The organism is Paenibacillus montanisoli (assembly GCF_003268025.1).
Classification (GTDB): domain Bacteria; phylum Bacillota; class Bacilli; order Paenibacillales; family Paenibacillaceae; genus Paenibacillus_Z; species Paenibacillus_Z montanisoli.
The window spans coordinates 692,057-749,727 of the sequence record NZ_QLUW01000003.1 but is presented as its reverse complement, the minus strand read 5'-3'; the positions used below and the strand labels follow the sequence as shown (position 1 = coordinate 749,727).

51 protein-coding genes (2 of these 51 running past the window's edge) are annotated in these 57,671 nt (G+C 55.1%); 18 read left to right on the top strand and 33 right to left on the bottom strand.

From position 1 onward, the window contains the following. A protein-coding gene (locus DL346_RS19365; RefSeq protein ID WP_420849582.1) for a phosphatidylglycerophosphatase A family protein crosses the window boundary here: on the bottom strand, window positions 1–364 show its 5' portion. It extends 119 nt beyond the left edge of the window; 364 of the gene's 483 nt are visible here — the first part of the coding sequence; its start codon is at window positions 362–364; its stop codon lies off the left edge, out of view. Window positions 365–578: 214 nt separating this feature from the next. Beyond that, window positions 579–4,310, bottom strand: a complete 3,732-nt coding sequence (locus DL346_RS19360) for a DNA polymerase III subunit alpha (protein ID WP_112883848.1) — start codon at window positions 4,308–4,310, stop codon at window positions 579–581. 136 nt (window positions 4,311–4,446) lie between these two features. Here DL346_RS19360 and DL346_RS19355 point away from each other — a divergent pair, with 136 nt between their 5' ends. The 3 genes from DL346_RS19355 to DL346_RS19345 all read left to right on the top strand — a co-directional run bounded on the left by DL346_RS19355 (window position 4,447) and on the right by DL346_RS19345 (window position 5,684). Beyond that, a complete protein-coding gene (locus DL346_RS19355; protein WP_112884095.1) occupies window positions 4,447–4,773 on the top strand; it encodes a YtrH family sporulation protein in 327 nt (108 codons plus the stop codon). A gap of 3 nt (window positions 4,774–4,776) precedes the next feature. Further along, window positions 4,777–5,289 (top strand): sporulation membrane protein YtrI, encoded by a 513-nt coding sequence (locus tag DL346_RS19350; RefSeq protein WP_112883846.1) that lies wholly within the window; start codon window positions 4,777–4,779, stop codon window positions 5,287–5,289. 98 nt (window positions 5,290–5,387) lie between these two features. Further along, entirely contained in the window at window positions 5,388–5,684 is a 297-nt protein-coding gene (locus DL346_RS19345) for a YtpI family protein (protein WP_112883844.1), read from the top strand. Here DL346_RS19345 and DL346_RS19340 read toward each other — a convergent pair. Then, window positions 5,681–7,024 carry a DRTGG domain-containing protein gene (locus DL346_RS19340; RefSeq protein ID WP_240633317.1) on the bottom strand — a complete coding sequence of 448 codons (1,344 nt, stop codon included), beginning with the start codon at window positions 7,022–7,024 and terminating at the stop codon, window positions 5,681–5,683. The two genes, DL346_RS19345 and DL346_RS19340, sit on opposite strands and share 4 nt — an antisense overlap. Before the next feature lie 262 nt (window positions 7,025–7,286). Here DL346_RS19340 and DL346_RS19335 point away from each other — a divergent pair, with 262 nt between their 5' ends. Genes DL346_RS19335 through DL346_RS19310 form a run of 6 tightly spaced genes read left to right on the top strand, consistent with a single transcriptional unit; the run spans window position 7,287 to window position 14,027 of the window. Beyond that, the gene (locus tag DL346_RS19335; protein ID WP_112883842.1) at window positions 7,287–8,654 is read left to right on the top strand and encodes a YheC/YheD family endospore coat-associated protein; all 1,368 of its coding nucleotides are present in this window, start codon (window positions 7,287–7,289) and stop codon (window positions 8,652–8,654) included. 19 nt (window positions 8,655–8,673) lie between these two features. Then, window positions 8,674–9,852, top strand: coding sequence for a YheC/YheD family endospore coat-associated protein (locus tag DL346_RS19330; RefSeq protein ID WP_112883840.1), 1,179 nt, complete (start codon window positions 8,674–8,676; stop codon window positions 9,850–9,852). Continuing rightward, on the top strand, window positions 9,849–11,228 hold the full coding sequence (locus tag DL346_RS19325; protein WP_112883838.1) for a YheC/YheD family endospore coat-associated protein: 1,380 nt from the start codon (window positions 9,849–9,851) through the stop codon (window positions 11,226–11,228). The genes DL346_RS19330 and DL346_RS19325 overlap by 4 nt, the downstream gene beginning before the upstream one ends. Next, window positions 11,228–12,379 carry a YheC/YheD family endospore coat-associated protein gene (locus DL346_RS19320; protein WP_112883836.1) on the top strand — a complete coding sequence of 384 codons (1,152 nt, stop codon included), beginning with the start codon at window positions 11,228–11,230 and terminating at the stop codon, window positions 12,377–12,379. Before DL346_RS19325 ends, DL346_RS19320 begins: the two co-directional genes overlap by 1 nt. A gap of 16 nt (window positions 12,380–12,395) precedes the next feature. Continuing rightward, complete coding sequence (locus DL346_RS19315; protein WP_112883834.1) at window positions 12,396–12,848, top strand: GNAT family N-acetyltransferase; 453 nt, start codon at window positions 12,396–12,398, stop codon at window positions 12,846–12,848. A gap of 51 nt (window positions 12,849–12,899) precedes the next feature. Next, complete coding sequence (locus tag DL346_RS19310; protein ID WP_112883832.1) at window positions 12,900–14,027, top strand: YheC/YheD family endospore coat-associated protein; 1,128 nt, start codon at window positions 12,900–12,902, stop codon at window positions 14,025–14,027. A gap of 75 nt (window positions 14,028–14,102) precedes the next feature. Here the strand turns inward: DL346_RS19310 and DL346_RS19305 are convergent, their stop codons facing one another. The 12 genes from DL346_RS19305 to moaA form a co-directional block, all read right to left on the bottom strand. Further along, window positions 14,103–14,783: an HAD family hydrolase gene (locus tag DL346_RS19305; RefSeq protein WP_276311568.1), complete on the bottom strand. Its 681-nt coding sequence runs from the start codon at window positions 14,781–14,783 to the stop codon at window positions 14,103–14,105. Window positions 14,784–14,853: 70 nt separating this feature from the next. Next, window positions 14,854–15,936: a phosphodiester glycosidase family protein gene (locus DL346_RS19300; protein WP_112884093.1), complete on the bottom strand. Its 1,083-nt coding sequence runs from the start codon at window positions 15,934–15,936 to the stop codon at window positions 14,854–14,856. A 263-nt stretch (window positions 15,937–16,199) separates the two neighbouring features. Continuing rightward, complete coding sequence (locus DL346_RS19295; protein ID WP_112883828.1) at window positions 16,200–16,769, bottom strand: manganese catalase family protein; 570 nt, start codon at window positions 16,767–16,769, stop codon at window positions 16,200–16,202. A 36-nt stretch (window positions 16,770–16,805) separates the two neighbouring features. After that, window positions 16,806–17,069, bottom strand: coding sequence for a spore coat protein CotJB (locus tag DL346_RS19290; protein WP_112883826.1), 264 nt, complete (start codon window positions 17,067–17,069; stop codon window positions 16,806–16,808). Next, window positions 17,062–17,298 (bottom strand): spore coat associated protein CotJA, encoded by a 237-nt coding sequence (locus tag DL346_RS19285; protein WP_112883824.1) that lies wholly within the window; start codon window positions 17,296–17,298, stop codon window positions 17,062–17,064. Before DL346_RS19285 ends, DL346_RS19290 begins: the two co-directional genes overlap by 8 nt. 205 nt (window positions 17,299–17,503) lie before the next feature. Further along, window positions 17,504–18,844, bottom strand: a complete 1,341-nt coding sequence (locus DL346_RS19280; RefSeq protein WP_240633294.1) for a hemolysin family protein — start codon at window positions 18,842–18,844, stop codon at window positions 17,504–17,506. Window positions 18,845–18,886: 42 nt separating this feature from the next. Next, entirely contained in the window at window positions 18,887–20,023 is a 1,137-nt protein-coding gene (yfkAB, locus tag DL346_RS19275) for a radical SAM/CxCxxxxC motif protein YfkAB (RefSeq protein ID WP_112883823.1), read from the bottom strand. Window positions 20,024–20,189: 166 nt separating this feature from the next. Further along, window positions 20,190–21,305, bottom strand: coding sequence for an HD-GYP domain-containing protein (locus DL346_RS19270; protein WP_112883821.1), 1,116 nt, complete (start codon window positions 21,303–21,305; stop codon window positions 20,190–20,192). A 127-nt stretch (window positions 21,306–21,432) separates the two neighbouring features. Further along, entirely contained in the window at window positions 21,433–22,278 is an 846-nt protein-coding gene (locus DL346_RS19265; RefSeq protein WP_112883819.1) for an undecaprenyl-diphosphate phosphatase, read from the bottom strand. 40 nt (window positions 22,279–22,318) lie between these two features. Continuing rightward, complete coding sequence (locus tag DL346_RS19260) at window positions 22,319–23,761, bottom strand: bifunctional metallophosphatase/5'-nucleotidase (RefSeq protein WP_240633293.1); 1,443 nt, start codon at window positions 23,759–23,761, stop codon at window positions 22,319–22,321. Between the two features lie 22 nt (window positions 23,762–23,783). Then, the gene (locus DL346_RS19255; protein WP_240633292.1) at window positions 23,784–24,266 is read right to left on the bottom strand and encodes a molybdopterin-binding protein; all 483 of its coding nucleotides are present in this window, start codon (window positions 24,264–24,266) and stop codon (window positions 23,784–23,786) included. A gap of 35 nt (window positions 24,267–24,301) precedes the next feature. Further along, complete coding sequence (gene moaA, locus DL346_RS19250) at window positions 24,302–25,303, bottom strand: GTP 3',8-cyclase MoaA (RefSeq protein WP_112883817.1); 1,002 nt, start codon at window positions 25,301–25,303, stop codon at window positions 24,302–24,304. Between the two features lie 111 nt (window positions 25,304–25,414). Here moaA and DL346_RS29785 point away from each other — a divergent pair, with 111 nt between their 5' ends. Together DL346_RS29785 and DL346_RS19240 are read left to right on the top strand one after the other, a co-directional pair. Continuing rightward, window positions 25,415–26,152 carry a molybdenum cofactor biosynthesis protein gene (locus tag DL346_RS29785; RefSeq protein WP_112883815.1) on the top strand — a complete coding sequence of 246 codons (738 nt, stop codon included), beginning with the start codon at window positions 25,415–25,417 and terminating at the stop codon, window positions 26,150–26,152. A 151-nt stretch (window positions 26,153–26,303) separates the two neighbouring features. Further along, entirely contained in the window at window positions 26,304–27,359 is a 1,056-nt protein-coding gene (locus DL346_RS19240) for an HD-GYP domain-containing protein (RefSeq protein ID WP_112883813.1), read from the top strand. Between the two features lie 930 nt (window positions 27,360–28,289). On the opposite strand, the gene DL346_RS29150 is transcribed toward DL346_RS19240, so the two are convergent. The 7 genes from DL346_RS29150 to DL346_RS19205 form a co-directional block, all read right to left on the bottom strand. Beyond that, on the bottom strand, window positions 28,290–28,454 hold the full coding sequence (locus tag DL346_RS29150; RefSeq protein ID WP_165822578.1) for a hypothetical protein: 165 nt from the start codon (window positions 28,452–28,454) through the stop codon (window positions 28,290–28,292). Window positions 28,455–28,870: 416 nt separating this feature from the next. After that, the gene (sufB, locus tag DL346_RS19230; RefSeq protein WP_112883811.1) at window positions 28,871–30,268 is read right to left on the bottom strand and encodes a Fe-S cluster assembly protein SufB; all 1,398 of its coding nucleotides are present in this window, start codon (window positions 30,266–30,268) and stop codon (window positions 28,871–28,873) included. A gap of 38 nt (window positions 30,269–30,306) precedes the next feature. Continuing rightward, window positions 30,307–30,732: a Fe-S cluster assembly sulfur transfer protein SufU gene (gene sufU, locus DL346_RS19225; RefSeq protein ID WP_112883809.1), complete on the bottom strand. Its 426-nt coding sequence runs from the start codon at window positions 30,730–30,732 to the stop codon at window positions 30,307–30,309. Then, on the bottom strand, window positions 30,719–31,945 hold the full coding sequence (locus DL346_RS19220) for a cysteine desulfurase (RefSeq protein ID WP_112883807.1): 1,227 nt from the start codon (window positions 31,943–31,945) through the stop codon (window positions 30,719–30,721). Before DL346_RS19220 ends, sufU begins: the two co-directional genes overlap by 14 nt. After that, window positions 31,942–33,249, bottom strand: a complete 1,308-nt coding sequence (gene sufD, locus DL346_RS19215; RefSeq protein ID WP_112883805.1) for a Fe-S cluster assembly protein SufD — start codon at window positions 33,247–33,249, stop codon at window positions 31,942–31,944. Before sufD ends, DL346_RS19220 begins: the two co-directional genes overlap by 4 nt. Before the next feature lie 20 nt (window positions 33,250–33,269). Continuing rightward, complete coding sequence (gene sufC, locus DL346_RS19210; RefSeq protein ID WP_112883803.1) at window positions 33,270–34,049, bottom strand: Fe-S cluster assembly ATPase SufC; 780 nt, start codon at window positions 34,047–34,049, stop codon at window positions 33,270–33,272. Between the two features lie 195 nt (window positions 34,050–34,244). Next, window positions 34,245–34,844, bottom strand: coding sequence for a DUF1802 family protein (locus DL346_RS19205; protein ID WP_112883801.1), 600 nt, complete (start codon window positions 34,842–34,844; stop codon window positions 34,245–34,247). Window positions 34,845–34,999: 155 nt separating this feature from the next. On the opposite strand from DL346_RS19205, the gene mtnK reads away from it, so the two are divergent. Together mtnK and mtnA are read left to right on the top strand one after the other, a co-directional pair. Beyond that, a complete protein-coding gene (gene mtnK, locus DL346_RS19200; protein ID WP_112883799.1) occupies window positions 35,000–36,226 on the top strand; it encodes an S-methyl-5-thioribose kinase in 1,227 nt (408 codons plus the stop codon). A 21-nt stretch (window positions 36,227–36,247) separates the two neighbouring features. After that, a complete protein-coding gene (gene mtnA, locus DL346_RS19195) occupies window positions 36,248–37,309 on the top strand; it encodes an S-methyl-5-thioribose-1-phosphate isomerase (RefSeq protein WP_112883797.1) in 1,062 nt (353 codons plus the stop codon). Between the two features lie 82 nt (window positions 37,310–37,391). Here the strand turns inward: mtnA and DL346_RS19190 are convergent, their stop codons facing one another. The 3 genes from DL346_RS19190 to DL346_RS19180 all read right to left on the bottom strand — a co-directional run bounded on the left by DL346_RS19190 (window position 37,392) and on the right by DL346_RS19180 (window position 40,439). Further along, a complete protein-coding gene (locus tag DL346_RS19190; RefSeq protein WP_112883795.1) occupies window positions 37,392–37,697 on the bottom strand; it encodes a YunC family protein in 306 nt (101 codons plus the stop codon). Window positions 37,698–37,951: 254 nt separating this feature from the next. Next, window positions 37,952–39,865 (bottom strand): putative bifunctional diguanylate cyclase/phosphodiesterase, encoded by a 1,914-nt coding sequence (locus DL346_RS19185; RefSeq protein ID WP_112883793.1) that lies wholly within the window; start codon window positions 39,863–39,865, stop codon window positions 37,952–37,954. 193 nt (window positions 39,866–40,058) lie between these two features. Continuing rightward, window positions 40,059–40,439 carry a DUF423 domain-containing protein gene (locus tag DL346_RS19180; protein WP_112883791.1) on the bottom strand — a complete coding sequence of 127 codons (381 nt, stop codon included), beginning with the start codon at window positions 40,437–40,439 and terminating at the stop codon, window positions 40,059–40,061. An 82-nt stretch (window positions 40,440–40,521) separates the two neighbouring features. Here DL346_RS19180 and DL346_RS19175 point away from each other — a divergent pair, with 82 nt between their 5' ends. After that, a complete protein-coding gene (locus tag DL346_RS19175) occupies window positions 40,522–40,968 on the top strand; it encodes a hypothetical protein (protein WP_112883789.1) in 447 nt (148 codons plus the stop codon). 55 nt (window positions 40,969–41,023) lie between these two features. Here the strand turns inward: DL346_RS19175 and DL346_RS19170 are convergent, their stop codons facing one another. From DL346_RS19170 to DL346_RS19145, 6 genes are all read right to left on the bottom strand, one after another. Continuing rightward, window positions 41,024–41,824, bottom strand: a complete 801-nt coding sequence (locus DL346_RS19170; RefSeq protein WP_112883787.1) for a phytanoyl-CoA dioxygenase family protein — start codon at window positions 41,822–41,824, stop codon at window positions 41,024–41,026. 52 nt (window positions 41,825–41,876) lie between these two features. Next, a complete protein-coding gene (locus DL346_RS19165) occupies window positions 41,877–44,648 on the bottom strand; it encodes an alpha-mannosidase (RefSeq protein WP_112883785.1) in 2,772 nt (923 codons plus the stop codon). A gap of 73 nt (window positions 44,649–44,721) precedes the next feature. Continuing rightward, window positions 44,722–45,612 (bottom strand): carbohydrate ABC transporter permease, encoded by an 891-nt coding sequence (locus DL346_RS19160; RefSeq protein WP_112883783.1) that lies wholly within the window; start codon window positions 45,610–45,612, stop codon window positions 44,722–44,724. An 18-nt stretch (window positions 45,613–45,630) separates the two neighbouring features. After that, window positions 45,631–46,587 carry a carbohydrate ABC transporter permease gene (locus DL346_RS19155; RefSeq protein WP_112883781.1) on the bottom strand — a complete coding sequence of 319 codons (957 nt, stop codon included), beginning with the start codon at window positions 46,585–46,587 and terminating at the stop codon, window positions 45,631–45,633. Further along, window positions 46,584–47,996 carry an extracellular solute-binding protein gene (locus tag DL346_RS19150; protein ID WP_112883779.1) on the bottom strand — a complete coding sequence of 471 codons (1,413 nt, stop codon included), beginning with the start codon at window positions 47,994–47,996 and terminating at the stop codon, window positions 46,584–46,586. Before DL346_RS19150 ends, DL346_RS19155 begins: the two co-directional genes overlap by 4 nt. A 221-nt stretch (window positions 47,997–48,217) precedes the next feature. Further along, window positions 48,218–49,393 carry a GntR family transcriptional regulator gene (locus DL346_RS19145; protein WP_112883777.1) on the bottom strand — a complete coding sequence of 392 codons (1,176 nt, stop codon included), beginning with the start codon at window positions 49,391–49,393 and terminating at the stop codon, window positions 48,218–48,220. A gap of 199 nt (window positions 49,394–49,592) precedes the next feature. Between DL346_RS19145 and DL346_RS19140 the strand changes: the two genes are divergently transcribed. The 3 genes from DL346_RS19140 (at window position 49,593) to yhbH (ending at window position 52,624) form a co-directional block, all read left to right on the top strand. Continuing rightward, on the top strand, window positions 49,593–50,831 hold the full coding sequence (locus tag DL346_RS19140; protein ID WP_112883775.1) for a DUF2157 domain-containing protein: 1,239 nt from the start codon (window positions 49,593–49,595) through the stop codon (window positions 50,829–50,831). Then, a complete protein-coding gene (locus DL346_RS19135; protein WP_112883773.1) occupies window positions 50,824–51,360 on the top strand; it encodes a GDYXXLXY domain-containing protein in 537 nt (178 codons plus the stop codon). The genes DL346_RS19140 and DL346_RS19135 overlap by 8 nt, the downstream gene beginning before the upstream one ends. Before the next feature lie 103 nt (window positions 51,361–51,463). After that, the gene (yhbH, locus tag DL346_RS19130) at window positions 51,464–52,624 is read left to right on the top strand and encodes a sporulation protein YhbH (protein WP_112883771.1); all 1,161 of its coding nucleotides are present in this window, start codon (window positions 51,464–51,466) and stop codon (window positions 52,622–52,624) included. A gap of 183 nt (window positions 52,625–52,807) precedes the next feature. On the opposite strand, the gene DL346_RS19125 is transcribed toward yhbH, so the two are convergent. Then, the gene (locus DL346_RS19125; RefSeq protein ID WP_240633291.1) at window positions 52,808–54,043 is read right to left on the bottom strand and encodes an MFS transporter; all 1,236 of its coding nucleotides are present in this window, start codon (window positions 54,041–54,043) and stop codon (window positions 52,808–52,810) included. A gap of 161 nt (window positions 54,044–54,204) precedes the next feature. On the opposite strand from DL346_RS19125, the gene DL346_RS19120 reads away from it, so the two are divergent. Further along, on the top strand, window positions 54,205–56,064 hold the full coding sequence (locus DL346_RS19120; protein ID WP_112883769.1) for an LTA synthase family protein: 1,860 nt from the start codon (window positions 54,205–54,207) through the stop codon (window positions 56,062–56,064). A gap of 63 nt (window positions 56,065–56,127) precedes the next feature. Here DL346_RS19120 and abc-f read toward each other — a convergent pair whose 3' ends face one another. After that, on the bottom strand, window positions 56,128–57,671 hold the 3' portion of the coding sequence (abc-f, locus tag DL346_RS19115) for a ribosomal protection-like ABC-F family protein (RefSeq protein WP_112883767.1). The gene runs 349 nt beyond the window's last position; 1,544 of the gene's 1,893 nt are visible here — the last part of the coding sequence; its start codon lies off the right edge, out of view; it ends in the stop codon at window positions 56,128–56,130.

Below are 57,671 nucleotides of genomic sequence, written 5' to 3'. Positions count from 1 at the left end.
CTTTCTCGTTCAATTTGCGTATAATGCCCGGCTTCACTTTATCCAGGTAACCGAAGCTCGTAAGCCCGATCATCCCGTAAACGTTGGTGATGCCGAGCGCAAGCGTCTCGTCCACCCCGTACAACGATTCGTCCGCTTCCATGATCGCCTGCAGCGGATCAGGAAGCAGCTTGCGTTCCGCAAGCTCATCCAGCGCAATGCCCGTAAACAGGACATACTGCACCTCGCGCTTGCTCAGAACCGCAAACACGCTCTCTTCACATTCTTGGTAAGTAAGGTCCGGATTATAAGGCCGCTGCAGCGAATAAACGATATCCGCAACGTCACCAACCGTAACACCGCGTCTGTTAAGCCATTTTTCCATATCGGACGACACTGTTCATCCCCCCGCATCTGCTTGTACGAATTGGGCGGTGAGCCAGCGGAGGGATTCCGTTCCGTCAGCTTCCCGGTCGTCAGGATCGCACAAGCGGCGAAATGCAGAGCCAGTAAACGCTCTGTGTCTCCTAAATGTATGCGGGGATGTTACAACTTGTGCCTGGCTTTGCAAAACGATTATCGACATGAGGCTAAACCTATTATTTCACGACCGCCGACCCTTTACCAAAAATCGACTCGATCCGCTGCAGCAGCTCCGGCGAAGGCTTGATCCGATACGCCTCGCTGAGCGCGACCGTCCGGCCTTCCCGTTCGTAGAAAAGCACCGTCTCATAGGTACCTGCGCTTCCCGTCAGCAGCGACTTCAGCTTCTCGAGCGCCGCGGAATCCTCGCGCCCCGCGGCGATTTTAATATAAAGCCGCTGCGGGCGCTTGGCTGGCGGCGCCGGTTTGGAGCCGCTGCCGGCAGAAGCGGCCGGCGCATGGGCCTGCTGCGGCGATGCGCTTCCTGCCGCAGGGGCGCGGTGCCGCGGTGCCGCGGCTTGCGCGGAGGCGCTTGAACCGATCGAGGCCTTGACCGCCGCCGGCTCGGAAGTCTTCTCCGGCCCATGAACGGGCGAAGCTGCGCCGCCCCGTCGGTCCGCGCCTGCGGTGCCGCCGCCGGAATGGCGCGACGCCTTGCTGCGCGCCTGCCGCAGCAGCCGCTGCACCTGCGCCGCGGCGTCATGGCCCGGCCCGCCGCCTCCCAGCGGCACAACGTCCTCGATCAGCAGCTTGTAATCCTCGTCCTGGTGCTGCACCGCTGCAAGGACGATGACCAGGCTGCCGGGATCGAGCAGCGCGGCGTGGCGCTGCCAAATGGTCGGAAACGCGACGGCTTCCACGCGCATGATCCGATCCTCGATTTCAAGAAACGCCATCTGCTGTCCCTTGCGGGTCGTAAACTGCTTCATCGACACGACCATGGCGGCCGTAACGGCGAAAGAGCCTTCCGGCGCTTCCGGCAAATCCACCAGCCGGTCCAAGGGCAGCGACTCCAAGAGAGCCGCATGATCGTCAAGCGGATGCCCCGACAGGTACATGCCGAGCAGCTCCCGCTCCAGCACCAGCAGCTGTCCCGTCGTGAACGGCCGCACTTCGGGCATTTCGATATCCCAGTTCTGCACCTCATCGAAGCCGAACAGCTCGATTTGAAGCTCTTCGCGCTCCTTGCGCCATTTCAGCGCCGCATCTACCGTCTCGTCCAGCACTGCGATAAGCTGGGCGCGGTGCCCGCCTAGGGAATCGCAAGCTCCGGCTTGGATAAGCGACTCCAGCACGCGTTTATTCACGACGCGCAGGTCGACTCTGCGGCAAAGATCAAGCAGGCTGTCGAATGGACGGTCGGCCCGTTCCTTCAGCAGCGATTCGATCGCCTGCGTGCCGACGTTCTTGATCGAAGCCAGACCAAACCGCACCGCATTGCCCACCGGGGTGAACGTGACGCTGCTTTCATTCACATCCGGCGCTAGCACTTCGATCCCCATCCGGCGGCATTCATCGACGTACTCTGCCGTCTTCCGCTGGCTCCCTGTTACGGAGGCCAGCATGGACGCCATGAACGGAACGGAATGGTTCGCTTTCAACCATGCCGTCTGGAAAGCAAGCACCCCGTATGCAGCCGCGTGCGCGCGCGGGAACCCATAGTCCGCGAAGCGGACGATCATATCGTAAACGGCATTGGCATCCGCCTCGCCGTATCCTTGCTTCAAGCTGCCTTCCACGAAGTGGGCGCGCTGCTCGTCAAGCACCTCGCGCTTCTTCTTCGATACGGCCCGGCGGAGCAGATCCGCTTCCCCGAGCGAGAACCCCGCCATCGACGAGGCGATCTGCATGATCTGCTCCTGATAGACAATGATGCCGTACGTATCGGCAAGAATCGGTTCAAGCGACGGATGCGGATACGAAACCTCGATCTGTCCGTGCTTGCCCTGAATGTATTTCGGAATAAACTCCATCGGTCCCGGACGGTACAGCGCGAGAACCGACACGATATCTTCAAACTGCGTCGGCTTCAGCTCACGCAGCACGCGCCGCACGCCGGCGGACTCCAATTGGAAAATCCCCGTCGTTTCGCCGCGCGTCAGCATGGCATAAGTCGCCGGGTCCTGATCGGAAATAAACCGGAAGTCGACCGTAATGCCTTGCTGCTCCTTGATCCAGCCGAGCGTCCGCTCCAGAATCGACAACGTCCGCAGCCCGAGAAAATCCATTTTGAGCAGCCCGACCGCTTCCAGGTGCTCCATCGAATATTGCGTCAGCGCCGTCCGCTCGCTGCCGGCTTGCAGCGGGACGTAATGCGTCAGCGGCTCGCCCGAGATGACGACGCCCGCGGCATGCGTCGAAGCGTGGCGGGGCATGCCCTCCACCTTCAGCGCCATGCGCAGCAGATCGCCGGTCTTCGGCTGGCGTTCGGATGCCTCGCGCAGCTCCGCGCTCATGCGCAGCGCCTCCTCAAGAGAGATGCCGAGCTGGTTCGGAATCAGCTTCGCGGCCCGGTCCACCTCCGCGAACGGAACGGCCATCGCGCGGCCGACGTCGCGCACGGCCGCCTTTGCCGCCATCGTCCCGAACGTAATGATTTGCGCCACGTGCTCCTCGCCGTATTTGGCCGAAACATAGCCGATGACTTCATCGCGGCGCTCGTCGTTAAAGTCGATGTCGATATCCGGCATCGTAATCCGCTCCGGATTCAGAAACCGCTCGAACAGCAGCTTATATTTGATTGGGTCCACATCGGTGATGTTCAAGGTGTACGCAACCAAGCTGCCCGCCGAGGAGCCCCTGCCCGGGCCTGTCCGGATGCCCTGCTCGTGGGCGAACCGGATGAAATCCCAGACGATGAGGAAGTAGTCGCTGAAGCCCATGCTGTCAATTACGGCCAGCTCGTATTCCAGCCGTTTCACCGCTTGCTCCCGCAGCTCGGAACCGGCTGTCCAGGCCGGATTCCCCGCATACCGCGCTTCAAGCCCCTCATGGCACAGCGCCGCCAAGTACGCGGACGACGTCATGCCGGCCGGGATCGGGCTGAATGCCGGCAGCAGCGCCCGGCCGAACGTCAGCTCCAAATCGCATTTATCCGCGATTTCCACCGTTCTCGCTACCGCGTCCGGAGCTTGGCGGAACAACAGCGCCATCTCCTCCGCGCTCTTGAGGTACATTTGGTCCGTCAGCATTTGCAGCCGGTCATCGTCCTCGACGGTTTTGCCGGTGCCGATGCAGATCAGAACATCCTGGACCGCCGCATCGGACGGCTTCAAGTAATGGACGTCGTTGGTCGCGACGGTCTTGATGCCGGTTTCCTTGGCCAGCGCCAACATCGCCTGCAGCACCTTCTTCTGCTCCAGCATGCCGTGGTCTTGCAGCTCCAAGTAGAAGTCGTCTCCGAATATATCGCGGTACCTGTTCGCCGAACGCAGCGCGTGCTCGGTCCGGTCATGCAGCAGATGCTGCGCGATTTCACTGCCCAGGCAGGAGCTAAGGCAGATCAGCCCCTCCGAATATGCTGCAAGCGATTCGAAGTCGATGCGCGGCTTGTAGTGAAATCCCTCCAAGTGGCCGATCGAGCAAAGCTTCATCAAATTGCGGTAGCCGGTTTCATTCTTCGCCAGCAAAATAAGATGATAAATCGGATTGTCCTTGCGGGCGCCTTTCTCAAAGCGCGATCCGGTTGTCAAATACATCTCGCAGCCGAGAATCGGCTTGATCCCGTGCGCCTTGCAAGCTTTATAGAACGGCACGGCGCCGTACATGACGCCATGGTCCGTAAGTGCGAGCGCCTTCATGCCAAGCGCGGCCGCTTGATCCACGAGCTCCCGGATTCTCGCAGCCCCGTCGAGCAGGCTGAATTCGCTATGAACGTGTAAGTGTACGAAATCGTGTCCTCCGCTCATCGCCATTCCTTCTTTCTTTCTATCGAAGCATCATTTTATACTAGTTTATCATAATGGCGTCCCTCCCGCCCATAGAATGGACTAAGGGGGACGAGCTGCGCGCCTCCTAGTTCTCTGGAAGGGTGAGCGTTTGACCATGGACTCCTTCTTAACGAAAGCAACGATCGACTTCTTCATCGCCTTCGGCGTCGTATTCGGCGGCTCCATGCTGGCGGGCATCGGATCCGTCTTCGTGCTGGCCGCGCCGGCCGCCATTATGATCGATACCGCCGCTAGGCTTAAAATTTGGGCGCTTGTGGCTGCCGTCGGCGGTACGATCGACCCGATGCGGGCCATCGAGAGCAATTTAATCGAAGGACATCTTTCGCCGGTTGTGCTGCAAATCGCATACATCCTGTGTGCGTTTCTAGGCGCGCATATGGGTACCGAGCTTATCCGATGGCTGTGCAGAGGGGCGGGATGACCGATGCGGGTACCGCCTTTTGAACGATATACGAGGCTGGTGCAGGCGGCGGCCTACATCGTGCTTGGCGCGATACTCGGCGCAATGGCCTATCATGCCGTGTTCTTCATGAATTTCAACGCGCTGAGGGACAGCTATACGTCGCTGGAGGACAAGCTGAACGAATATGAGGATCGAATCGAGAAGCTGAATAAGTTCAGAGATCAGCATACGGTCATTCAGAGCATATTGCCGATTTTACTCGACAGCAAGGATCCCAAATGGCCCGAAATCACGGATGAAAGCGTAAAGTCGGCGCTTAAAGCGAAGCTGAAGAAGGATTTGGACGCGCTCGTCGGTACCAGCATTTACAAAATCAATGCCAATGCCGAGCTGGCGTGGAAGCTGCTCGACGGCAAAATGTACACGATCGAGGGAAATAAAGAGTTCACCGTGGAGATCCGGACGATACTCGTCGTCGATAACGTGCTTCAAGTCTGGTTCCGCGCGAAGGCGTACGATCGGCCGATCAACTGAGCCCCGCGTTATGTACCGTTTCGCCTGCAGCTGCAATTCATGGTACAATGAGGCATAAATTGAAGCTGCACAGCTTATAAGGAGTTGCAATTGAAGTCATGGAAACTGCTTTACACTGGGCTATCGTCATCATCGTCTGCGGTTCATCGCTGCTTTCGGTTTATTTCAGCTATAAGGCGCGACGTTCCTCGGATGCCCGGCTTCGGGGCATGAACGCCGCCCGGATGAATATGAGCATGGGCGTCATGCTGATCTTCATCGCCTTGTTCATGATGCTGGCGTATAGCGGCTCAACGATCAAGGTCATCATCGGCGCCTTGTTCATCGTTCTCGGCGTGTTCAACCTGTTCGCAGGCTTGCGCAACAATAGCATCTACCGCTCGATGAAAGGTTAGTACGGATCGATCAGCTGCGCCGTCAGCAGCGCTTTGGCAGCCAGGCCGCCGGGGTCCTTCAGCTCGATTTCGAGCTTGGCGCTCTTGCGGCTCATCTCCAGCAGGCTCGGCTGGATGACAACCACGCTCTCCAGCTGGACGGGCCGGACGAAATACGTCGTCATGCTCTCAATGACGTAATCCCGCTTCCCCAGCTCACGAATTAACCCTCTTGCCGCCTGGTTCATCAAGGTGACGAGCACCCCTTCGGAAATGGTGCCGAACGTGCCGGACATTTGCGGCGTAATCCGTCCCTCGTACAGCCACTGACCACCCTGTTCACCCTCTTTCTTCACAAATCCCGCCCCAATCAATTCGTCGAACGTTTCACCCGATTCCTTCTGTTTGCCCGCATACCGCATCGCCTCAAGCACTTCGCTGCGGCTGAGCGCCGCGAGCAGCTTGCGGTTCTTGTCTACGATCGGCAGCAGGTCGATTCCTTCCGCGGCCATCGTATGCGCAGCCGATGCAATAGGGATGTTCGGCGCAGCCGTTATCGGGCTTCGCGTCATCAACCGCTCCACGGGCTGGGAATCCGCCGCTCCTTCGGCATCCTTGGCCGTCATAATGCCGATGACTCGTCCGCGTTCATCCAGTACCGGAAACCGCGTGCCGCCGACACGGCTGGCGAGCGCGACATAGTCCGCCTTCGTTTCGCCGAGCCTCATCGTTTCGACCGGACGGCTGTAGGTGACAATGTCCTCGACAAGCATGATTTTTTGCCGGATCAGCCGGTCGAACATGGCGCGGTTGATCATCGATGCGACCGTGAACGTATCATGTCTCGACGAAATAATCGGCAGTCCCCGCTCATCCGCCAGCCTCTTGACGTCATCGCTCGTGCCGAAGCCCCCCGTAATCAGCACCCCTGCCCCTTGCTCCAATGCGCAGCGGTGCGCGCCAAGCCGGTTGCCGACGATCAAGAGACTGCCCGCGTCGATATAGCGTACCATCGCATCCAGCTCCATTGCGCCGATCACGAACTTATGCAGCGTTTTCTCCAATCCCGCCGCGCCGCCATACAGCTCGCCTTGCACGATGTCGACCACTTCCCCGAACGTCAGCCGGTCGAGCGACTCCCGGTTCTTCCGCTGAATCCGGACGGTGCCGATCCGTTCCTTCGTGCTGACCAGTCCTGTGGACTCCGCTTCCTTAATGGCCTTGTAGGCGGTACCTTCGCTGACATCGAGCTCTTCGGCCATCGTGCGCACGGATAATTTCGTACCGATTTCAAGCTGCTGGATATACTGCATGAGACGCTCGTGTTTCGTCTGCGCCTCCTGCCCCTTTCCTCCGGAAATCAAGGCGGTTTCCTCCTCTGTCCTACCGAGTGTACGGCTTGTACTAGTTCTATATTAGCAGATGCGCATCCTGCTGACACGGCCCGCATGCGAGGTCAAGTACTCGGAAAAAGGGCATTTCCCCCCTCTATTTCATGAAAACTGAGAATGTCCGCCAATCACCAAGGGATAGATGTCCTCATATGATGAAGTAATTCGTGTGAAAATCCCTACGACCGCAAGCTGCACGTCGTCATCCTCCAGCTTGGAAGGAGATCCGTCGATGCTGAAATCGAAAGTCGCCGTTCAGGTGATCAGTCCCGGCATCCTGCCGGATGATGCCATCATGCTCGGCGATGCTTATGTGAGACAATGGAAAATACCGCAAGGACAGCCGATTTTGCTGAAGTTCGGTGCCTTCCGCCATTATGTCAAGGTCGTCCCGGTCGAACGGTTTGACGGTATGCGCATCGGGCAGAGCTTAGCCCGGGCGATGGGGCTGCTAACGACAACAACGCTGCGGCTCCGATACCGTCAAGATAACGCTACGCTCGCGCTTGGTCCGCTAATCGGCGTGCTGATCAGCCGCGATAATCCTGAGCAGCAGGATCGGCCGTTCGGAAACATCACCTTGTTCTGCAAGGAGCTCGTAGACGCCTGCGCCGCGCAAGGCGCCCACGTGTACTTTTTCACGCCTGATCATATTAAAGGCAACTACAACTCCCTTGAAGGCTGGGTCTATGCCGACGGATGGCGGAAAATCATAGTTCCCGTGCCGGACGTGGTCAACAACCGGCTAACCTCGCGCAAGCTGGAAAACAGGCCGAATGTCCAGCTCTTCGTCAAGGAAACGATGCTTCGCCACAACAGCATCATCTTCAATGAGAAGTTTCTCGATAAAGCGGAGGTGTTCGAGGCGCTGAGCAAGGACCCTTCGCTGGGCCGCTATTTGCCGGAGTCGCATGTGCTGCGCAGCTCTCAGGTGTTGAAATCGATGTGCCAAAAGTATCATACCGTCTTCCTGAAGCCGGTACGCGGCAGCCTGGGTAAAGGCATTATCCGAATCTCCCGCATGGATGCCAATTCCTATTCCGCCCAGTATGCCACAACGCTCGGCACGCGAAAGCAGCATTTCGGAGGGATTGATAAGCTTTATGCTTCCCTTGCAGGAAAAATGAAAACGGTCCGTTACCAAATCCAGCAAGGGCTGCACTTAATCGACATTATGGGCCGCCCCGTCGATTTCCGGGCGCTCGTGCAGAAGAACGAAAAGGGCATATGGGCGCTGACTTCCATCGTCGCCCGTACGGCCGGCTCTCACCATTTCGTATCGAACTTGGCCCGCGGCGGGACGTTGAGCACGGTCAGGGAAGCGGTGAGCAAATCCAACCTGTCGCACGCGAACGGTCATGACGCGCCAGCGAAGCTGCAGCGTGCCGCGCTGGAAATCGCCAAGGGGATCGATACCCACATTCCCGCCCATTTCGGCGAGCTCGGCATCGATCTGGCGATGGATGCAAGCGGCCGCGTATGGCTGCTTGAGGTCAACTCCAAGCCGTCCAAGAACGACAACACGCCGATGCCGGATCAGAAGATTCGTCCTTCCGTCCGAAATATGATCCGTTACGCAAGGCATCTGGCTGAATTTTAACGTAAAGGAGGAAGCGGTGATGGCTGAGCTTCAGCACGGCAGCGTCCTCGGCATTTTGATCAGTGAATTAGGGTCCCCAAGCTTAGGCGAGGAAGGGCCGCTTGCGATGCCCGAAGATTCGTTCTGCCGGCAGTTGGTCCGGTACGGGCAATCGCTTGGCCTGTTCGTCTATTTGTTTTGCGCGACGCATGTCGCCGCGGCCCAGGGCCGTTTCATCAAAGGCTACGTGCTGAGGCAGGGCGAGTGGCGGCAGGAGAGCTGTCCGCTCCCCGACGTGCTCTATGACCGCGCGCTGCCGAAGTCGGCCGCGCAGCATAGAGACGGACGCGCGGCGCTCGCGGAGCTGAAGAAGCTCAAGCCCTGCGTGCTGCTGAATGGCAGCCTTCCCGGTAAATTGGACGTTTACCTCGGGCTGGAACGCGATATGGAGCTGTCTCCATGGCTGCCTGCCACTTACAAGTTCGAAGGAGCGGCCGGGCTAAAGCCTCTGATGAACCAGCACCCGGAGGGACTGTTTCTCAAGCCCGCTGCGGGCAGCCACGGAAAAGGCGCCATCCGCCTGCTCCGGAAGGGAGACGGCTGGCAGATCGACGGCAGAGACCGGCGGAACCGCATGCTGGCGCTAACGTTCTCCGACTGGCCTGACGCGTCCCGCTGGCTGGACCGTTTCGTCTCGGGCGTGACCTATATTGTTCAACCCTATTTGACCCTTGCCGGCGAGGACGGCTGCTCGTTTGACGTTCGCGTGCTGATCCAGAAGGATGAAACAGGCAAGTGGGCTTACACCGGCGCCGCTGTCCGAACAGGGCAACCAGGAAGCGTAACCGCCAACCTGCACGGCGGCGGCTCCGCCCAAACGGCGATGGATGCTTTAACTGCACGCTATGGCAGTGAAGCCGCAGGCAGGCTGCTCGGGCGGATCCGCTGGATCAGCGAGCGGGCCGCCGCTGCGCTGGAAAATCGTTTTGGCCGGATTGCCGAGCTCGGGATCGATTATGGGATCGAGCCGGACGGCCGGATCTGGCTGCTGGAAGCAAACGCCAAGCCTGGCAGAAAGTCGCTGGATAGCGATGAGCAGGCCGCACGGCTGGCTGTAGAACGACCGATTCGTTATGCCTTAAAGCTCGCCTTACGCAGGCAACCGGTATTTCCGTTTAGCCGAAATCAAAGGAGATCCATCCAGGAGGTTCATCCATGAGTTTGACATCTTGTCACGTACACTTCTCCCCATCAAGCGAGCGCATCGTTTACTTGTCGGGCTCACTCCTTAAATCGCTGAAGCTTGCCGGCAAGAAAACGATCCAGCTGAAGCTAGGGCACGAAAGCGTCACGGCTGCCATCAAGCCGATTCAACGGCAAGGCCACCATCTCTATTTGTCCGCGGGCATACGCCAAACGATCCGCGTTCCGAAGGCCGGCAGCATTTCCTATATTCAAGGCGATGAAAACGAGGTTCAGCTCGGGCCACTGATCGGCGTCTTGACCGACGGAATCCGTTCCACCTCCGACTCGCCGTTCGGCGCGCGCACGGGGTATATCCGCCAGCTGCTGCGGATGGGAGAGCGCAAAGCTTATTTCTTCGCCTTTACGCCGCGCGACGTCAATTGGAATCAGGGGACGATCAACGGCTTCTTCTTGAACAGCTCGGGCAGCTGGTACCGGAAGGTCGTTCCGCTCCCGGACGTTGTGTATAACCGCCTGCCCAGCCGTCATGCCGAAACGACGGCCAGCATCATGTCGCTGAGGGAAAGGTTCATTCGCAAGGGCGTCCCGTTCTTCAACTGGAGCTTCTTCAATAAATCCGACGTCTACAAGCTGCTGGACAAAGATGTCGAAGCGCTCGAGCATTTGCCGGAGTCCGTCAACAACCCGCGGGCCGAGAAAATCAAAGAAATGCTCGAGAAGCATCAGTTTATCTATTTCAAACCGACGGCCGGCAGCCTGGGCATCGGCATTTACCGGCTGACTTACCATCCGAAGCGCGGTTATTTCGCCAGATACCGCAAAGGCGGAACGAACGTGCTGCTCCGCTTTACCAGCTTCTCCAGCCTCATGCGCATGCTGGAGACGCGGCACGGCAGCGGATTGGGCCGGTATGTCAGCCAGCAGGGCGTGCGGCTCATCGAAATCGACGGATGTCCGATCGACTTCCGATTCCATATGCACAAGAACGGCGAAAACAAATGGGTGCCGGTCGGCATCGGCGCCAAGAAGGCGGGGCGTGGCAGCGTCACGACGCACATCAAGAATGGCGGCCAGCTGCTGACGCCGGATCAGGCGCTCAAGCAGGTGTTCGGCGATGAGGCAGACGAAGTATTGCAGAAAGCAAAGGATGTTTCCGTGAAGCTCTCGGAAGCGATCGAACGGAACTTCCCGCATACGCTGGGCGAGCTCGGACTGGATATCGGCATCGACAAGGACGGCGAGGTATGGATGTTCGAAGCCAACGCCAAGCCGGGCCGCTCGATCTTCAGCCATCCGCAGCTTCGCGCACAGGGGCGTGAATCCATCAGCCATATTTTGGACCACTGCATGTACTTGAGCAAGTTCACCGGGCAAGGAGGCGAGGATTAATGGCGCTCGTAATTCACGAAGATACAGCAGCACCGTTAGAGGCCGCCTCCATTCAGCGCAGACAGCCTGTGCTCGCGATCCTGACGATCGAGGATGATCTCCAGCTGTTCCGCGGCAACAGAGGTAACTTTTCGGACATCATCGCCATGGGCACCGAATTCGGCTTCCTTGTATATGTCATAACCGCCAAGCAGCTTAAGCTTCGCCGCAAGCTGCTTGACGGCTTCACTTACAATCCGGATACGGATAGCTGGGAGCAGCAGAAGTTCCCAAGTCCCGACCTCATTTACAACCGTATTCCGCTCCGCGAGGATGAGCTGCAGCCGGAAGTTAGACGAAAGCTCGCCGCATGCCACCGGCATCCTCGCATTCAAATCTTTAACCCGTCCTTCTTCAACAAGTGGAGTTTATTCAAGTGGCTTCGGCAGTCGCGTACGACTTCGCCGTACATTCCGGCCACGCGACGGCTCCTCACCGTCAGCGGACTCGGAAAAATGATGCTGAAGCACAAATACTTGTACTTGAAGCCGGTCAGCGGCAAAGCCGGCAAAGGGATCATGACGATCCAGCTGCAGCCGGAGAAGGCTCTTCCTTACTTGCTTAAGATCCAGGGCGACCGCGGCAGCACCACGTACAACTGCGGATCGATCGGGAAGCTCTGGTCCCGGATCGTCAAAGAAAGCAGCGGCGAACGCTACATTGCCCAGCAAGGCATCCAGCTCGCCGCCTTTAACGAGCGCAGCTTCGACCTTCGCACACTCGTGCAGAAGAACCGGCGCGGACAATGGGATATCTCCGGCATAGGCGCCCGCGTCGCCGGATCGTACAGCATCACGACTCATGTACCGCGCGGCGGCAGCATCGAGGATCCCGAGAAGCTGCTTGTCAGCGTATTTGGCCAAGACGAGGCACGTAAACTGCTAGTAAAAGCCCGCAATGCCGCACTGATCATCGCCCGCCAGATCGAGCGCGGCTCCGGCCGCCGCTTGGCGGAAATGTCCATGGACCTTGGCGTCGACATACTAGGCAATGTGTGGTTTTTCGAAGCCAACTCGAAGCCGATGAAGTTTGACGAGCCGGACATCCGGAGACGCTCGCTGGAGCGGATCTTCCACTACAGCCAGTATCTGCTGAAGCAAAAAGGGCTATAGCGAGGAGTGATCGGCCGTGCAGGTCAAGCTGCTGACGCCGTCCCAATGGTCGGCTGCCAAAGAGAAAGTGACCCGCTTCCTGTACCGTTACGGCGATAACCGCATCACGAACGCCGCGCTGGTTGCGCTGAGGGAGCTCCCTCATGCGCAGCTGGCAGAAGGCCGTTCCGGCGAGGCGCCATCAGCCGCGATAGCAGTTGCCATCTCGAGCAGCGGGAAGCTGATGGCTTGCGCCTTCGCGGAAGATGGCGGCGAGCGCGCCTGCTTTGTCGTCGTCGCCCCGGAGTTCCGCGGCCAAGGCGCGGGCAGCGCGCTCCTTAAGGCGCTTCGCCGGCGTCTCGGGTCGCTCACCTGCTCCGTCGCCTCCGATAACGCGCCCAGCATGGCGATGTGCTTCCGGGCCGGCATGAAAGCCGTCAGCCTGCATACCGGGCCGACCGGCAAGCCGACGCTGCGGTTCGAAATCTAATAGGAAAGCGATGTGGTTTTGCCTCCGGCAAAACCTTTAGGAGGATTTGCTATGTCTCAGCCGGTTCTAGGCATCCTGACTCTTTATCTGAACGATAGCGGAATGCTTGAGGAGAAACCGATCTATACACGCATGATATTGTCCGGCAAGAAGCTCGGTCTTGACGTATTTGTGTTTACGCCGGCGGATGTAAATTACTCGACCAACCGCATCAATGCCCATATCTATGATACCGAATCCAAAAGCTGGTCGCGCAGGTGGCGCTCCTTCCCCCACATGATCTATGACCGTTGCCGGATTCAGAAGAGCCATAGGTTTGTACAGCTTAGAAATTTCAGGCAAAAATACGGCCACCTGACATTCCTGAATCGGGTGCTGCGCAACAAATGGACGGTATACCGGACGATGCGGAAGGAAGTCGACTTCATCCCTCATCTTCCGATGACCCAAATGTACGAGAACTCAAGCGACTTGACGGAGATGCTCCGCAAGTATCCGCTTGTATACTTGAAGCCGATCAACGGGACCGGCGGAAGAGGCATCCTGCGCATCGAGAAGCAGCAGGACGGCTATTTTTTGATTCAAGGCAGAGATCAAGACCGGCGCATCATCCGTCCGCAGCGCGCATCGATTGCAGGCGTGCATGGGCGGCTTGCTTCTTGGAATCTAAAGGATAACCGCTACATCGTGCAGCAAGGGATCCAGCTGAAGCTGCCTAACGGACGCGTGCACGATTACCGGATGCTGGTGCAGAAGAACGGCATCGGGGAATGGGAAGTGACGGGCTGCGCAGGGCGAATCGGAGCCTCCGGCAGCATCACCTCCAATCTTCATGGCGGCGGTCGAGCGATCAAAATGCAGACGCTGCTCACCGACTGGATCAAGGATGAGGAGAGGGCGGACGAGGTCCGGCTGAAGGCGGAAGAGCTCGGCGTTAAGATCGCGGCGTTTCTGGAAGAATCATATGGGCGGCTGTGCGAGCTGGCGCTCGATCTCGCCATCGACCGTAAGGGACAAATCTGGCTGCTTGAGGTCAATCCGAAGCCTGCTCGCGAAGTCTTCATCCAGGCCGGAGAACGGGAAACCTACAAGCAAGCGATCATACGGCCGCTGGAATACGCCTTATGGCTGTACGAACAGAAGAAACGGAGAGAAAAAATCGCGCCCGCGATCGATTGACGGGATTGTCAGCTCCATGCACAGACAAAAGGCGGCACGAGCCTCTTCGCGCATGCCGCCTTTCTCATGTCTAATTTAAGATTGCGATAACCGGAGCAGCTCGCGGAAGTCGGTAATGAGCGCATCCGCTCCCGTCAGCTCTTCCTTCCGGCCATACACGGCATAGGCGCACCCGACAACGCCTAGATCGTTGCTCTTGCCCGCTTCCACATCGGAGGACCGGTCCCCGACCATCCATGCCTTCTTGATACCGTGATCCGCCATAAGACGCGCGACGAGATGAACCTTCGAGGCGGTACCGTATTCTCCCGCGCTGTACAAGCCGTCGAACAGGGGGGCGATTCCTTTGTACCGGGCAACTTCCTTTACATACTTCTCGAGGCCGTTGCTGGCGACAAACAGCTTGAAGCCTTCCTCCTTGAGCGACTGCAGCGTCTCCGCCACATGCGGATAAAGCGAACCTTCTCCGGCCGCCAAGCCCTCCAGCTCATACTGGAGCAGCAGCTCGTCCGCCCGTCTCTGCGCCCTTTCCGTGCCATCGGGCATTACCTTGCGCCAGATGTCCTCCAGCAGCATGCCGAGACAGCCCAGCAGCTTCTCGACGGGCGGCGTCGGACTCATGTACAAGCCCTCCGCGCGAAGCGTCTCAAAAATGCGCTCATGCACGTGTACGAGCAGCGTATCCGTTTCGAATAAAGTGCCGTCCATATCAAAAATAATGGCCTCCGGCCGCGACAATGCAACGTTGCTCTGCAAGCTGATATCCCCTTTTCGCATTATTGCCCTCTATCATACTGGAAAAGAAGACAGGCACGCAACCATTCGTTTACCATTTTCCTGGATCGATATCCCCCGGCTTCAAACCTTCCCATACATTGGCAATGTTCGCTTGCTCCGGATGCTCGAACACGAGGAACGCCGTCGGCAGATAGCGGCCCTCGCTGCTCTTCGTCGACGGCTTGTTCAGCACTTGCCCGTCCTTGACCAATACCGTCGACGAGCCGCCGTCCAAATTCGCCGCAATAACGGCTCCACGCTCCAGCATGATTTGCTGCACGTCATACAGATTGGCGCCTACGCTGTGACCAGGCTGCCGGCCGTCGATGACGACGAACAGGATGGCGCCGTCCTCCCGCTGCCCCATGGCCGTCCTCGGCGCGATGCCCCAGCCGTCCGCCGCATTCTTAATGAGTCCCTTGCCGTTTACGATAATGCGGGGCTGAAACGTAACGGCTTCCTGAACGCCCATTTGCTGCAACTCGCCAAGCGAGTAACGGCCTGCAACCATTTTCCCGTCGCGGTCAATGCCAACGACTTGAGTTGTCTTCGATTTGCCCAAGTCACTATAGAACAGCTTGCCTCCGGACATGACGATGCCGATCGGCTGAAAGCCGTTGCCTTGCCAATTGGGGTCGGCGAATCCGCCGCCATTGACGCCGGCAATCGCCCCGGTCCGCTCCACCATGCTGCGCACGCGCTCTCCGCGTCCCTTGTTCTCCGGAACGCCGATGCGGATTTTGGTCGGGTCGTTCACAGTCATGACGTAGCCGCTGTAACCGGCGCCGGAGATTGCCTCGATTTCCACGAGCGGCTTCTCGACGGGCGGCGCAGGCTGCGCGCTTGCTTCCTGGACGGGGGGAACTGCGGCAGGCTGCGGCTCTAAATGGATTTCGTGCGTATCCCGCTCCTCTCCCATCGCGTTAAATCGCTGCTGATAAGCCTGCACGCGCGCATCCAGTTGACGCTGCCCGATAATATATTTCGCCCAGTGACGATGCTGCGTTGTGATGAGAGTATCCGCCATCAAATAGCGAAACTCGCTGCCGGATGGCGTCAACAGCAGCCAGCCGATCGCAGCGAGACCGAGCAGCAGAAATACAGCGCCGCTGATCGCAATGACGCGAAGCATACGCCTCAGGCGCTTCGAAATCGCATCATTCGCATGAATTCGTTTTGATTCGATAGAAACAGGTACATTGGATGACATCCCCGTCTTCCGCCTCGCTTTCCCGACTTCAAACCACTGTACCTAGTAAACGCGGCTCATAATATAAAAGTTTCAGTCGAATGATGGTTTTGACAAAACTAGTGGCATTTCGCCAAATAACCGCAAAAAAAGCCGGTCCCGTCGAAGGGCCAGCTTTCTGCGAAAAGCCTATGGAACGGCCAAAGCTAAAAGATTTTTCTCGTGCCCTGGTCGGCTTTGATGATCTCGACTGCTTCTTTGAAACGCATCGCATGGACAATCTCCCGCTCCCGCAGAAATTTGAGCCCGTCTTGTAAGTCGACATCGTCCGTCATATCAATGATCCACTGATAGGTCGCGCGCGCCTTCTCCTCCGCCGCGATGTCCTCGTACAAATCGGCCAACGGGTCGCCCTTAGCCTGAATGTAAGCGGCAGTCCACGGCACGCCGGAGGAATTATTGTAGAATAAGCCATTATCATGGATGACATAATTAGGCCCGAGTCCCGCTTCTTCCATTTGCTGCGGCGTTGCATCCTTCGTTAGTTTGTAAATCATCGTCGCGATCATCTCTAGGTGGGCAAATTCCTCCGTGCCGATGTCCGTCAGCAGGCCGATGACCTTATTCGGAATGGAGTACCGCTGATTCAAATACCGAAGTGCAGCGGACAGCTCGCCGTCTGCTCCGCCATACTGCTCGACCAGGTAGCGGGCCACTCTAGGATCGCATTTGCTGACCCTAACGGGATACTGCAGCTTCTTCTCGTAGATCCACATGGAACATCCTCCTCTCTCCGATAAGCGCGTCGGCTGTTATACCTGCCATGGCCATGGGCATTCGATCCACTGCCACGGGTATTTCGAGTAGCTGTGGCCGAACTGCATGAGCGGACCGTACTGCATCTCGAACTGCATCGCGCACTGCTGGCGCTGCTGAGCCAGTTGATTGAACTGCTGCAGCGCCTGCAGGTCGTTCGGATGCGTATCGAGGTACAGCGTCAGCTCTATTAAGGCAAAATCAAGCTGCTGCAGCTCGAGCAGCTTGTGGTAATAATTTTCATCCAGCTGCTTATTCATCGCTTTGCTGCCCCCTCATACTGCTTCTAGCTTCGTATGGTCCATATAATGCCGGCCACAGCGTCCCCAGCCTCAGCGCTTCAGGCAATGAAAATTGCGGCAAGTTCATCGGCTGATAAGGAATGAGCTCATTCGGCGGCACGTAGTACGATTTCACGTATTTAGGCGGGCAAGGATCAAAAGGACCTACGAAGGGGTACCAATCTCTTGTCGGCTTCGTCGCATTCACCTGCTTCTCCTCCTAATAACCGGATCAGGTCGGTCAGATTCGAATTCCACTCCTAACTATATGACGGCCATCTCATAACATTCCAGGTTGCTGCGGTTCGAGCCTATGATTTCCCGGGTAATAGAGGCATTGAAATGAAAAAAGCCGATGCTTTTCATCGGGGATGAAGGCATCGGCTTGTATCCGTTTATTCTGTTTCTTCCGTTTATACTGTTTCTTCAGATTCCGGTACCGTGTCCTGCTTGACCCGGTAAATAAAGACGCGCAGCACGCGGAGCCGTTCGCTCTCCGCCACCTCGAAGGCATAATCCGCGAACATCACCTTTTTCCCTTTATCCGGGTTGCCTTCAAGCTGCGTAAAGAGCCAGCCGCCGATCGTATCGACGTCCTCGTCTTCAATATCCAAATGAAACATATCGTTGATTTCTTCGATGAGCATCCGGCCGTCGACAGAGGTCACGTCGCCTTTGACTACAATGTCCGGCTGCGTATTGTCGAATTCATCATGAATCTCGCCGACAATCTCCTCCAAAATCAGCTCCGTCGTAAGCATGCCCGCCGTACCGCCATACTCATCGACGACTATGGCCAGCTGCGAATGCTTTCGCTGCATCAGCTTCAGCACGTGGCTGATTTCCATCGATTCCGGCACGTTTAGAATCGGACGGAGAAATTTCTGAAGCGTCTGCTCCTCGTCCGGATCGGACGTCAACAGGTCCGTAATATGTACGAAGCCGATCAGCTGATCTTTATCTTCCACGCAAACCGGATAGCGGGTATGCTTCGAGGCATAAACGATCTTCATGTTTTCTTCGAAGGATAGATTGGCGTACAGGCAGTCCATGTCCGTCCTCGGCAGCATTACTTCCCGCGCCAACCGGTCGGAAAATTCGAAAATATTGTCAAACAGCCGCAGCTCATCCTTGTCGATAATGCCGCTCTTGGCGCTTTGGTCCATCAAGATCCGGATTTCTTCCTCCGTATGCGCCGAATCATGCTCGCCGGCCGGCTCGACGCCGAACAGCTTCAGCAGCTTGTTCGCGGAGCCGTTGAGCAGCCAAATGACCGGCAGAAACATCCGGTAAAAGAAAAGCAGCGGCGCCGACAGCCAAAGCGAGGTCGACTCGGATTTCTGAATGGCCAGCGATTTAGGCGCAAGCTCGCCGAGCACGATATGCAGAAACGTAATAACGAGAAAACCGATCAAGACGGAAACGGTATGGACGAGCGTATCATCCGTCCATCCGAGGTGGAAGAAGATCGGCTCCACGATCAAATCGGAAATGGCCGGCTCCCCTACCCAACCGAGACCGAGGGAGGCCAGCGTTATGCCGAGTTGCGTGGCCGACAGATACGCATCCAGCTTCCGGTTGACCGCGAGCGCGTATTTGGCCCGTTTATGCCCTTCATTGGACAATTGGGTCAAGCGCGATTGGCGCACCTTGACGATCGAGAACTCCGCCGCCACGAAAAATCCGTTCAACAACACAAGAATTAGGACCACGCATAGGTTTAACAGAATTCGGCCTGTTTCAAATTCATGCAAAAGCTTCGTCCGCTCCCTTCATCGGCTTGTCGCCGCTGTCTGCTATAGGATGGCCCGCCGGGCGCCAAAATCGACATCCCGGTAATACATATCCCGAACGAGCAGATTCGGCCCGCAGCAAGCTGCAGCCGGGCAATGGCAATCCACGCTCCGCGCGAGCGGATGGCGGAGCCATCGGTCGAATAAGTCATCCAGACGGTCACTGCCAATATTGCCGAACGCCGGAACATCCGAGAAATCGGTGACAAACACGTCGCCCGTAAACAAATTCACGTTCAGCCGGTTGCGGCCATCCGGATCGTTCCGTACCGTGACATGCGGTTCGGACGCAAGACGCGCGAGCAGCTTGCGGTCCTCCGCGCTTTCATTGCAGTGGTAGAACGGCAGCGTGCCGAAGAGCATCCAGACGGAAGGGTCGCGGCTGTCGAGCAAGGAAGCGATGGCATCGCGCATCTGAGCCGTCGAGATGACCGGCAGATCAGAAGCGAAAGCGCTCGGATACATCGGATGAACTTCATGCCGCTTGCAGCCCATCTCCACAATGAGCTTATGAATCTCCGGCATTTTGTCGAAGGTCCGGTAATTGATCATCGACTCTGCGGACACGAACAATCCGCCCTCGCTGAGCCGCCTTGCATTATCGATCATCCGCTCGTACATCCTCGCAGCCGTTTCCTTTGCTACCGCATGGCCGCTCTTGGCAAAGCCGATCTGATGGAAATCGTCGCTGCTCGTGTAGTTAAACGAAATGTGCATGACATCCAAATACGGAGCGATCGCTTCGTACCGGCCGTAATCCAGCGTCACATTGGAGTTGATCTGCGATGAAATGCCCCGGCTGCGCGCATATTTCAGCAGCGGAATCATGTATTCCTTGACCGTGCGCTCGGAGAATGTCGGTTCCCCGCCCGTAATGCTAATCGTCTTGAGATGCTCGACCTCATCGAGCCGGCGCAGCATCTGATCGAGCGGCAGCTTCGCCGGTTCGGCCATGACGAGCGTATCGCCTACGGCGCAGTGCTCGCAGCGCATATTGCATAAATTGGAAAGCGTCATTTCCACGCTGGTCAGCACGTGACGCCCATGCTCACGCAAGGAATAAATCGGATCCCAAGGGTCATTCGAGGGAGAATAGAACAATGTCGGATCTGGTTTTAGGAATGGAACGGCATTTTGCATTTGCTTCAGCACCTTACTTTGTCAAGATAAACGAACGTTCTTCAATGGTTTTCTTTTATTGTAATGTCCTCCGTCGTCCGTTGCAAACATCACGGGCAAAAGAAGAAAAGGAGCCATACGGACGGGCTCCCTTGTTAATAGCTATTCAAGATTGGGACGCGGTCGCCTACACGCTCAAAGCTTCGGCATATGGACGGTCTTCATTGACGCCGACGATCATCGTCGTCAATTGCGTCGACAAATCCACCTCGTACGGCACCTTCAGCTCCTCGCCCATTTCGTTGTTCAATACCCGGACAACGGGCCTATGCGGGCAGGTCGAATTAATATCGACGACTACGCCGCTTTCTCCGGTTTGGAACTTGACGGTGACGCCAAGCGGGTAAATCGCGACCTTATCGCGGAACAACTGCAGCATCCGCTGCTCATACTGCGTTCCGCTTCCGGCATACAGCGATTCGACCGCTTCATGGGGCAGCATCGGACCGCGGTATATCCGCGTTGTCGTCATGGCATCGTAGGAATCGACGAGTCCGATCCACTTGGCGTACTCGTGAATCTGATCTCCTCTGATCCCCCGCGGATATCCGCTCCCGTCCAATCGTTCGTGATGCTGATAGGCGCAATGGGCGGCAATCAGCGGAATATTCGGCTCGTCCTTCAAGAGGAGGTAGCCGCGCTCCGCATGCCGCTTCATTTCCTCGTACTCGTCCCTTGTCAGTTGTCCTTGCTTCTTAAGGATGTTCACGCTGATTTGGGTTTTGCCGATATCATGCAGCATCGCGCCAAGGCCGAGCGTCATCAGCTCGTCCCGTGTGTAGCCGTCCGCAATTCCGAGCAGAGTCGTATACACCGCAACGTTAAGCGAGTGCTGAAACAGATAATCGTCGACGATGCCCATATTCATCAGCATGATCATGGCATCCTTCTGATCGGTCAGATCGTCGATGACCATCGACATGATTTGCTTGAACGATTTCGCGATATACGGATAGGTTACGCCGCTCTTGCGGTTGGGCCGATCCATCAAATCGCGGAAATTGGTTCTTATTTCGCTGAGCGCGCGGTGCCTTGTATCCTCGCTGATCACATCGGGAATGACAAGATCGGCAGTCCGCGGATCTTGGATATAGACAAAATGAATGCCATATTCATAAAGGCGGTTTATTAATTTAGCCGATAATTCGACATTTTCGGCCAAGAGGATAAGCCCTTCCTCGGAAAATATTTTTTTCGCCAATCGCATACCCGGCCGGCACATTTGAATGGGCAATAAACGCATCGAATCGATCCCTGCCTTGCAACATTTTTCCTAAATCTTGTAGGCTAGCAAAAATTCTCGTAATGTTAATGTAAGGGATTTAAGGAAAAAGAGCAATAACAGTTTCGGCAAATATCGACAATTCGGATTAGCGCATGACGAACAGCCAGAATGCCGCCGCCAGGATGAACCGGTAGATCGCGAAGTGCGTCAATCTCACCTTTTGAATGTACTTCAGGAACAAGACGATAACCAGCCATGCAACGACGAAAGAAACGATGAAGCCTACGATAAAGAACATCAGGTTGTCGCCTTGAATATATTTGTAGCTTTCCAGCATTTCATATCCGGTTGCCGCCATCATGATCGGAATCGCCATCAAGAACGAGAAATCGGCTGCCGCTTTATAGCTTGTCCCGACCAGCATGCCGCCGGCGATCGTCGAGCCTGAACGCGAGAAGCCCGGCCATAGCGACAAGCATTGCAATAGCCCTATGCCGAACGCCTGCTTATAAGACATATCGTCCATCGTCTCGGCAACGACCGGAATGCGGCGCGTCTTCGACAACCGCTCCGCGACGATCATGTAAATCCCGCCGATCACGAGCGAGATCAATACCGGCGTTTGGTTGAAGCCCTCTCCTTTGATCACATCCTTCAGCAGAAAAGCGAGCAGCATCGCCGGCACGATGCCGAGCGCCACATGAATCAGGTTCAGCCTCTTTCCGAATCCTTTGCCGGAAGTGAGGGTTCCGAGCGACTTCGCCTTCCGGGACAAGCCGAACAAATCAAGTATCCGCTCCCAGTAGACGAGCGCCATCGCCAGGATCGCGCCAAGCTGGATGACAATCTCAAACGTAACGATCGCTTGGTCGTCCGACGCGATGCCAAGAAGCTTGTTGGTCAATATCATGTGGCCCGACGACGAGACGGGCAGAAACTCCGTTAATCCTTCCACTATGCCTATTATAACCGCGTGAATAATATCTCCCATTTCTTCCTCCTGTTTCGTAAAGCCTAAGCTCGATGTTGCATTAGTCCATGATCCAACGCTGCCGCCGGCTGTCGGCAACGGCGTCTGCATCCTGGAGCTCTTGCTCCAGTACGTCACGGATAAATTCGGGCAAATAAAAGCTGACCTCCGTGCCGAGTTTGATTTTCTCATATCCGACACCAAAGGTAAACATGTCGATCGTGCCCACGATATAATCGCGGTCATCCTGCAGCGGCTGCCCGCACGCCATGATCGAAGTAATTTTGCAGTAATCGGGCCGATCAAGAGAATAACGGATGTCGAGTCCGTCCACCGCAAGCGTACCCAGCACAACGCCGCGGAAGCCGAATCCCCGGATCGGCTTATCGATGAAGGTCCGCTGCAGCGCTTCCTCGAGCGACAAACGGATTTCCGTGCCGGTCAGCTTCATCCGGCACGGGTTGACCGGCGACGGGCACAGCGCGTGCAAATCGCCGGCCGTCACTTCGCCTGCGGCGAGGCCGCCGAGCAGCTGCCCCGTGTTGACGATGCCGATCTCGGCATCGGCTTTGCGCCGCAGGCCGGCGGCGAGCAAATTGCCGAGCGGCGACTCATGCTCGGCGCTTGCGGGCATGGGCTCGCTCAGCACGGTGATGACCCGGCCGAGACGCCGCCCGCTATCAGCCATGAAGCCGCCGATCAGCGCGGCGGCTTCAGGCTGCTGGCTGCGCTCATCCATCGGTACGCATTCAGCACGAATAATCGGCTTGCCTGTGGCGGCATCCAATTTAATCTCTACGCGTCCCAAGTACTCCCCGAACTTCCCGGCTGCGCAGATCGATGTCCGTCCGATTACTTCCGGCTCCTCCAGCAAATGATGCGTATGTCCGCCTAGTATGAGATCCAGTCCGGCGATTCCCGCAGCCATCCGCCGGTCCAGCGTGATTCCGATATGCGACATCACCACCAGGACGTCCACTTGCGGACGAAGCAGCGCCGCTTGCTCCGCCACAGCCGCCAGCGGATCCGTGGCATGCCAGCCCAGCAGCGTATAGAATTCGGAGAATGCCGCCGTTACGCCGATAAGGCCGATACGGAGCTTTCCTTTCCGGATGATCGCGTGAGGCAGCAGCCAGGACGGCCTGGCGCCGTCGCTGGTTTGATAGAAATTCGCGCATATCGTCTGAAAAGACGCACGCGTTCCGTAAGCCTCAGCCAACTGCTCAGGCGTAAACGTCAATCCCTCGTTGTTGCCGAATGTAACCGCCTCGTAGCCTGCGGCATTCATCAAGTCGATATTCGCGAGCCCATCGCTAGCCTCTGTCTCTACGCGCATGCGGTCCATATGGTCGCCGATATCTAAAGTCAGCACATGATCCGCCCCATAGGTAAGCCGCGTTTCCTCGATGTATGCCGCTATTTTGGCTGCCTGCTCCAGGCGGCTGTGTATGTCGTTGCTGTGAAGCAAGACGACGTCAGGCGCATCCATTGCCATATCCTTCATGCTTGCCTCCCGGTTACATGGACTAACGCTTCAATCGCAGCTCATCCGCGGAGAAGGTTTGTTTAAAGCCATAAGAAGCCTCGCCGCGTTTCTCTTCGTTATGGACAAACTTGAATGCGATGACGCTTTTTACATTTAAGCATTCGCTTGAACCGTGGGGCACATACAACCTGACCGGCCCGCCTTTCGGCAGCGGCGTCCCGTCCAGCGCAAATTGCACGGCAGCTTCACGAAGCTGCTCCCATGGGATCATCGCCTCGAACGTGTCGGCCGCCTCCACCTTCAAATGCGTAGGCAGCGTCGTTCCAGCCTCGATGCCTTGGCTAGCGCTCCACGCCTCAAACCAAGCTGCGAAATCGAATGCCTCTCCCGCGCCTCCTGCAATCCGATTGGCTAACGGAAAGCTGCTTCCCGCAAGCTTTGCCATTTCTTCCGCCGTAGTCGTAACGGCCTCTTTCCCGGTATATGCGATCGAAATCAACGTATTCCCCGATTGAGTACTCATGCCAATCCCTCACTCTTCCCCAATAAAATAATTAGCTAACCGCCGATCTGCGACATCCTTCTCGACGTTGGCTCGTGGCTTAAAGCTTCATTCGCAAGCTTCGCTGCCATCTCATGGTTTTGCGGCTTCAGATCCATCGCACGCCCGAATAGCTCGACCATCTTCGCGGGATCGCCAAGCGCCGGCTTGACGTTCAATTCGTCCACCCAATAGAGGCAAGGATGAATATGGCCGTCGGCTGTCAGACGAAGCCGGTTGCATCGTTTGCAGAATTGATCGCTGATCGGGTGGATGAGCCCGAACGAACCTTTGCCGCCCTCGATCCGGTAATCGTCCGAGGGACCGTTGCCCTGCACGTCATGGATCGGCGCGACCTGCAAGCCGTTCTCCTGCGCGATTTCCAATACGCGGGTCAGCGGCAGGTAGTGATTGCGCCAATTGTCGTCGGCATGGCCGATCGGCATATATTCGATGAACCGCACATGAAGCGGCTGCTCGTAGGCCATGCGCAGAAAATCGGCAATTTCATCTTCGTTGACGCCTTTTAGCAGCACGCAATTCAGCTTAATCGGCGCAAACCCGACCTTCGCAGCGGCTTCGATGCCTTGCAGCACCCGCTTCAAATCGCCGCGCCGCGCGATAAACTTGAAACGCGCGGGATCCAGCGTATCCAAACTGATATTGACGCGGTTAACGCCCGCTTCGCGAAGCGCTGCCGCTTGATCGGCGAGAAGCACGCCGTTCGTCGTCAGCGAGATATCTTTTATGCCCGGAATGGCGGACAGCTGGCGAACCAGATCGGCCAAACCCGGGCGAACCAGCGGCTCTCCCCCGGTAATCCGCAGCTTGGAAATGCCCAAGCTCGCACCGGCGCGCACAACCTCTGTGATTTGATCGTAAGTTAGCAAATTTTCCGCGGGCTCGAACTGCACCCCTTCCTCCGGCATGCAATACAAACAGCGCAAATTGCAACGATCCGTAACTGAGATGCGCAAATAATCGTGAACACGTCCAAAACGATCCGTTAAGGCTGACATTTTCCGTACTCCTCTCCGGTACCCAGTCTCTGCTTCTAGCATAACATTTTTGGACTCAATATGGTATGCTATGGAGACCATTAACATTACGATAGCGAGAGGTTAACTCACATGTCAGTAAAATGGAACATCCACTTATTCGCCGGACTGTCCGAGCGTTTCGGACAGCCGGTCATTATGCTGGAGCTGGAGCTGGAAGCTCTGACCGTCCGGCAATTGAAGCAGGAGCTGTCCGTCCGCTTCCCTGAAAGCGCGGCGCTCGTCTCGATCTCTTTCATGGCCTGCAACCAAGCGTATGCAGCCGATGAACAGCTCATTCATGCCACCGACGAGCTTGCGCTGCTCCCTCCTGTATCAGGAGGCGAAGATACGGCCGCTGCGGCAGAAATCGACGCCGTCGAACGCGCAAAGCGGTTTTTCATCACGGAAGAACCGCTGTCGGTCGATGCGATCACAGCCATGGTGATAGTGCCGAACAACGGCGCTGCGATTACCTTTACCGGTACGACGCGCGAATGGACGCACGGCTCGCGTACGGTCCGTTTGGAATACGAAGCGTACATCCCCATGGCCGTGAAGACGCTCGAGCAAATCGGCGACGAAATCGAGGAGCGTTGGCCGGGCGCACAGGTTGCGATCGCGCATCGGATCGGCGTCGTCGAAATTGCCGAAATTAGCGTGGTCATCGCCGTTTCCGCGCCGCACCGCGGCGATTGCTATGAGGCGAGCCGATATGCCATCGAGCGCCTGAAGCAAATCGTGCCGATTTGGAAGCGCGAAATATGGGAAGACGGCTCGGAATGGAAAGGCCATCAGCTGGGTCCTTGGGATCCGATTTCTAAAATATAACTAGTTAAACCTTGGATTTAAATCCATTTTATTGAAAACTTTAATAGGAATTTAGGTATTTTTTCATAGCGCTCTCATTGCCAATTTTGCATTTTATTGCTACCATAGTCTTATCATGCCTACTTTCATTGATAAGTCATGGAGGTAACTTATGCGGATCCATGTGACGGAGCTTAGAGATGGCGATATTTTAAACAACGATGCGTTCAACGATTTCGGTTTGCATGTCCTGTCCAAAGGCACCAATTTGTATGCCAGCGAAATTTCGAAGCTTTATCAACACCAGATCGAATATGTCGATATCAACCCGAGGCCGCAGGAGGAAGTATCAGCAAGAACGATAGAATCAGGCCTCAATCCGAAATGGCTTCCGACGATGCAGCCCATATACCAAGATGTCATTAACGGCTATGAGCAGCTATTCCTCGAAGCGATGCAAAGCGGGAAGATCTATGAGGATGATGTCGTACATACGTTCCAGCCCCTGGTCGATAATTTCAAAATGGAGCGCGACGTCGTCTCGATGCTGTTATTGCTGAACACGAAGGACGATTACACCTACCAGCATTCCGTTCAAGTTGGGATGCTTGCCTATTATTTAGCCACATGGCTTGGATACCCGGAATCCGAGGCGGTCAAGATCGGACAAGCCGGCTTCCTTCACGATATCGGGAAATGCCAGATATCCGACGACATCCTCAATAAGCCGGGCAAACTTTCGGAACAAGAGTATGAGCTGATCAAGAAGCATACGCTTTACGGCTACCAAATCATTAAAGATTCCTTCGGCGAATCGCTTGCCGCGACCGTGGCGCTTCAGCATCATGAACGCATGGACGGCACCGGTTATCCGAACGGGGTGAAGGGCGAGGATCTTCATCCCGTCTCCAAAATCGTCGCCGTGGCGGACGTATACAGCGCCATGATCTCAGCCCGCGTATACCAGAAGAAGCGCGACCTGCTCTTCGTCCTAAAGGAGCTGTACCGGATGAGCTATAACGAGCTGGACGCTTTCACGACGCATACCTTTATCAAGCATATGATCCCGAACTTCATCGGCAAGCAAGTCGAGCTCGAGAGCGGCGAGATCGGCACTATCATTATGACTCATCCCTCCGAATTTTTCCGGCCATTAATCCGCGTAAACGATCGCTTCATCGATTTAACTGCGGAACGCAGCCTCGAAGTCAAGCAAGTCATTCTATAGCGTAGAAAGCAAAAAACTCCGGTCCGCATTGCTGCGGACCGGAGTTTTGTTATGCCTGCATCGGCCATTAGCCGATCGAGCCTGCCGTTAAGGCGGGAATATCCCTACCATCTACCTATTGGATATTTTTAATCAACCGCGTTCCCAATATTTCGGGAGCGTTTTTTTGTAGGCTCTATTAAAGTTTGACTGTCTAATCAGCGTGTCGTTTGAGCCATCGAGTAATCTTAAAGTTCCAAAGAACGGTAAGTAGCAATGCCGGATAGCACAAAGCAGAGTACCACAACTTCCATGATATATAGTAAAAGAAACCTGATTTTAAAGCAGCGACTTCATAAACAAGGCAAAACGCTGTCCACCACAATATATAAATGCATTGGCGAATTTTTGTCCTTTGGAATGGATAGTAATTCAAAAATATTGCATTTACAGGGGGATACAGTAGTATGGGGAGAAACCCTGACCATTGAATTCCGGGTGCTATGTATCCGAACAGGTTGAGTTTCAGATCCAATATCATGTCAGAATTAGCTTCCATAACAAGTGAGAATAGCGTCACGGACCAAATATCAAGCCAAGAGATCCGTTTCGGCATGAAAATCGCAATCGTGTAAAATAGTATGAGCGATGCAATAAGAAATAAAATTGTTATCCCACCAATCTAGAGGTCTAAGAATACCTTAGCCATGAGTGTGAATTTCGGCTTGTCCTTTTCAGTGACATTACCCTTGGGATCCTTCATAACTGGATTATAAATAATCAAAAATCCACATGAATCCAAGCGTGAAAAGAATCGAAAGCAACAGGGCTATAAGCGGTTTTTTGTAATGGAGAAAAAGCATTGGATACATAATGATGTAGAAAATCACACTCCACCCCATGTTCCATCCCCTAGAATAATCCAAGCGGCCGTTCAGGTAAAAAATGTACTTAATTGACGAGCTTATTGAAAAGCTCAGCAGCATCAATCAGGAACGCGTGCTTGAAGGTGATCTCTCGGGTTATGAAATCCGAGTTCTGTCCCAAAATAGCCTTAATACGAGCGAGATTGGCAGGCAACATCGCAGAAAATACATCGCTATGACCCTGATCCATTATGAAGTTCACCTCCTCGCCAAATCCATTGATAATTTGTCCATTTTTTACCGTTTTATCCGATTACGCACACTGGTTATTCAGCTACTCTGCGGTACTTCCCACTGGCAACTGTTAACTAATGCTCAAATTGGCTTGATTGCTTTCATGATTTTCAATCATTCCCCCCAACTCCTGCCAGCAGCAATACGAAAAAGCCCCGACCGCTTGTGACTTTCGCCACCCAGCCGCGAGAGGGGCTTTGGATAGTTACTAAAGGGAACATTGAAAAAAAGGTCCGTACTTACCTTTTTTAAAAGGTAAATACGGACCGTTATTTTACATCTAGCCGGCATAAATTGGGAGCAAACATAAAATACGTGTCCGAGCGCCTTGGACACAAGAGTGTCAAAGTCACCGCAGACACGTATTTGAATTTATCCGATGCTTCCTTCCATTTCGAACTTGATCAAACGGTTCATCTCAACCGCATATTCCATCGGAAGTTCTTTCGTGAACGGCTCAATGAAGCCCATTACGATCATTTGCGTCGCTTCGGCTTCGGTCAATCCGCGGCTCATCAAGTAGAACAACTGATCCTCGGACACCTTGGAGACCGTCGCTTCGTGCTCAAGCGTAATGTTGTCGTTCATAATCTCGTTATACGGAATCGTATCCGAAGTCGATTCGTTATCGAGTATAAGCGTATCGCATTTGATGTTTGCTTTAGAGCCTTCGGAGTTGCGGCCGAAAGAAGCAAGTCCGCGATACGTCACTTTACCGCCGTGCTTACTGATCGACTTGGAAACGATGGTCGACGTCGTATCAGGCGCAAGGTGCGTCATCTTCGCGCCCGCGTCCTGATGCTGGCCTTTGCCCGCTACTGCGATGGAAAGTACCATGCCTTTCGCGCCGCGGCCTCTCAGCACGACAGCCGGATATTTCATCGTCAGCTTGGAGCCGATGTTGCCGTCAACCCATTCCATCGTCGCATTCTCATCCGCAACGGCACGCTTCGTAACGAGGTTGTAGATGTTCGGCGCCCAGTTCTGGATCGTCGTATAACGGCAGCGCGCGTTCTTCAGCACTAGAATCTCTACGACTGCGCTGTGCAGCGAGTTTGTGCTGTAGATCGGAGCTGTACAGCCTTCAACGTAGTGCACGAAGCTGTCTTCGTCCGCAACGATCAGCGTACGCTCGAATTGGCCCATGTTCTCGGAGTTGATCCGGAAATAAGCTTGCAGCGGAATTTCGCATTTGACGCCCTTCGGAACATAGATGAAGCTGCCGCCCGACCATACAGCGCTGTTCAGCGCGGCGAACTTGTTATCGTTCGGCGGGATGATCGTGCCGAAATATTGCTTGAAGATTTCCGGATATTCGCGAAGCGCCGTATCGGTATCGGTGAAGATAACGCCCTGCTTCTCCAGGTCTTCCTGCATGCTGTGGTAAACGACCTCGGATTCGTATTGCGCGGATACGCCGGCCAGGAATTTCTGCTCCGCTTCCGGAATACCTAGCTTATCGAACGTTTCCTTAATCTCCGTAGGAACTTCTTCCCACGTTTTGCCTTGCTTCTCGGACGGACGAACATAATACTGGATATCGTCGAAATCCAGATCGTCCATATTGCCGCCCCATTTCGGCATCGGCATTTTGTTGAATTGCTCCAATGCTTTCAAACGGAACTCCAGCATCCAGTCCGGTTCGCCTTTGATTTCCGAGATTGTGCGAACAACCTCGGGCGTCAGGCCTTTGCCGGACTCGAATATCGCTTTATGCTCATCGCGAAAGCCATATTTATAGTCCTCTAAATCAGGCAGTTGTTTTGCCATTTTAATAAGCCTCCGATCACGCGCGATCAAATCGCGCCTTATTGATTCTGATGTTCGATCCCTTTGCGCAGCGCATTCCAAGAAAGCGTCGCGCATTTGATGCGGGCAGGGAATTTGCTTACGCCGGACAGAGCCTCGATGTCTTCCAACTCTTCGAACTCTTCCTGTCCGCCTTTAATGAAGGAGGAGAATCTTTCCGCAAGCGCAAGCGCCTCTTCCGTCGTTTTGCCCTTTACGGCCTCGGTCATCATCGATGCCGAGGACATGCTGATCGAGCACCCTTCTCCGGTAAACTTCGCTTGCTTGACGATCCCGTCTTCCACTTGAAGCTGAAGCGTGATGCGGTCGCCGCACGTTGGATTATTCAAATTAACGGTTAGAGAATCTTCGTCCAAAGTGCCGCGGTTCCGCGGGTTTTTGTAATGATCCATGATGACGCGGCGGTATAAATCATCCAATTCCATGACCGAAGAACTCCTTTGTTTGCTGGAGGCCGTCGACAAGCCGGTCCACGTCCTCTTCGGTATTGTATAAATAAAAGCTTGCTCTAGCTGTAGATGAAACATTCAAATAGCGCATCAGCGGCTGGCAGCAGTGATGCCCGGCACGAACGGCAATGCCTTTCGTATCGAGCACGGTCGCAACATCGTGAGGATGAACGTCATCCAAATTAAAGGTCACAAGACCGGCACGGTTGTCTTTCGGACCGAAGATCGAAATGCCGTTAATCGTGCTAAGACGCTCATAAGCGTAAGCGGCCAGCTTATGCTCGTGCCTCTCGATCTCGTCAAGACCGATCTCGCTCAAGAAATCGATCGCGGCGCCAAGTCCGACAGCGCCGGCAATGATCGGCGTGCCGCCTTCAAACTTCCAAGGCAGCTCCTTCCAACTGGAATCGTACAGATCCACGTGGTCGATCATCTCGCCGCCGAATTCGATCGGCTCCATCGCTTCAAGAAGCGCCTTCTTGCCATATAATGCGCCGATCCCAGTCGGCGCGCACATTTTATGGCCGGACAAGGCATAGAAATCGCAATCCAGATCGCGTACATCCACTTTCATGTGAGGCGTGCTTTGAGCGCCGTCTACAACCATCTTCGCGCCGTGGCGGTGAGCGATGGCCGTAATTTCCTTGATCGGATTAATAACGCCGAGCACGTTCGATACGTACATGACCGAAACGATCTTCGTCCGGTCGGTAATCGTCGCTTCAACGTTCTCCAGATTAATGGAGCCATCCTTCTCAAGCGGGATAAATTTCAGCGTTGCGCCGGTCGCCTTGGCTACTTGCTGCCATGGGATCAGGTTGGAGTGATGCTCCATTTGCGTGATGACGATTTCGTCGCCTTCGCCGCAAACCGATCTCGCATAGCTGGATGCGACCAGATTTAGCGCCGTCGTCGTGCCACGCGTGAAAATAATCTCTTGCGGGCTTGCCGCATTGAGAAACGCCGCTACCTTTTCGCGCGCGCCTTCATAGGCGTCCGTTGCGCGGGAGCCAAGCGTATGAACGCCGCGGTGCACGTTCGCGTTGTCCATCTCGTAATACCGACTGACCGCATCAATGACGGAACGCGGCTTCTGTGAAGTCGCCGCGCTGTCCAGATAGACGAGCGGATGCCCGTTTATTTGCTGATGCAGGATCGGAAATTGCTCTCTGATCGCCTGCACGTTCATCCTTCCAGCTTCCTTTCCAGCAGACGCTGGAGCTGTTCTTTGACCGCGTCGATCGGAATTTCCGATACGACAGGGGCCAAGAAACCGTGAATGATCAAGCGCTCCGCATCCTTCTTCGAAATACCGCGGGACATCAAGTAGTACACCTGCTCCGGATTCACTTGTCCGACGCTTGCCGCGTGTCCGGCTTTAACATCGTCCTCGTCAATCAGCAGAATCGGGTTTGCGTCGCCGCGCGCCTTCGGGCTTAGCATCAATACTTTCTCCGCTTGTACCCCGTTGGACTTCGTTGCACCCTTCTCAATCTTAGTGATGCCGTTAATGATTGCTGTCGCTTGGTCTTTCATGACCGCGCGGGTAACCATGCTGCTCTCGGTATTGCGTCCGAAGTGAACCGCGCCGGTTGTCAGGCTCATCTGCTGCGAATTCGTGCCGATGCTGATCACTTTGGCGTCGGAGTTCGCGCCTTTGCCTTTCAGCAGCGATTGCGTATCCGACATCGTGTGGCCGTCGTGAAGATCGCCGATCACCCATTCGATGATGCCGTCGTTCTCGACGACAGCGCGGCGGACCGTCAAATCGATGACATTGGCGGACATGTGATGCACCGTCGCGTAACGGACATGTGCGCCCGGCTTCACGATGACTTCGACGATGGACTGTTTGGCGAGGGACTCCGCGCCTTCGCCATGTTCGCTCACGACGTTGTCTACATACGTAACGCGGCTGTGATTCTCGGCTACGAGCAGGACGCGCGGCGCGAATACGGCGCCGGCGTCATCGCTGTAGAACAGCGCCTGAAGCGGAAGCTCGATCTCGACGTTCTTCGGAACGTATAGGAAAACGCCGCCGTTCCAGATCGCCGATTGCAGCGCCGTCAGTTTGTTTTCGTCTTGCGGCACGACTTGGAACAGGTATTTCTGTACCAGATCGCCGTGCTCGCGAGCCGCTGTTTCGAGATCAGTGAAAATAACGCCTTTGGCAGCCAGCTCCGCCGACAACTGCGAATGCACGCTCGTGCTGTTGCGCTGAACGACTAGTCCGGCCTGCGCCCCTGCGGCGAGCTCGCTCGCCGAGCTTGGAAGCTCGCTTACGGATGAAATGCGGGTCTGCGATGTATGGTTACCGATCGCCGCCAAGTTCCAACGGCTGATGCGGACTTTTTCGGGAGTTGGCCATTCCAGCGTTTCCGCCAGCTCAGCCCCTTTGATTCTTAGTTCTTCAAGCCATGCCGGCTCGCCTTTGCTTTGAGATAAAGCAGAAACTGTCTGGCGGTTAACCGGAGTCGATAATTGTGTACTCATTTCCCTTGCTCCTCCTCCGATTAAACCTGTCCTACCGTTTCATCCACGATGCCAAGCTCATCTTTAACCCAGTCGTAACCTTCGTTTTCGAGACGCTCCGCGAGCTCAGGCCCGCCGGATTTCACGATGCGGCCTTGCATCATGACGTGTACGAAGTCAGGTTTAATGTAATTAAGAAGGCGTTGGTAGTGCGTAATGATCAGGAAGCCGCGGTCTTCGGAGCGCATGGCGTTGACGCCGTTCGCCACGATTTTGAGGGCATCGATATCAAGGCCGGAGTCGATTTCGTCCAGCACGACGATTTTCGGATCCAGCATCATCATTTGCAAAATTTCGTTCCGCTTCTTCTCGCCGCCGGAGAAGCCCTCGTTCAAGTAGCGGTGCGCGAATTCGGGATTCATTTCCAGCTCTTTCATCTTGCCTTCCATCTGGCGGATGAATTTGATCAGCGAAATCTCTTTGCCTTCCTCGCGGCGAGCGTTGATGGCGCTGCGCAGGAAGTCGGAGTTCGTCACGCCGCTGATTTCGCTTGGATACTGCATGCCAAGGAACAAGCCCGCGCGCGCGCGTTCGTCTACGCCCATCTCCAGCAGGTTCTCGCCGTCGAGAATAACTTCGCCGTCCGTTACTTCATATTTGGGATGACCCATGAGCGCCGACGCCAGCGTACTTTTACCCGTACCGTTCGGACCCATGATGGCATGAACTTCTCCGCCTTTTATTTCAAGGTTGATGCCTTTTAAGATATCTTTGCCTTCGATGGCTGCCTTGAGACCATCGATTTTGAATTGTGTTGCCATGGTAAACTGCTCCCTCCAGATGATTCGGACGTTTCTGCGCAAAACGGGTTTGCCTGCTATTGGAGGGCAAAACCGTTTCGCGATTATTGAAACTATTCCTCTTTTAGAATAATTCTAAATTGATTCTCAGTGATTCTCAATTATATTTTAGTATAGTTTTCACCGTAAATCAATGCGCCTGCGCCTACTTCGCGCCTAGCTTGTACTCGTCTGCCCGAGCGCATTGCGAATTTGATCTATTTTCTGATTGAATTCGGCATCGGACAGTACGGGCTTCGCGCCGGACACATCGAGCTCCTCCGGAAGATTCACCCAGGATTTACATCCGTTGTACTGATCCTGCATTGGCAATGAAAGCGGCTTCTCGAGCTTACTGACCCGCAGCAGCAGCAGATGGAGCGGCTTAGTCCGTTTCCATTTCAACCTATCTTCGGCAAATGATTCGGTCCAGATATGGAAATCCTCTAATTTGTTCAAGGTTTCTTGGTCGTAAATCTCGATATCGTCGACCGCCTCCGCGATCGCGCCGATCTCAATCGCTTCCGCCCCCGGTTTCCATTTATCCATAATTTGGCGGACTTCGTCCCGGTAGGGCTCCTTCAAGAGCTCCGGTCTTTGGTGCTCGTATGCGGGCATCAAGCAAAACCGCGGCGCCTTCAGCCGGAAATCTCTCGTTTCCTCCGCGATCCCGCCTTTGCGCAGCACCATAATGAGCTTCCCTTCGGTCAGTGCATTCACCGCAACCGCCCATTCCTTGAGCGCGATCGGCTGCAGCTGATCGGTCGTTCTGTTCATTCTCCTCACCCTCGTTCCTTCGCAATTACATGTATTATAGCAAAGCAAGGTATTCCAACGCGAAAAAATATTCGCTATACTGTTCTTATTTGGGGTCATGCGAACGATCGAGAGGCCCATTCGAGCATTAACTACTTTCCGGAGGTGGGCAACTGATGTCAACATATCATCCATTAAGCGAAGCCGAAGCGATCGAAATCGCGCGCACGCTCGAAGGCGTATTCGCGCCAGACGCGAAGCTGGTCAGCCGCGAAATCGGCGACGGCAACCTGAACCTGGTGTTCCATATCTCGGACCCGGCAACGGGCCGCAGCATTATTATGAAGCAGGCTCTGCCGTATGCGAAAGTCGTCGGCGAATCCTGGCCGCTTACGCTGGACCGCGCGCGCATCGAAAGCGAGGCGCTTATGCTTGAAGGCAAGCTGGCTCCAGGGCTTGTACCAACCGTTTATCTGTATGACAAAGAGCTGGCGCTTACCGTCATGGAGGATTTAAGCGATCACGTCATTATGCGCCAAGGCCTTATGAACGGCGGCCGCTATCCGCAGTTCGCGGAGCATATTTCCACGTTCCTTGCCCAAACGCTATTCTTTACCTCCGATCTTGGGCACAATCAACAGGAGAAGAAGCTTCGCTCCGCCGGCTTCATTAACCCTGAGCTGTGCAAGATCACCGAGGATTTGATCTTTGATCATCCGTTTACGGATGCCGATACGAACAATTTCGAGCCGGCAATTCGAGACGAGGCCGAAGCGCTATGGAATGACGGCGCCCTTCATCTTGAGGTCGCGCTGCTTCGCGAGAAGTTTCTAACGCACTCGCAGGCGCTGCTGCACGGAGATCTGCATACCGGCAGCATCTTCATTACCCCGGAGTCGACGAAGGTCATCGACCCTGAGTTCGCTTATTTCGGCCCGATGGGCTTCGATATCGGCGCCGTTATCGCCAACCTGCTCCTGAATTTCGCTGCGCGCGAGGGCTGGGACAAGACGGCGGCGGATCGCGATGCGTACCGCGCTTACTTGCTGAAAACCGTCCGCGACGTCTGGACGAAATTCGAAGCCAAATTCATCGCCCTGTGGAACGAGCACGGCGTTGACCGATTGGCCGCGGCCGCTCCGGGCTATAAAGAAAACTACATGCGGCGCCTGCTGCAGGATACGGTCGGCTTTGCCGGCTGCAAAATGGTCAGACGAATCGTAGGTCTTGCCCACGTTGCGGATATTGACAAAATCCAGGACGCAGCCGTCCGCGAACGCGCGCAGCGCCTGGCCCTTGAAATCGGGAAGACGTTAATAAAAACGAACCGCAGCGCGTTCTCCATCAACCAGCTTATCGACGCCGTGGAAACCGCAGCAGCAAAGGCTGCGGTTCAGGCTTAACGAAAGGAACCAATCACACCTATGGAATCAACCACGTCCTATAAAGGCCTGCAATCCGTCATCTGGGCAGGCAGCCATCTCGACCTGCTCGATCAGCGGCTGCTGCCCGAAGAAATCGTCTATTTGCCGCTCGTCACGACTGAAGATGTCTGGGAAGCGATCCGCCATCTGAAGGTTAGAGGCGCTCCTGCGATCGGCATCGCCGCCGCTTACGGCGTCGTGCTAGGCAGCCGCGATGCCGCGGACGCCGCCGCTTGGCTTGAAGCGGTGAAAACCTCCGCTTCTTATCTCGCCACTTCCCGCCCGACGGCGGTTAATCTGTTCTGGGCGCTCGACCGTATGACCGCTCGCGCCGAAGCGCTTGCCGCAAGCGGCGCGGACGTATCCGCCTGCAAGGAAGCGCTGCTGCAGGAAGCGATCACGATCCAAAGCGAGGACGAAGAGACGAACCGTCTCATCGGCGAGCATGCGCTGACGCTCTTCCAAGACGGCATGGGCGTGCTGACGCACTGCAACGCCGGCGGACTTGCGACAGCCAAGTACGGCACGGCGCTGGCGCCGTTCTACCTCGCGCTCGAGCAAGGCATTAAGCTTCGCGTATTTGCCGATGAAACGCGCCCCGTCCTGCAAGGCGCTCGCCTGACGGCGTTTGAGCTGCAGCAGGCCGGCGTGGACGTCACGCTCATTTGCGATAACATGGCCGGCATGGTCATGAGCAAGGGCTGGGTCGACGCCGTGATCGTCGGAACCGACCGAGTAGCCGCTAACGGCGATGTCGCAAACAAAATCGGCACTTACAGCGTAGCCGTTCTGGCGAAGGCGCACGGCATTCCGTTCTATGTCGCATGCCCGCTGTCTACGATCGATCTGAACACGCCGTCCGGCGGAGAAATTCCGATCGAGGAGCGCCATGAGAACGAAATCACGGAAGGCTTCGGCAAACGGACGGCACCGGCAGGCGTGAAGGTCTACAACCCGGCCTTCGATATTACGCCGAACGAATACGTGACCGCCATCATAACGGAGAAAGGCATCGTAAAGCCTCCTTATGACGTCAACCTGAAGAAACTGTTTCAAGACTAATCGATAAAAAAAGTAAGGGTTGCCCCGATGCCGGCATATGCTGGCTCTGATCGGGGCAACCCTTTTGCATGGAATATTACATCTATATCATCAAGAGAAGCGCATCCGCGCCTTTCATTCCAACTGTAATGCCCAGCGCCTCCGCACCAGCCGTAACGGATTCCAGCGGCGACTCCATGAGTTCAGCCAGCGTTTTCACGCCGACGGCACGGCCTGCTATGATTCCTCTGTCCTTTAACCGTTCGTTCAGAAGCGCGACATCGAGCGCGCCGCACATGATATAGCCTTTATCCGTCGTCACGGCAAGCAGCGTTGTTTTGGGAAGAAGCACCTCCACACCGAGCACCGTTACGCCTCCGGAAAGCGTGATGGGAACCATTCGCATCATCCGAACCACCTCCTTCCACTCCTGCAGCACGGCAGGCAGCCTTAAGCACGAAATACTTCTTCACTATATGCGTTCGACGGCAACGGAGTGTTGGTTGGATAACCTACGGCTAGATTACTTTTTATATGCAAGTTCAGCCTACGAGGGCTGCTTTCTTGATGCAATACGATATCGTGCGCCACCTGTTCAACATCGACATTCTCGTGCGACTTTATAAAAACAAAGGAGCCTCCGTTAAGGAGAGCTCCTTTGTTTTATCCCGCCTTAGCGAGAAGCGCCTGAACGGCTTCGCCGCGCATAGGCGGCCCCCACAAGAAGCCTTGCATCTCATCGCAATCGTGGGCTTGCAGAAACCGTTTCTGCTCCTCGGTCTCTACCCCTTCGGCAATGACCTGCAGATTCAAATTATGCGCCATTGCTATAATAGCTGCCACGATCGCGGCATCGCTCGGATCCTGCTGAATATCCCGGACGAACGAACGGTCGATTTTCAGCCTGCCGATCGGAAGATTCTTCAAGTAGTGAAAGGAGCTGTACCCCGTTCCGAAATCGTCGATGCTGATCGTGACGCCCAGCTTCGTAAGTTCGAGTAGACAACGGGATGCATGCGCGACATCGATCGTCATCGTCTCCGTGATCTCTAAATCCAAGTACTTGGCATCAAGCGAGGTCGCCCGCAAAATGTCGGCTACCTTCTCATGCAAATGCTGCTGCATGAATTGGCGGATCGACAAATTGACCGATACCGGGACTTTGCGCAGCCCGGCATCCTGCCACGCTTTATTTTGCCGGCACGCTTCCCGCAGCACCCATTCCCCGATCTGCACGATCAGGCCATTCTCCTCGGCCAGTCCAATGAACTGTCCCGGAGGCACCAGTCCCCGCTCAGGATGCTCCCATCGAACGAGCGCTTCGACGCCGACGATCTCGCCCGTTTGGAGATGATATTGCGGTTGATAGTGCAGCACAAGCTGCTCCTTCTGCAGCGCGATCTTCAAATCATGCTCCAGGGCCAGCCGCTCTCTCGAACGATCATCCCACTCTTCCGAATAGAACAGGAAATCGTTCTTGCCGCTTTCCTTCACCTTGGCCAGCGCAAAATCCGCTTTCTTCACGAGATGTCCTGCTTCATCGTCCGCCGAATGGTTAACGGCAATGCCGATACTCGCCGTGATGTTAAACGGGAAGCCTTGCAGCTCGAAAGGCTCGTCCAGCAGCAGCTTGAGCGTCTTCGCTTTCTCGTTCAGCTCCTGCTCGTCGCCGGTATGGGTATAGAGAATGGCGAACTCGTCGCCCTCCATTCGCGCAGCCGCATCGGACTCGGACAAGCCGCGCGTCACCCGCTCCGCAACCTGAAGCAGCAGCATATCGCCGAATTCACGGCCGAAGGTTGCATTAAGCAGCTTAAAGCGATCGACATCGAGCTGGAAGACGGCCAAACGCCCAAGTTCCCCGCGCGCCTTCGCTTCCGCCAACCGGTCATCCAGCATCCGCATGAAGGAATGCCGGTTCGGCAAGCCCGTCATGTCGTCATAGTTGGCCATGTAACGGATCCGCTCTTGGATCCGGTTCCCGTCGCTGACGTCCTGGCTGATGATCAGAATCCCGATGCAGCTCCCGCTGCGCATAATAGGCGCCGTATTGATATTCAATTTATACGTATAGCCGGAAAAATGCTTAATATCAATGATCATGTCCTTCAAATCGCCTTGCAGCGCCTGCTGGAAAGCGGACATCATCCCCTGCTCGTTGGCGGAATCGATCAGCGGGAAGAACGATTTCCCGATGAGCGCGCCTGGCTCGTAGCCGAGCATCCGGCTTGACGCTTCATTCATCTCCAAAAACTTTCCTTGCGGATCGATGATGGCAAGCGCAACCGGGTTATAAGTAAGTAATGCCTCTACGATCGGCGTTTCGATCGAGGAATTCAGCTCAGTCCGTTTGCGGGTACTGGCTGCTATAAGAAGACTTGCGGCAATAACGAGAAGGCCCGCTGCAGCGACGGCTTCGAGCCAAAAGGTAAAATCATCCTGCCAGTATGCAGTTAATCCGCCAATAAACATACCGACCAGCGTCCAAATGCCTGCAACGAAAATACAGCCGCGAACGCTTGCAAACCGCCGAGACGGCTTGGGCCGGACTGGAGACGGCTCCACGTTTACGATCACACTTCATCTTCCTTCCGCTTCGGCATGATCCGTCACATTTCATCATTATAATCGATTTTGGCCGAATCTGGAATCTGCATTTTTCTAACTGGCAGGCTTCTCAATGGCATAAAAAAGACGATTTCAACCTTTAACGAAAACTAGCCAGCCTTCGTCTCGCGAAATCGTCACTCTGTTTTTGCTCTCTTTCGTTCTACCTGCTCTTGGCCTTCCAAATCGAATAAGCCGCCATGCCCCAAGCAACAATAAACGCAAGCCCGCCAAACGGCGTTATGATGCCGAGCGCCTTGGTGTCGGACAAGCTAAGCGCATACAAACTGCCGGAGAAAAGGAAAATACCGATATGCATCAATCTCGCCGCCCAGCGAATCCCCCGCTCCTGACCGACCCGCTCAGCAGCCAGCGCAAGCAGGAAAAGCCCGATGGCGTGATACATGTGATAACGGACGCCGGTTTCGAACACATTCAGCATTTCTTCGGTCAGCCGATCCTTCAGTCCGTGGGCGCCGAAAGCGCCGAGCGCGACGGCAAGCAGCGCATGGACCGCGCCGTACGCGCCGTATTTATTAAACATCGCGTTCTCCATCCTTTCCAATGGCTGTAAATTAAGTTAGAATGTACGATAGCAAACGATTGATAAAGGAGACCTATTCAAAATGAATGAACACGGCAGCGAGAACAATTACCCGCAGGGCGGCTTTTCTCCATTACCGGACGCAGGCGAGGCAACGCCGCAGAAAACGCAATCCAAGCTTGGCATTGCTTCATTTATCATCGGACTCATCAGCATTATCTGTTTTATCGTAGCTATAATTCTCGCAACATCATTCATTATGGACCACAATTTTGCGAACAGCAACTCTCTGCAGCAGGAAATCGAGGCGAATATGCAAGATATCGAAGCCTTTGCGCCGATTATCGGGGCTGGCTTGCTGATCATCGGCTCGATGGGAGCCAGCATTGTCGGGCTAATCCTAGGCATTGTCGGCGCTTGCGCCAAGCATAAACGCAAGGCGTTCTCCATTATCGGCATTGTGCTCAATGCGATGCTGCCGGTCGGGTTTTTCGGCTTATTTCTGCTCGGGCTTACGATGGGCGGTTAAAACAACAAAGAGGAAGAGCGCGGTTGCCCGCGGCTCTTCCTCTTTTGTTGTTTCATTAGGCGCCGTTTCCGTCATCAAACGGAGGAGGATCATAGTTAGCGCCGTACGGCGCATCCGGACGGGAGAACTCGCCCATCAACGCGCGGCGAAGCGGCGTCGTCCGCTCCAGGAAAGATGGCGAGTTTTGCAGCCGGTCAGATGGCTTTACCCATGGCGGACTATAAATATAGTGCATCGTATACCGGTCGTAGTCGCCGTCGTGCGCATACGTGCGGTGCCAGACCGCATTGTGGAACAGCAGCACCGAACCCGCTTTCGCGCAGATGACATGGCCGATCGGGAGGTCTCCCTTCTCTTTCCGCAGCGCTTCCGGCAGCGGAACTTGGCTTCGGTGGCTGCCCGGGATGAGCTCCATGTTCCCCATCCGCGGCTGCGATTGATCCGTCAGCAGAAAGGACGCCCGCAGCTGGACAAGCGGAATGAACGGGAAGCTGAGCTTATTGAAATTGTAAGCCCCCGAACCGTCCTGATGCCAGCCGCCCATGCCGCCGAAGGCCGGCTGCTTCGTATTCCAGCCGGACTGCATAATGAAGCGGTCGCCATAAAGCCCTCTAATCTTCGGGAGCACCGCCGGGTGATCCATCAGCCGCTCGAGCGCGGGCTCCGATTCGTACCCTCGTCCCACTTGACCGAAGCCTTCGGTCTTCGCCTCTCGATGGATGCGAACCGAAGCCTCCAAGCATTGCTGCGCTTCTTCAGCGCTAAGCACATCCGGAATAATCAAATAGCCCCAAGATTCGAACATAAAACGTTCAGTGTCCGTAAGCGCGCCATGCGACGCGACCGGATTCAACATGTTCATCTCTCCTAATCCATTGAGTGAAATAAGTGCATGAATAGAAAATCGTTCAGACGGCAGGATGGAAGGTCAACCGGATGGTCTGAATCCGTTTGGCGCCAAGTTGCAAGCGAATGGTCCCATTAGTTAAAGATAGACCGGCAAAATCCGCCGCAAGCTGCTCGTCGAGCGATACTGCCTCGGCACTGGCGACAGGACGGTCAAACGTCAATACGGCCGTTTCCGCGTTCTCCGATGCATTAAAGAGTCGGATGACGTAAGCGCCCGGCGCTGCGTGCTCCGCTTGTTGCAGCGCGCTGACGCGGACGGAAGCATTATCGACCTGCACGTAGGAATGAACGGCAGGCAGGTTTCGCTCCCGTTGCTGAAGCGATTCATAGCGGATTTCGTCCTTGCGCACCGTCAGCGACTTCAAGCCTGCGGCGAATTGCTCGCGTTCGCCCCATAGCGAAGGCAGCGGCGAGAACTCGGCTTCAAACGGACGAATCGCATATTCAAAGGACAGCTCTCGCAGCAGCTGCCCTCCGTCGCCGCCGTCGGTGAGCACTTCCTTGTTCGTGCTGCGGAACAGAGTAAGCACCGCAGTGCGTGCCGCATCATCCCGCATCGACATTTCGTATAGCCCTTTCGAGTAGAGCGCGAGTCCGGCTTTATCGTCCTTCAAAGCGACAAATCCGTTATATGGCGCGTCGCCTGGCGCCGTCTCCAGATAGGCCGAATAATCCGGCTTCTGCACCGGCCGCTTCACCAGATCAAACGGCGTGCTCGCGTAGTAATGTTCTGTCTGGATGCCCGTCGGGAACAGCAGCTTAAGCCGGTGATTGCGCGCCGTGTTCTGGACGACGGTGCGGCAGCGCAGCACAGGGTCATCCTTGCGAAGCTCCAGGTAGGTGCGGATCGTCAGGACGGCTTTCTCGTCCAAGCGCCGTGAATCATCCGGCGAGATGCCCGCCGGCACCGCAAACGAGATTTCCGCGCAAGCGATGCTGACCAGCGGCCCGTCCGCGACTGTCGAGATAACGGCACGGCAGCTTGCGGAATGGAAGATCGGATTATTCGGCGGCGCGACATAATTCCAGCCCTCCCCGATATCCGCTTCATCTTCGAACAGCAGCAGGCTGTCATAGACGCGTCCTGTTTGCAGCTCACTTATACATATCGTTCCGTTTTCCCGGATATGCACTTCGATCCGGCCGTTATTCCACGTCGTCGGATTCACCTTCATCGTCCCGAGAAGTCTGCGCGGCTGCACAATCTCAGGCATGTACTCGCCATGCCGCGGCCCCGGGATGACCACTTTCTCCAGCGCAAAGGCCGCGTAGCCAAACGAAGGAATGCTCCCTTTGAAAGCGAGCGTCAGTCGATCCACGGTTTCAGCGCCCGGAATATCGCGGTACTTGCGGATGCGCCGCACTTTGTTCTTCGCGATGTCAACGACTTGGCAGTCGATCAGCCGGCCTTCCGCGTCGCGCAGCTGCAGAAAGCTGCCGCCGAGCCCGATCCCTCTCAGCCCGCCGGCACTGTCATGCGGAAGCTCCGCTTCGGCGATGACGATGCCATCACTGGAATCCTGCACCGGATTGTAAACGACCAGGATATCCGAACCTTCCAGCCCGCTCGGATCGATGTGATTCGCCACATACAGCAGCTGCTCGCGGAGCATATGCTCGGCAATCAGCCGGCTTTGGTCGAAGCGGTAGATCATGTCCCGGTGGACTTGATCGATGGAGCAGCCGCAGATCGAATCATGCGGATGATTCTGCAGCAGAAATTGCCAAGCTTTATCGAGGAATGCGCGCGGATAGGCTCTTCCCTCCAGCTCCGCAAAAACAGCCCACGGCTCGGCCCATTTCTCCAGCAGAAGCTCGCATTGCTGATTCAATTGTTTCAAATGAATGCGGGAGGACAGCACGTTGACGAGCACCCAGTTATTGATGCCGTTATAGCCGTGCGATCGCTGCTCGCCGCGGTAGACCTCCAGCTCGCCTACTTTATCGCGAAGCGCATCCAAATACTGCTCCAATGCAGCGTGGACGAACTTGACGCCTTCCAGCGCCTCGGCCTCATTAAGCGTTTGCAGCAGCCACGGCAAGCGCGGCTCGATTTCAATATGATCGACGCCATCCATCCCCAGCATGATGTCCGTCGTCGCCCGTTCGCTCTTGTAAGCCAGCATCGATTTTGCGCGTTCAATCAGCTCCGGCACGTCATAGTTGAAATTCCGGTCCACGAACGGCCAGCGCAGGAAGAAATAGAAATCGCCGTAAGCCCGGTCCTCGTCCAGCTTGAGGCCAAGCACGCGGCTGCCATCCGCGCCTTCCCACACGATCTCGGCCTTGTCGGCGTCTCCATGGAAGCCGCGGAAGAGCACCGCGTTATCGATGCCAAAGCCGCGCAGCACCTGCGGGAATTGGCTGTTATGGCCGAAGATATCGGTGACATAGCCCGACTTCACCGGCTCTACGCCAAGCTTGCGCGACTCGCGGAAGCCGGACTGCAAATTGCGGATCAGCGACTCGCCGCTGACCAAAAATTCATCCGGCATGACATACCACGGCCCGACGCCGATGCGCCCCTCCCGAATGTAACGCGTTAGCTGCTCCCTGCGTTCCGGACGAATCTCGAGATAATCGTCAAGCACGATCGTCTGGCCGTCCATCAAAAAATAACGATAGTCCGGGCTCGTCTCCATCGTATCCAGCAGCTCGTCGATCATGTAGATAAGCCTCGTGCGAAAACCTTGGTAATCCTGGTACCATTCACGGTCCCAGTGGGTGTGGGACACGACATATACGGTTTTGACGGATGATTGAGTCGACATTTGTTCCTCCTAATCTGACCGGGCGGCACTGATCATGCGGCCCGGCAGCGTGCGCTTATTTTGGATCGAACCGCTAACCTTTAATGCCTGCCATTGCATAGCCTTGAATGAAATTGCGTTGAAGCAGTAAATAGACGAGAATCGGAGGCACGACGACAATCGCAGTAAGGGCGAAGAAGTCCGGATACTCCGGCACCTGGCCGCTTTGCATCATCGTGGTCAACAGGCTGGTGACGCCCGTATTGATGACCTGGATATTCGGATTGTTAATGGCGACGAGCGGCCACAGGTAATCATTCCAAATCGAGATGAACGTTGTAATGATAATGACTACGAGAACCGCGCGCACCATCGGAAAATAGATGGTGAATATCGTTCGGAACACGCCTGCACCGTCAATCCGGGCAGCTTCCTCATACTCGAACGGGATCGACTCCATCGTTTGCTTCACGAGAAAAATGGCAGCTACGTTCACAATCCCGCTGCCGAGCAGAAGCGCTCCCCACGTATCGATCATGCCGTGCCCGCCTAACCCTTGCCAGTTGTTGCCGCCTAGGAAAGGAAAACGGGCGAAAAGCAAATACGTCGGGATGATCGTCACCTGAGCCGGAATCATCATCGACGTCAGGAAGACGACGAATACCGAATCGCGTCCTTTGAATCGCAATTTTGTAAACACATAAGAGGCAATAAGCGAGACCAGGCACGTAACGACGATAAAATATAAGCTTCTAAGAGCCGTGTTGATCAAGTACCGGTAGATCAGCGAGTTGTGGATGAGGTTCACGTACCGGTCCAAATTGAATTCGGTCGGAATCGGAAGAAGAATGGTGGCGTAATAATCTTTGTTGGAGCCGATGGAAGCCAAGACCTGAAACAGGAACGGGTAGAACATGACGGCGCTCCCGATAATGAGCAGCAAATAAATGGCGAAGGTCTCAAGTTTGCTTCGTTCATTAACCATAGCTTAGCGTTCCTCCATCTAAGTTTGGTTTCGCTGCGATATGCGGTATTGAATCATCGTCAATGTGAAAGTGAACAGAAGCACCATCACGGAAGACGCGCTCGCCATCCCCATATTGAACGATTGAAACGCATCCTGGTAGATGCGGTGCAAAATAATGTTCGTGTGTCCTTGCGGACCGCCGCGCGTCAACAGCTGGACCGGTTCGAAGATTTGGAAGCTGGCAATAATGCCCATGATGGCAATATACATCGTAATCGGACGCAGCGATGGAAGCGTGATATAAAGTAAGATATTGAACCTGGTTGCTCCGTCAACCTTCGCCGCTTCATAGAGCGACGTGTCGATCCCCTGCAGCCCCGCCAAATAGATGATGACTGTCCCGCCAATACCCTTCCAGATCGTAATCAGGATGAGCCAGAAGGTCATCCAGAAGACGCTCTGTTGAAAGATGATCGTCTCCATGCCGAACCGTTCCATCACATTGTGCACCAAGCCGGTTACGGGATCGAGCACTGCATTCGCGATTTGGGCGACAACCGCAAAGGAGACGACGACGGGCAGATACCACAGCGTCCTGTACAGGCCTACACCTTTTACCTTCTGGTTCAGCAATAGCGCGATGAAGAAGCCGACCGACATGCAGCCGACCAGAATAAGCAAGCCGTAAAATCCTGCGCGCAGCAAGGTCAGCAGGTAATCGCCGGTCGTAAAGAACCGCTCAAAGTTGTCCAGGCCAACCCACTTGGGCAGACCAAGCACGCCGTTCCATTCCGTGAAGGACAGGTAGATAACGAACAGAACCGGGAATAACGAAAAAACGGCGAAGAACGCGAACATCGGGGCTAATAGCGAGTAGCCGATCGCTCCGTCGCGATGACGGTTATAGAAGAGGCGCAGCCGCTGCCGGAAAGACAACGAAGCATCCCCGGGCTGCGCCCGGGGAGCTTCCTTCTTGAACGGAATTCTACTCATTTAAGCTGTTCCTCGGCCGTTTTTTGCGCTTCCTTCAACGCATCCTCGATCGGTTTATCGGTTGTCAGCGTAATATCCTGCGCCTTGTACCACGCTTCCCAAATTTGCGGACCGTTCTTCGGATAAACCGGGAGCGGAGCGCTTTCCTCGTTTGCTACGATTTCATTGAATACCTGAAGCTCCGGATACGTTTGGAGCAGCTGCGGGTTTTTGCCTGCTTCCATGTTCGCCGGCAGGCGTCCGGTCGCGTTCGCTTCCATTTCCTGATACTCTTTGCTCGCCAATATTTTGAGGAACTCGAGCGCCGCTTCAGGATGCTTCGATTGCTTGAGCGCATAGAAGAGCGTATTGCCGACGATGACGTTGCCCGTATGGCCTGGCTCAGGCACGGGCAGCGGCGCAAAGCCGCAGTTCGTGCAGCCCATTTGCTTGCCCCATGCGATATGCCATGGTCCGTTCACGGCGAACGCCACTTTGCCGCTGTTCAACAGGTTGAAGAATTGACCTTCGTCGGTCATGGAAGTGGAGCCGGGCGGCGCCGTTTTGGCCAGCTCGCGCAGGAACGTGAGGGCTCTAACGTTCTCCGGCGAATCGAAGGTTACGGCGGACCAGTCGGCCGTCGTGAAATCGCCGCCGACTTGGCGCATGAACGGCGCAAGCCGGAACGTGCCGCCAAGCCCCATGTTCTGGACGATGGTGCCGTAGTATTCACCTTTGCCGTTTTCCGTCGCTTTCTTGGACATGTCAAGCCATTCGTCCCATGTCTTCGGCGGCGTGTTCGGGTCCAGGCCTACTTTGGCCATGACATCTTTGTTGTACACCAGGCTGAATACGCCCGTCATTTGAGCGACCGCATACGGCTTGCCGTCGTGCATCGCCGCTTTCATAGGACCTGGAGCCAGCTGGGCAGCCACGTCCTGAGGCACCTCCAGAAGCGCGCCGATGCGCGCGAATTCCGGAATGAAGTCCTCGCCGTCGGCAACATCAGGCGGATTGCCGCCCATAACGGCGACCATGATGGCTTGACGGAGGGTGTCCGCCCAGCCCTTATCGATATATTTAATCGTAATGCCCGGGAACTTCTCTTCCATCTTTGTCTGAATATAATCATATATCTTCGCTGCGGTCGGATCGTTTGCTTCAGGCATGGCATTGGCGACGTTATGGCTCCATACCGTTAATTCGAAGGGCTCTGCCGCAGGAGCGGCCGTCGCGTCATTGCTGCCGTCATCCCCCGTATTCGTTGCCGCTGCCGTGTCGGAAGTGTCGGTTGAGGCTGCATTGCCATTTGAGGCCGTCGAATTCTCTTTGTTACCGCTTCCATTTGAATTGTCAGAACAAGCTGCCAAAACGAGTGTCGAAACCAGGAAGATGGACAAAATCGCGGAAAACCATTTGCTTCCCTTCATTGACCCAAGCCCCTCTCGCCTCTAAATTGCTTGAAGCTGCTAGCATGACCCAATCGCTATAAAATAATATGTCAGCGGTAAGTCTCAGCACCCCCTTGTTACATATGTATTATATGATATGTCGATATATTACCTCGAATTAAAGTTTATTGTCAATGGTTTGTTTTGTCGAATATTTCCATATCAAAAAGAGCCTTTCGGTTCGAAAGGCCCTTTCCCGCTTACTTTACTCGCACCTGCAGCGGCGCCGTAGATTGACTTGGAATCAGATGAGGCTCGACCAGCACCTTACGGTATTTCGGCTCCTGCTGTGCCTGATCGCCTCCGCGCTGCAGCAGCTCAAGCAGTTGTTCCGCCGCCAGGCGCCCCACCGTTTCCTCATGTTGGTCGATATAAGTGAAGAAGTTGAATTCGCGGCTTGGCGATACGTTATCGAACGTGACGATCGACAGATCTTTCGACACTTCCAGCCCGAGATGCCGGACGATCCGGTACAGATAAAGCGCCATCGTCCCGTTTAGCGTAATGTACGCGGTCGCGAGTCCATTCTTGACGTAACGGAACAGCGGATGCCGCTCGTCGATTTCTTCTTTCCCGTAATCCACATAGAAATCGGTCAGCATCATTGCCGGATTGATCATCTCTCCCAGCTCTTTCATCGCCTTCATATAGCCGGAAAGACGCTGCTCGATCGACGTCGTCGAAAGCGGCACGTCCGAGCAAATCGCGATATCGCGATGGCCGAGCTTATAGAGATGATTTACGGCCAGCCTCGACGCCTCGACGCCGTCGGAGCCGATGAAATGCGTCTCGATGCCGGACAAATATCTGTCGATGATCACAAGAGGAAACCGTTCCAGCTTCAGCCTCAATATTTCCTCGTTGTACGTCTCGTCATCCACCGGGAAAATAATGAGTCCCGAGGCCCCCATGCGCAATAGTTCGCGTATGGCGGCCGCTTCGCGTTCCTTGGAGTTCTCCGAAAGCATCAGCACCAGATTATAGCCGGATTTCTTCAGCGCCTTGGAGATGCCGTTGTTCATCCGCATCGAGAAGAAATCGCTCAAGTCAGGCATGATCAGCCCGATGACGTTGCGGCTCTCCGCCTGCTCCTTCGATTGAAGGGCACCGTTCCCCGCGCTTGCCCCCGGCTGCGAAGCCGGCGCCGCTGCCTCTGGCTCGTTGACATAGCTGCCTTTCCCTTGAATCCGGGTCAGCCAGCCATCCTTCGTCAATCCGCTGAGCGCGTTGGACACGGTAATCCGGCTTACTTCAAACTTCTCCATCAGCTCTTTCTCGGTCAAAATCTTATCGCCCGGCTTTAGAATACCGCTGGTAATTTGGTTTTTAATAAAATCCTGTATGATCTGGTAGATCGGAATCCGCCCATCCTGCATGTTCCATCCTCCAATCCGAATGTCTGCCGTTATGCTACGAGTTGTATAGTTGTATTATAACCAATATAACATTTTATGCAAGAGGCTTGCGTTGCTATGCTTCCCGGGCTGCTTTACCGGTACCAGACAAAATTGGTACTTTGTTTGGAAATTCAGTTGATTATACTGAAAGTAAGAAGAAAAGAAAGAGGTGCGTCAGATGAGCAGAAAATGGCTGCAGCAAGAGGGTCCCTCGTGGATCCATCAAAACATCATCACCCCCGAACAATTCCAGCGCATTCTCGCCTGTTATCCGGAGCAGAAGCGCGCAATCGGATTGATTCCGATTTTAGGCAGCATTTTAGTGGGCCTTGGTATTCTCAGCTTCGTCGCCGCAAACTGGCAGCAAATTCCGGATGTCATTCGGCTCCTCATTATAGGGATCACGATGACGGGCTTCTATACGGCCGGCGAAATGTTCCGCAGAAGAAACCAGGAGAATCTCGGCACCGGACTCATCGGTCTCGGCTTGCTCACCTTCGGAGCCGGCATCGTGCTGATCGGTCAGATGTTTCACCTGCAAGCGTACGGCGTCACATCGTTCATCGTCTGGGGGTCGGTCGGCGTACTCCTCACTTATTTGATCAAGAGCCGCTATTTGTTCCTGCTTAGCCTGCTGATCTTCTCCGGGCTGCAGTGGTACAACACGACCGAATTCCATCATTTCAGCTTCGCCGCTTTTGCAATTATGGCAGCGGGTCTCGGATATTACTGGTTGAAGCGTCCCGACACGCTGCTTGCCTGGTGCTTGGCCGCCAGCATCACCGTGCAGTCGATTCTGCTAGTAACCGTTCATGAATGGCCCTTCTCCTGGTTCTTCATCCCGGTCTGGCTGCTGTACAGCGTTATGGACTGGTCCAAGGAACGCAAATCCGTTTATCCGTTCCAAGCTATTCCGCTCGTTGCGGCATTCGTGCACAATCTGGTTATCGTCCTGTTCTACACGGATCGGCATGATTCTACGTTCTTGCAGGATCTAGCGGCACAGCCGTTCTGGTTCAGCCTTGCGCTCGTCGCGATATTCGCGCTGTCGCTTGCCGGGAAGCATCGTCATCGCCGGCTCTCGTCGAGTCCGGATTGGCTGCTCGCGCTTCCGTTCTTCTATCTGCCGCAAGGCGCGGATGCCGCCTATCTACTTGTGCTGTTCGCATTCTCCCTGTACTTGCTGTGGCGCGGATACGCCGAAGAATGGGCCGTCAAAATCAACCTTGGCACGTTGCTATTCCTTGCCAGCACGATGGCTGCCTACGGGAAGCTCGCTTGGAACTTTATGGACAAATCGATTTTCTTCATTCTAGGCGGCATCATTTTGCTCTCGCTCAGCTGGTTCCTGAATCGGCGCAAGAAACAGTTTCTGATCGAGCATCGTGAGGACCAGGAGGAGAAGCCCCATGAATAAGAACGGTAACGGCATGAAAAAGAAACGCGGTTTTTGGCTAATGCTGATCGTTTTGCTTCAACTGCTCTTCCTTGGCGGCATCGCCTGCTTCCACTATTCCGCGCTTTGGGTCGGCAAAGAGATTACGCTGCGAACGGTTCCCGTCGATCCGCGCGACCAGCTGTACGGCGATTATGTGCAGCTCAATTATGAAATCAACACCGCTCCCTACTCCAAATGGAAAGGAAGCGGCAAAGAGCCGAACAGCGGCGATGCCGTATATGTGCTGCTGACTGAGAACGGCAAGGATGGCGACTATGAGGTAGCCGGCGTGTATGACAAGAAGCCGTCCCGCTCCGCAGGCGAAGTCATTCTGAAAGGGCGCGTGCAATATACGGATAACGCGACCATGCGCATCCATTACGGGCTGGAGCAATATTATGTCGAAGAGAATTCGGGCAAGGAACTGGGGGAACGCGCCGGCAATCTGCTCGTGCATGTCAAGGTCGCCCCTTGGGGGAGCGCCGTGATCGAAAGGATCGAGCTCTAATTTGCCAGATTGCTAGAATTGGGCGCATTTTGCTTCACATAACCGTCCGAGTCTTGAATAGAATGAATAACAACAAGCTCAAACGGTATGGGAGGTGTCCAGCATGGCAGGATACGAAGGAACGCTTTATACGGTGTCGCGTGAGGACTGGTCACTGCATCGCAAAGGACATCAGGATCAGGCCCGTCACCAACAAAAGGTGCGCGAAGCCATCAAACAGAATTTACCCGATCTTGTATCGGAAGAAAACATTGTCATGTCCGACGGGAAGCATGTCATTAAGGTGCCGATCCGCAGTCTCGACGAATATCGGTTCGTCTATAATTTCAATAAAAACAAACATGTCGGCCAAGGCGACGGCGACAGCCAAGTCGGCGACGTGCTCGGCGTCGATCCCTCCGCTGCTCAGAAAGGCGGCAAAGGCGAAAATGCCGGCGACCAGCCCGGTGACGATATCGTCGAAGCCGAAATTAGCTTAGCCGAGCTTGAGACGATGCTCTTCGAGGAGCTGGAGCTGCCGTTTCTGAAACAGAAGGACCGCGATCAAATCGAAACGAAGGAAATCCGTTTTAACGATATTCGTAAAAAAGGCATCATGTCCAACATCGATAAGAAACGGACGATCCTCGAAAATCTGAAACGGAATGCGACCAGCGGATCGCCAGGCATTCACGGCATTTCGCCTGACGATCTCCGCTATAAGACATGGGAAGAAATCATTAAGCCGCAATCCAACGCCGTCATTCTGGCGATGATGGACACAAGCGGCTCGATGGGCAGCTTCGAGAAGTATGTCGCTCGCAGCTTCTTCTTCTGGATGACCCGCTTCCTGCGCCATCAGTACGAGAACGTGGAAATCGTGTTTATCGCGCACCACACCGAGGCTAAGGAGGTTACGGAGGAAGAGTTCTTCACCCGCGGCGAAAGCGGCGGCACGATCTGCTCTTCCGCTTATATTAAGGCCATCGATATTATCGACAGCCGCTTCCCTCCTAATCTCTACAATATTTATCCGTTTCACTTCTCCGACGGCGACAATCTCACCAGCGACAATGAGCGCTGCGTGAAGCTGATCGGCGAGCTGCTCAAACGGGCGAATCTGTTCGGTTACGGCGAGGTAAACCAATACAACCGCTCCAGCACGCTCATGTCGGCGTATAAGCACATTAACCTGCCGAACTTCATGCACTATGTCATCCGTGAAAAAGGCGAAGTGTATAACGCGCTGAAGTCGTTCTTCCGGAAACGGGAATTGGTCGTGTAACGAATAACGGCCTCAGAAGCGCTTGCGCTTTTGAGGCCGTTTTTTTGTGCGATGGTGCGGGACTAGCTTAGGCGAGGTTTTTTCTGCTGCCTCTGCTTCCAGCGCGCAGCAAAAAAAAGCTCCGGCCGCCGCATCAACCTCATGCGGCAGCAGAAGCTCCCTCCATCGACTATTTCCGGGCAGCTAGACCTCCGCCCCTAACGCTTGCCCCGGGCGGCTTCTGCCGTACAGTACAAAGGCCAGCACGCCGATAAAGCCGAACAGCGCGGCAGCGCAGAGCAGCCAGGAAATCGGCAGCGTCTCCGACAAGGCCGTGCTAAGCAGCGGTCCGGCGCTGCCGCGGATGCCGAACAGCATCAGATGAAGGCCGAATACGACAGCTTCGCGGCCCGGCGCAAGCCGGAAAACGTAGGCGAGGAAGCCGAGATCCCAGATGGCATCGCCCAAGCCTTGAATCCCGCTGCCAATCACGACGGCCGGCACATTGCCAAAGATCGCATAAAGCAGCGGCACGATGGCGAAGGCCGCCAGCCCGTAGGATACCGTATGCTTTGCCGACAGCCTGTCGATGACGCGCCCGACGACGAAATAAGCGACGAGCAAGCACGTGAAATAGGTCGCACGGGCGATCCCGATTTCCGTATTCGTCATATCCAGCTTATTGACTTGAATGATCTGATACAGCGGCTGCGCGATAATATTGCCGAAGCCGGTGAACGTGCAAGCTACAAAAAAGACCGCCATTTCGCGGTTTTGCTTGATCAGCTGCAGCTGCTCCTTAAGCGAGGCGCGCTTTGCGGCCAGCAGCTTGGACGGCGCTTCCTTCCGCGCCTTCACCTTCGCGAAGACGAGGATGGAAATCACGCCTGTCACGGAGGCGAACAGCAGCGGGCCTCTTGGCCCGGCAGCATCCGTCCATTTGCCGATTAAGAACGCGGTCGGGATCATAAGGATCCCCATCGCCACCCTCACATTGCCCATCAGCTTTCCTCGATGCTCCGGCGGATACATGCGGACAACGAGCGAGGCATATGCCGGCGCCTGCACGCCCATCAGCATATGGAACATCAGCGCAACGGTAACATAGATCAACGGCACGCCGAAGAATGCGGGTAAAATAATCAGAACTCTCGCAATCAGATTCGGCATGATGATGAACGGCTTCGGATCCGGACGGCGCTCGATCCAGCCGGCCCAGATCGGCGAGAAGAGCAGCCCGATCGCGGGAGCCGCGGACAGCAGCCCGACCTGAATGTTGGATGCGCCCTGCTGAATGGCCATCGGGATATAAAACTGGTTAAAAACGACGTTAAAAAAGCTGAACAGCACCGATGCCGACGCATCGAAACAGAAGTTATGCCAAGCTCTCGGCCCGAGCTGCAGCCGAAGCGTCGAGACTAGCGATTTCATTGCATTCATAGTCAACCGTTACCCTTCATATTCAATCCCTGCTCAGAGTATAGTATAACACTCATTCAGGCGTTTGGCGTCAATTTTCCATTTTGACAAACCCTCGTGCGGCAGAGCATAATGTACGTTGAGAGAGTAGCAGCAATTGCTAGTGATTGGAGGATTTTAACATGCCAGTTTGGCGCCTCAAACGGTTGTTTCAGATGAGGCCGTTTCTTTTTTTCACATTCATATTAGTTATAAAAAGCATGCTCGCCTGGCTCGTCATTTTTGACGGAGGCCCGTCCTGGACGCTGCTCGTAACCGAGCTGCCCTTCTTCTGGCTTCTCTTCTGCTTGATCGAATGGTTTGCCGCCAAACGGAAGCTAGCGCTGTACGTGACGGTCAATTTATTTGTGACGGCCATCCTGTTTGCAGTCATTATGTACTATAAATATTTTGGCATAATTGTCACCTATCATGCGCTCGAGCAGGTCAATCAAGTAACCGCGGTCAAAAGCAGCGTATTTACGCTTCTCGATCCGTACTACCTGTTTATTTTTCTCGATATTATCGTATTTATCTTCCTTCTCGCCAGACGGTCGAAGGCGAAGAACTGGAAGGCGATCAGCCAGATTCCGCTTAACCGCGCGGTCATCTCGCTCTTGTTCATCCTGTCGCTCGCACTCTGTCTCTTCAATATTTTGCCGAACAGAGCCAGCATGAACGAAATCGTAAAAGCCGAGGAAATGGGCATTCTCAACTACGAGCTGTACACGATCTTCGAGAAGGACGATGCGCCGAAAACGCCGATTCATGACATCACGCGCCAGCTCATCGATGAGACGAAAGGCATCCAAGAGCCGGAATCGCCGCAATATTGGAAGGCGGCGGCAGGCAAAAACCTGATCATCGTGCAAATGGAATCCTTCCAGAACTTTCTGGTCGGCCTCAAAATCGACGGCCAAGAAATAACGCCGAACATGAACAAGCTGGCCAGAGAGCATCTGTATTTCCCGAACTTCTACCAGCAGGTCGGACAAGGCAATACTTCGGATGCCGAATTTGTCGTCAATACGTCGTTCTATACGCCGCCTCGGGGCGCGGCAACGATGACTTACAGCGACAAAGCGCTGCCGAGCTTACCGCGCTTGCTGGGGCAGAACGGCTACCAGAGCGCCACGTTCCATACCAACGTCGTCGAATTCTGGAACCGCAGCGGACTTTATAAAGCGCTTGGCTTTGGCAAGTACTACGATCAATCGTTTTTCGGCCTCAATGACATGGTTTTCTTCGGTCCGTCCGATGAAGTGCTGTACAAGAAAACCGCAGATCAGCTCGAGAAGATGCAGCAGTCCGGCAAGCCGTTCTACGCCCAGCTGATCTCGATGTCAGCCCATCACCCGTTCACCATTCCGAAGGACAAATATAAAATGACTTTGCCGAAACGGTACGAAGGCACCTTCGTTGGCGATTACATCCGTGCGCAAAATTACGCGGATTACGCATTAGGCTTGTTCATCGACGATTTAAAGGCGCGCGGCCTCTGGGAAAACAGCGTATTCGCCATCTACGGCGACCACCTGGGTCTGCCGATCTACTCGCTCGATAGCGACGACAAGGACCTTATGCGCGAAATCTACGGCCACGAGTACGGCTATACGGATATGATTAACATCCCGCTCATCATCTCGTCGCCGGGCATTCAGAAAGCCGAGAAGCAGACGCAGCTCGGCGGCCAGTCCGACATCATGCCGACGCTCGCGAATTTGCTCGGCATCTCCATGGCCGACCATATCCATTTCGGTCAAGATTTGCTGAACCAGTCGTCGAACATTTTGCCTGAACGGTACTATCTGCCATCCGGCTCGCTGATTAACGATTATGAACTGTTTATTCCTGGCACGGCCTATGCCGACGGCAACCATTATCCGCTGCACGGCAGCGTGCAAAGCGGCACATCCGTTACCCAGGACCAATACGAACGGGCGCTCAAGCTGCTGCATCTGTCCGACAGCTATGTGAGCCAGCTTCCTCCCGTCGAACAGTAACTCTAATTGAAAAGGCACTCCTCTTCAGACCGGCATGATGCCGCTTAAGAGGAGTGCTTTTTTTTATGACTCCATCCACTTCGAATAGAGCACTTCGAGCTCGGCTTGAGCCTGTTCTCTAGCCTGCCACAACCGGGCAAGCGCTTCAGCATCCAGCTGTTCAGACTCCTTAAGCAGTTCCGCATCCAGCTCCGCCAGCCTGGTCTCATTCTGCGCGATCAGCTGCTCCAGCTTCGCCGTATTGGGCTGAACGGACGTGTTTATGGCAGCGGCATGCGTCGCCTTGACCGGCTGTGCTTTCACGGGCAATTCGTCGTGCTCCGCCGCTTGAAGCTGCTTGCGCTTATCGGCATAATCGTCATACGCGCCAACAAACGCCGTCAGCTTGCCTCGGTCGAGCTCCCATACTTTATCCGCCAGCCGATTGATGAAGTATCTGTCATGAGAGACGGCCAGTATCGTGCCGGGGAACTCCTCCAGCGCCTCTTCCAGCGCTTCTCTGGAAGCAATATCCATATGATTCGTCGGTTCATCGAGCAGCAGCATATTCGGCTTCTTCAGAATAAGCAGCGCAAGCCGCAGCCGCGTCCATTCGCCGCCTGACAGCTGGCCAACGCCTTTGAACACGTCACTGCCGTAGAAGAGATAGCGCGCCAAATGCGAGCGGGCTTCCCCTTCCTCCATGCCCGCGGCTTCCCGGAAATAAGCGAGCACGTTCTTCTTCTCGTCAGCCGGGTATTGCTGCTGCGCCAGATAACCGATCTCCACCCGCGACCCGATGTCGATCGTGCCGGCATCCGGCTCTTCCGTGCCGAGAATCAGCTTGAACAGCGTCGTCTTGCCCGTGCCGTTGCGTCCGAGGAGCATGATTTTCTCGCCGTACAGCAGCATGCCCTCGGCTTCATCCAACAGTTGGCGCGAGCCGTAGCTCTTGCTGACGCTTTGCAGCTCCAGCACGCGTTTGCCTGAGCGGTCCGCCTGCTTCAGCTGAAACTCCGCTCCCTTCGGATCCAGCACCGGACGCTTCAGCTTCTCCATCCGGTCGAGCGCCTTCTGCATTGACGCGGCTCTCTTGAAGAACTTCTCGTTGCCGCCGATTCTTCCCCACTCCTGCAGCTGCTTGATCGTCTCCTTCATCTTCTTGATGACTTTCTGCTGCTCCTGGAACTCGGCGAATTGCTGCAGCAGCCGCTCTTCTTTCTCCTTCACGTAGCCGGTATATCCGGTTAAATATGTGACCGCTTCACCGTCTTCGATATCGATGATTTTGGTTACGACCCGATCCAGAAACATCCGGTCATGGGAAACGATAAGGCAAGCGCCATCATAACCGTTTAAATACGTTTCAAGCCACTGTACGCCTTCCAAATCCAAATGGTTGGTCGGCTCGTCGAGCAAGAGCAGCTCGGGCTTGCCGATCAATTGCGCCGCAAGCCCGATCTTCGTCTTCTCTCCGCCGGACAAGGTGCCGAAGCTTCTGCCGTACATCTCTTTCGGAATGCGGAGCCCCGTCGCCACCGTATCGATCTTCGCATCAAGCTCGTAGCCGCCTTCATGCAGGAACCGTTCCTGCAGCTGGGCATACGTTTGCAGCAGCTGATTCAGCT

What these genes read in the sequence shown, in the direction of transcription:
- moaA (WP_112883817.1), bottom strand. Translation starts at nt 25,303, where the DNA reads ATGTCAGCCTTAACGGATCGTTTTGGACGTGTTCACGATTATTTGCGC.
- DL346_RS19180 (WP_112883791.1), bottom strand. Translation starts at nt 40,439, where the DNA reads ATGTTTAATAAATACGGCGCGTACGGCGCGGTCCATGCGCTGCTTGCC.
- DL346_RS19220 (WP_112883807.1), bottom strand. Translation starts at nt 31,945, where the DNA reads ATGAACGTGCAGGCGATCAGAGAGCAATTTCCGATCCTGCATCAGCAA.
- DL346_RS19150 (WP_112883779.1), bottom strand. Translation starts at nt 47,996, where the DNA reads ATGAAGGGAAGCAAATGGTTTTCCGCGATTTTGTCCATCTTCCTGGTT.
- DL346_RS19170 (WP_112883787.1), bottom strand. Translation starts at nt 41,824, where the DNA reads ATGTTGAATCCGGTCGCGTCGCATGGCGCGCTTACGGACACTGAACGT.
- DL346_RS19160 (WP_112883783.1), bottom strand. Translation starts at nt 45,612, where the DNA reads ATGGTTAATGAACGAAGCAAACTTGAGACCTTCGCCATTTATTTGCTG.
- DL346_RS19165 (WP_112883785.1), bottom strand. Translation starts at nt 44,648, where the DNA reads ATGTCGACTCAATCATCCGTCAAAACCGTATATGTCGTGTCCCACACC.
- sufB (WP_112883811.1), bottom strand. Translation starts at nt 30,268, where the DNA reads ATGGCAAAACAACTGCCTGATTTAGAGGACTATAAATATGGCTTTCGC.
- DL346_RS19355 (WP_112884095.1), top strand. Translation starts at nt 4,447, where the DNA reads ATGGACTCCTTCTTAACGAAAGCAACGATCGACTTCTTCATCGCCTTC.
- DL346_RS19325 (WP_112883838.1), top strand. Translation starts at nt 9,849, where the DNA reads ATGAGTTTGACATCTTGTCACGTACACTTCTCCCCATCAAGCGAGCGC.
- DL346_RS19205 (WP_112883801.1), bottom strand. Translation starts at nt 34,844, where the DNA reads ATGAACAGAACGACCGATCAGCTGCAGCCGATCGCGCTCAAGGAATGG.
- DL346_RS19155 (WP_112883781.1), bottom strand. Translation starts at nt 46,587, where the DNA reads ATGAGTAGAATTCCGTTCAAGAAGGAAGCTCCCCGGGCGCAGCCCGGG.
- mtnK (WP_112883799.1), top strand. Translation starts at nt 35,000, where the DNA reads ATGTCAACATATCATCCATTAAGCGAAGCCGAAGCGATCGAAATCGCG.
- DL346_RS19295 (WP_112883828.1), bottom strand. Translation starts at nt 16,769, where the DNA reads ATGTGGATCTACGAGAAGAAGCTGCAGTATCCCGTTAGGGTCAGCAAA.
- DL346_RS19260 (WP_240633293.1), bottom strand. Translation starts at nt 23,761, where the DNA reads ATGAAGGATATGGCAATGGATGCGCCTGACGTCGTCTTGCTTCACAGC.
- DL346_RS19320 (WP_112883836.1), top strand. Translation starts at nt 11,228, where the DNA reads ATGGCGCTCGTAATTCACGAAGATACAGCAGCACCGTTAGAGGCCGCC.
- DL346_RS19330 (WP_112883840.1), top strand. Translation starts at nt 8,674, where the DNA reads ATGGCTGAGCTTCAGCACGGCAGCGTCCTCGGCATTTTGATCAGTGAA.
- DL346_RS19145 (WP_112883777.1), bottom strand. Translation starts at nt 49,393, where the DNA reads ATGCAGGATGGGCGGATTCCGATCTACCAGATCATACAGGATTTTATT.
- DL346_RS19300 (WP_112884093.1), bottom strand. Translation starts at nt 15,936, where the DNA reads ATGCTTCGCGTCATTGCGATCAGCGGCGCTGTATTTCTGCTGCTCGGT.
- DL346_RS19125 (WP_240633291.1), bottom strand. Translation starts at nt 54,043, where the DNA reads ATGAATGCAATGAAATCGCTAGTCTCGACGCTTCGGCTGCAGCTCGGG.
- mtnA (WP_112883797.1), top strand. Translation starts at nt 36,248, where the DNA reads ATGGAATCAACCACGTCCTATAAAGGCCTGCAATCCGTCATCTGGGCA.
- DL346_RS19240 (WP_112883813.1), top strand. Translation starts at nt 26,304, where the DNA reads ATGCGGATCCATGTGACGGAGCTTAGAGATGGCGATATTTTAAACAAC.
- DL346_RS19175 (WP_112883789.1), top strand. Translation starts at nt 40,522, where the DNA reads ATGAATGAACACGGCAGCGAGAACAATTACCCGCAGGGCGGCTTTTCT.
- DL346_RS29150 (WP_165822578.1), bottom strand. Translation starts at nt 28,454, where the DNA reads ATGGATCAGGGTCATAGCGATGTATTTTCTGCGATGTTGCCTGCCAAT.
- DL346_RS19255 (WP_240633292.1), bottom strand. Translation starts at nt 24,266, where the DNA reads ATGAGTACTCAATCGGGGAATACGTTGATTTCGATCGCATATACCGGG.
- DL346_RS19360 (WP_112883848.1), bottom strand. Translation starts at nt 4,310, where the DNA reads ATGAGCGGAGGACACGATTTCGTACACTTACACGTTCATAGCGAATTC.
- DL346_RS19140 (WP_112883775.1), top strand. Translation starts at nt 49,593, where the DNA reads ATGAGCAGAAAATGGCTGCAGCAAGAGGGTCCCTCGTGGATCCATCAA.
- DL346_RS19290 (WP_112883826.1), bottom strand. Translation starts at nt 17,069, where the DNA reads ATGAATAAGCAGCTGGATGAAAATTATTACCACAAGCTGCTCGAGCTG.
- sufD (WP_112883805.1), bottom strand. Translation starts at nt 33,249, where the DNA reads ATGAGTACACAATTATCGACTCCGGTTAACCGCCAGACAGTTTCTGCT.
- DL346_RS19350 (WP_112883846.1), top strand. Translation starts at nt 4,777, where the DNA reads ATGCGGGTACCGCCTTTTGAACGATATACGAGGCTGGTGCAGGCGGCG.
- DL346_RS19310 (WP_112883832.1), top strand. Translation starts at nt 12,900, where the DNA reads ATGTCTCAGCCGGTTCTAGGCATCCTGACTCTTTATCTGAACGATAGC.
- DL346_RS19190 (WP_112883795.1), bottom strand. Translation starts at nt 37,697, where the DNA reads ATGATGCGAATGGTTCCCATCACGCTTTCCGGAGGCGTAACGGTGCTC.
- sufU (WP_112883809.1), bottom strand. Translation starts at nt 30,732, where the DNA reads ATGGAATTGGATGATTTATACCGCCGCGTCATCATGGATCATTACAAA.
- yfkAB (WP_112883823.1), bottom strand. Translation starts at nt 20,023, where the DNA reads ATGCAAAATGCCGTTCCATTCCTAAAACCAGATCCGACATTGTTCTAT.
- DL346_RS19135 (WP_112883773.1), top strand. Translation starts at nt 50,824, where the DNA reads ATGAATAAGAACGGTAACGGCATGAAAAAGAAACGCGGTTTTTGGCTA.
- DL346_RS19120 (WP_112883769.1), top strand. Translation starts at nt 54,205, where the DNA reads ATGCCAGTTTGGCGCCTCAAACGGTTGTTTCAGATGAGGCCGTTTCTT.
- DL346_RS19335 (WP_112883842.1), top strand. Translation starts at nt 7,287, where the DNA reads ATGCTGAAATCGAAAGTCGCCGTTCAGGTGATCAGTCCCGGCATCCTG.
- DL346_RS19265 (WP_112883819.1), bottom strand. Translation starts at nt 22,278, where the DNA reads ATGGGAGATATTATTCACGCGGTTATAATAGGCATAGTGGAAGGATTA.
- DL346_RS29785 (WP_112883815.1), top strand. Translation starts at nt 25,415, where the DNA reads ATGTCAGTAAAATGGAACATCCACTTATTCGCCGGACTGTCCGAGCGT.
- yhbH (WP_112883771.1), top strand. Translation starts at nt 51,464, where the DNA reads ATGGCAGGATACGAAGGAACGCTTTATACGGTGTCGCGTGAGGACTGG.
- DL346_RS19345 (WP_112883844.1), top strand. Translation starts at nt 5,388, where the DNA reads ATGGAAACTGCTTTACACTGGGCTATCGTCATCATCGTCTGCGGTTCA.
- DL346_RS19270 (WP_112883821.1), bottom strand. Translation starts at nt 21,305, where the DNA reads ATGCGTTTATTGCCCATTCAAATGTGCCGGCCGGGTATGCGATTGGCG.
- sufC (WP_112883803.1), bottom strand. Translation starts at nt 34,049, where the DNA reads ATGGCAACACAATTCAAAATCGATGGTCTCAAGGCAGCCATCGAAGGC.